Annotated in this window: 41 protein-coding genes, 1 rRNA gene and 1 pseudogene (1 of these 43 running past the window's edge); 19 read left to right on the forward strand and 24 right to left on the reverse strand. The window is 58.7% G+C overall.

Going from position 1 to position 57,671, the window contains the following annotated elements; translation table 11 throughout:
- Together EKD05_RS13805 and EKD05_RS13810 are read right to left on the reverse strand one after the other, a co-directional pair.
- Window positions 1-75: ribosomal RNA gene (locus tag EKD05_RS13805) — 16S ribosomal RNA — on the reverse strand; the annotation flags it as partial.
- A gap of 509 nt (window positions 76-584) precedes the next feature.
- Window positions 585-941: a hypothetical protein gene (locus EKD05_RS13810; protein ID WP_129673682.1), complete on the reverse strand. Its 357-nt coding sequence runs from the start codon at window positions 939-941 to the stop codon at window positions 585-587.
- A 449-nt stretch (window positions 942-1,390) separates the two neighbouring features.
- Here EKD05_RS13810 and EKD05_RS13815 point away from each other — a divergent pair, with 449 nt between their 5' ends.
- Entirely contained in the window at window positions 1,391-2,596 is a 1,206-nt protein-coding gene (locus tag EKD05_RS13815) for a C45 family peptidase (RefSeq protein WP_240695775.1), read from the forward strand.
- Between the two features lie 61 nt (window positions 2,597-2,657).
- Here the strand turns inward: EKD05_RS13815 and mutL are convergent, their stop codons facing one another.
- From mutL to lspA (EKD05_RS13855), 8 genes are all read right to left on the reverse strand, one after another.
- On the reverse strand, window positions 2,658-4,568 hold the full coding sequence (mutL, locus tag EKD05_RS13820) for a DNA mismatch repair endonuclease MutL (protein ID WP_129673684.1): 1,911 nt from the start codon (window positions 4,566-4,568) through the stop codon (window positions 2,658-2,660).
- Window positions 4,569-4,769: 201 nt separating this feature from the next.
- Window positions 4,770-5,771 (reverse strand): PP2C family serine/threonine-protein phosphatase, encoded by a 1,002-nt coding sequence (locus EKD05_RS13825; RefSeq protein ID WP_129673687.1) that lies wholly within the window; start codon window positions 5,769-5,771, stop codon window positions 4,770-4,772.
- 50 nt (window positions 5,772-5,821) lie between these two features.
- The gene (locus tag EKD05_RS13830) at window positions 5,822-6,013 is read right to left on the reverse strand and encodes a hypothetical protein (RefSeq protein WP_097654673.1); all 192 of its coding nucleotides are present in this window, start codon (window positions 6,011-6,013) and stop codon (window positions 5,822-5,824) included.
- Window positions 6,014-6,046: 33 nt separating this feature from the next.
- Window positions 6,047-7,819 carry an ATP-binding protein gene (locus EKD05_RS13835; RefSeq protein WP_129673810.1) on the reverse strand — a complete coding sequence of 591 codons (1,773 nt, stop codon included), beginning with the start codon at window positions 7,817-7,819 and terminating at the stop codon, window positions 6,047-6,049.
- A gap of 188 nt (window positions 7,820-8,007) precedes the next feature.
- A complete protein-coding gene (mdh, locus tag EKD05_RS13840) occupies window positions 8,008-8,940 on the reverse strand; it encodes a malate dehydrogenase (protein WP_129673689.1) in 933 nt (310 codons plus the stop codon).
- A gap of 119 nt (window positions 8,941-9,059) precedes the next feature.
- A complete protein-coding gene (locus EKD05_RS13845) occupies window positions 9,060-10,013 on the reverse strand; it encodes an RluA family pseudouridine synthase (RefSeq protein WP_129673691.1) in 954 nt (317 codons plus the stop codon).
- 7 nt (window positions 10,014-10,020) lie between these two features.
- Window positions 10,021-10,587, reverse strand: coding sequence for a signal peptidase II (gene lspA / locus EKD05_RS13850; RefSeq protein WP_129673693.1), 567 nt, complete (start codon window positions 10,585-10,587; stop codon window positions 10,021-10,023).
- Window positions 10,588-10,594: 7 nt separating this feature from the next.
- Window positions 10,595-11,113, reverse strand: a complete 519-nt coding sequence (gene lspA / locus EKD05_RS13855) for a signal peptidase II (RefSeq protein ID WP_240695777.1) — start codon at window positions 11,111-11,113, stop codon at window positions 10,595-10,597.
- A gap of 345 nt (window positions 11,114-11,458) precedes the next feature.
- Here lspA (EKD05_RS13855) and nadA point away from each other — a divergent pair, with 345 nt between their 5' ends.
- The 5 genes from nadA (at window position 11,459) to EKD05_RS13880 (ending at window position 19,514) form a co-directional block, all read left to right on the forward strand.
- Window positions 11,459-12,430: a quinolinate synthase NadA gene (gene nadA, locus EKD05_RS13860; RefSeq protein WP_205703944.1), complete on the forward strand. Its 972-nt coding sequence runs from the start codon at window positions 11,459-11,461 to the stop codon at window positions 12,428-12,430.
- A gap of 457 nt (window positions 12,431-12,887) precedes the next feature.
- A complete protein-coding gene (gene nadB, locus EKD05_RS13865) occupies window positions 12,888-14,543 on the forward strand; it encodes an L-aspartate oxidase (RefSeq protein WP_129673697.1) in 1,656 nt (551 codons plus the stop codon).
- A 246-nt stretch (window positions 14,544-14,789) separates the two neighbouring features.
- Complete coding sequence (locus tag EKD05_RS13870; protein WP_129673699.1) at window positions 14,790-16,145, forward strand: J domain-containing protein; 1,356 nt, start codon at window positions 14,790-14,792, stop codon at window positions 16,143-16,145.
- 43 nt (window positions 16,146-16,188) lie between these two features.
- A complete protein-coding gene (locus EKD05_RS13875) occupies window positions 16,189-18,531 on the forward strand; it encodes a hypothetical protein (RefSeq protein ID WP_129673701.1) in 2,343 nt (780 codons plus the stop codon).
- Window positions 18,528-19,514, forward strand: a complete 987-nt coding sequence (locus EKD05_RS13880; RefSeq protein WP_129673703.1) for an ABC transporter permease — start codon at window positions 18,528-18,530, stop codon at window positions 19,512-19,514. Before EKD05_RS13875 ends, EKD05_RS13880 begins: the two co-directional genes overlap by 4 nt.
- A gap of 72 nt (window positions 19,515-19,586) precedes the next feature.
- On the opposite strand, the gene EKD05_RS13885 is transcribed toward EKD05_RS13880, so the two are convergent.
- Entirely contained in the window at window positions 19,587-21,638 is a 2,052-nt protein-coding gene (locus tag EKD05_RS13885) for a DUF6541 family protein (protein WP_129673705.1), read from the reverse strand.
- A 561-nt stretch (window positions 21,639-22,199) separates the two neighbouring features.
- Between EKD05_RS13885 and EKD05_RS13890 the strand changes: the two genes are divergently transcribed.
- Together EKD05_RS13890 and EKD05_RS13895 are read left to right on the forward strand one after the other, a co-directional pair.
- Window positions 22,200-23,510 (forward strand): hypothetical protein, encoded by a 1,311-nt coding sequence (locus EKD05_RS13890; protein WP_129673707.1) that lies wholly within the window; start codon window positions 22,200-22,202, stop codon window positions 23,508-23,510.
- Window positions 23,511-23,899: 389 nt separating this feature from the next.
- The gene (locus tag EKD05_RS13895; protein ID WP_129673709.1) at window positions 23,900-25,018 is read left to right on the forward strand and encodes an AI-2E family transporter; all 1,119 of its coding nucleotides are present in this window, start codon (window positions 23,900-23,902) and stop codon (window positions 25,016-25,018) included.
- A 100-nt stretch (window positions 25,019-25,118) separates the two neighbouring features.
- Here EKD05_RS13895 and EKD05_RS13900 read toward each other — a convergent pair whose 3' ends face one another.
- Window positions 25,119-25,604, reverse strand: a complete 486-nt coding sequence (locus EKD05_RS13900; RefSeq protein WP_129673711.1) for a hypothetical protein — start codon at window positions 25,602-25,604, stop codon at window positions 25,119-25,121.
- Window positions 25,605-25,682: 78 nt separating this feature from the next.
- On the opposite strand from EKD05_RS13900, the gene EKD05_RS13905 reads away from it, so the two are divergent.
- From EKD05_RS13905 to EKD05_RS13915, 3 genes are all read left to right on the forward strand, one after another.
- Window positions 25,683-28,160, forward strand: a complete 2,478-nt coding sequence (locus tag EKD05_RS13905; protein ID WP_129673713.1) for a DNA translocase FtsK — start codon at window positions 25,683-25,685, stop codon at window positions 28,158-28,160.
- Window positions 28,161-28,480: 320 nt separating this feature from the next.
- The gene (locus EKD05_RS13910; protein ID WP_129673715.1) at window positions 28,481-28,750 is read left to right on the forward strand and encodes a hypothetical protein; all 270 of its coding nucleotides are present in this window, start codon (window positions 28,481-28,483) and stop codon (window positions 28,748-28,750) included.
- Window positions 28,741-31,134, forward strand: a complete 2,394-nt coding sequence (locus EKD05_RS13915; protein ID WP_129673717.1) for an FAD-binding oxidoreductase — start codon at window positions 28,741-28,743, stop codon at window positions 31,132-31,134. The genes EKD05_RS13910 and EKD05_RS13915 overlap by 10 nt, the downstream gene beginning before the upstream one ends.
- A 153-nt stretch (window positions 31,135-31,287) precedes the next feature.
- Here EKD05_RS13915 and EKD05_RS13920 read toward each other — a convergent pair whose 3' ends face one another.
- The 4 genes from EKD05_RS13920 to fabF all read right to left on the reverse strand — a co-directional run bounded on the left by EKD05_RS13920 (window position 31,288) and on the right by fabF (window position 35,548).
- On the reverse strand, window positions 31,288-32,436 hold the full coding sequence (locus EKD05_RS13920) for a glycosyltransferase family 1 protein (RefSeq protein WP_240695778.1): 1,149 nt from the start codon (window positions 32,434-32,436) through the stop codon (window positions 31,288-31,290).
- Between the two features lie 77 nt (window positions 32,437-32,513).
- Window positions 32,514-33,362 carry a sugar nucleotide-binding protein gene (locus EKD05_RS13925; RefSeq protein WP_129673719.1) on the reverse strand — a complete coding sequence of 283 codons (849 nt, stop codon included), beginning with the start codon at window positions 33,360-33,362 and terminating at the stop codon, window positions 32,514-32,516.
- Window positions 33,359-34,072, reverse strand: a complete 714-nt coding sequence (gene rnc, locus EKD05_RS13930; protein ID WP_240695779.1) for a ribonuclease III — start codon at window positions 34,070-34,072, stop codon at window positions 33,359-33,361. Before rnc ends, EKD05_RS13925 begins: the two co-directional genes overlap by 4 nt.
- Window positions 34,073-34,303: 231 nt before the next feature.
- Window positions 34,304-35,548, reverse strand: a complete 1,245-nt coding sequence (gene fabF / locus EKD05_RS13935) for a beta-ketoacyl-ACP synthase II (protein ID WP_129673723.1) — start codon at window positions 35,546-35,548, stop codon at window positions 34,304-34,306.
- A gap of 295 nt (window positions 35,549-35,843) precedes the next feature.
- Between fabF and EKD05_RS13940 the strand changes: the two genes are divergently transcribed.
- The 3 genes from EKD05_RS13940 (at window position 35,844) to EKD05_RS13950 (ending at window position 40,033) form a co-directional block, all read left to right on the forward strand.
- Window positions 35,844-37,031 carry a M20 family metallopeptidase gene (locus EKD05_RS13940; protein ID WP_129673725.1) on the forward strand — a complete coding sequence of 396 codons (1,188 nt, stop codon included), beginning with the start codon at window positions 35,844-35,846 and terminating at the stop codon, window positions 37,029-37,031.
- 546 nt (window positions 37,032-37,577) lie between these two features.
- Window positions 37,578-38,078: a hypothetical protein gene (locus EKD05_RS13945; RefSeq protein ID WP_129673727.1), complete on the forward strand. Its 501-nt coding sequence runs from the start codon at window positions 37,578-37,580 to the stop codon at window positions 38,076-38,078.
- A gap of 2 nt (window positions 38,079-38,080) precedes the next feature.
- Window positions 38,081-40,033, forward strand: coding sequence for a DUF5671 domain-containing protein (locus EKD05_RS13950; protein ID WP_129673730.1), 1,953 nt, complete (start codon window positions 38,081-38,083; stop codon window positions 40,031-40,033).
- Between the two features lie 64 nt (window positions 40,034-40,097).
- Here EKD05_RS13950 and EKD05_RS13955 read toward each other — a convergent pair whose 3' ends face one another.
- Together EKD05_RS13955 and EKD05_RS13960 are read right to left on the reverse strand one after the other, a co-directional pair.
- A complete protein-coding gene (locus EKD05_RS13955) occupies window positions 40,098-41,273 on the reverse strand; it encodes an acetyl-CoA C-acyltransferase (RefSeq protein ID WP_129673815.1) in 1,176 nt (391 codons plus the stop codon).
- Between the two features lie 108 nt (window positions 41,274-41,381).
- Window positions 41,382-43,799, reverse strand: a complete 2,418-nt coding sequence (locus EKD05_RS13960; RefSeq protein ID WP_129673732.1) for a 3-hydroxyacyl-CoA dehydrogenase/enoyl-CoA hydratase family protein — start codon at window positions 43,797-43,799, stop codon at window positions 41,382-41,384.
- Between the two features lie 253 nt (window positions 43,800-44,052).
- Here EKD05_RS13960 and EKD05_RS13965 point away from each other — a divergent pair, with 253 nt between their 5' ends.
- A complete protein-coding gene (locus tag EKD05_RS13965) occupies window positions 44,053-44,310 on the forward strand; it encodes a hypothetical protein (protein ID WP_129673734.1) in 258 nt (85 codons plus the stop codon).
- A 193-nt stretch (window positions 44,311-44,503) separates the two neighbouring features.
- Here the strand turns inward: EKD05_RS13965 and EKD05_RS13970 are convergent, their stop codons facing one another.
- Genes EKD05_RS13970 through EKD05_RS13980 form a run of 3 tightly spaced genes read right to left on the reverse strand, consistent with a single transcriptional unit; the run spans window position 44,504 to window position 50,363 of the window.
- On the reverse strand, window positions 44,504-46,651 hold the full coding sequence (locus tag EKD05_RS13970) for a glycoside hydrolase family 2 protein (protein ID WP_129673736.1): 2,148 nt from the start codon (window positions 46,649-46,651) through the stop codon (window positions 44,504-44,506).
- Between the two features lie 11 nt (window positions 46,652-46,662).
- Entirely contained in the window at window positions 46,663-47,604 is a 942-nt protein-coding gene (locus EKD05_RS13975; RefSeq protein WP_129673738.1) for a glycosyltransferase family 2 protein, read from the reverse strand.
- Between the two features lie 23 nt (window positions 47,605-47,627).
- Window positions 47,628-50,363, reverse strand: a complete 2,736-nt coding sequence (locus EKD05_RS13980; RefSeq protein WP_129673740.1) for a beta-galactosidase — start codon at window positions 50,361-50,363, stop codon at window positions 47,628-47,630.
- A 231-nt stretch (window positions 50,364-50,594) separates the two neighbouring features.
- On the opposite strand from EKD05_RS13980, the gene EKD05_RS13985 reads away from it, so the two are divergent.
- On the forward strand, window positions 50,595-50,822 hold the full coding sequence (locus EKD05_RS13985) for a hypothetical protein (protein WP_129673742.1): 228 nt from the start codon (window positions 50,595-50,597) through the stop codon (window positions 50,820-50,822).
- Window positions 50,823-51,008: 186 nt separating this feature from the next.
- Here EKD05_RS13985 and miaA read toward each other — a convergent pair whose 3' ends face one another.
- Window positions 51,009-51,905 (reverse strand): tRNA (adenosine(37)-N6)-dimethylallyltransferase MiaA, encoded by an 897-nt coding sequence (gene miaA / locus EKD05_RS13990; RefSeq protein ID WP_129673744.1) that lies wholly within the window; start codon window positions 51,903-51,905, stop codon window positions 51,009-51,011.
- 140 nt (window positions 51,906-52,045) lie between these two features.
- On the opposite strand from miaA, the gene EKD05_RS13995 reads away from it, so the two are divergent.
- Window positions 52,046-52,648 (forward strand): GNAT family N-acetyltransferase, encoded by a 603-nt coding sequence (locus EKD05_RS13995; RefSeq protein ID WP_129673746.1) that lies wholly within the window; start codon window positions 52,046-52,048, stop codon window positions 52,646-52,648.
- A 95-nt stretch (window positions 52,649-52,743) separates the two neighbouring features.
- Here EKD05_RS13995 and EKD05_RS14000 read toward each other — a convergent pair whose 3' ends face one another.
- Complete coding sequence (locus tag EKD05_RS14000) at window positions 52,744-54,411, reverse strand: PAS domain S-box protein (RefSeq protein ID WP_129673748.1); 1,668 nt, start codon at window positions 54,409-54,411, stop codon at window positions 52,744-52,746.
- A 219-nt stretch (window positions 54,412-54,630) separates the two neighbouring features.
- Here EKD05_RS14000 and EKD05_RS14005 point away from each other — a divergent pair, with 219 nt between their 5' ends.
- Window positions 54,631-56,298 carry an ATP-binding protein gene (locus EKD05_RS14005; protein WP_165360734.1) on the forward strand — a complete coding sequence of 556 codons (1,668 nt, stop codon included), beginning with the start codon at window positions 54,631-54,633 and terminating at the stop codon, window positions 56,296-56,298.
- Between the two features lie 76 nt (window positions 56,299-56,374).
- Here the strand turns inward: EKD05_RS14005 and EKD05_RS14010 are convergent, their stop codons facing one another.
- Window positions 56,375-56,866 (reverse strand): DUF427 domain-containing protein, encoded by a 492-nt coding sequence (locus EKD05_RS14010; RefSeq protein WP_129673752.1) that lies wholly within the window; start codon window positions 56,864-56,866, stop codon window positions 56,375-56,377.
- A gap of 223 nt (window positions 56,867-57,089) precedes the next feature.
- Between EKD05_RS14010 and recA the strand changes: the two are divergent.
- Window positions 57,090-57,671: pseudogene (gene recA, locus EKD05_RS27190) on the forward strand (recombinase RecA); its annotated part runs 792 nt beyond the window's last position; the annotation flags it as partial.

Genomic DNA, 57,671 nt, shown 5'->3' on the forward strand with positions numbered 1-57,671 from the left:
CACCCTGCGTCCGACTTGCATGCATTAGGCACGCCGCCAGCGTTCGTCCTGAGCCAGGATCAAACTCTGCGTTGAATGGTGAAGCGCTGACCTTCCGGTCAGGTTCACTCCACTGAATAAACGTGAAACCATTACTTATATGCTGTCACTGTTTAGTTGCTAAGGTGCATTGTGAGAGGTCTTGGCGACAAAAAACCAGGCGGCGGGTTGCCCCTCCGGCCTGGCGACGTCTCCGACTTTGTCGGCGCGGTTCGCTTTGTGGCCTCAAACTACTCTCACTTGTTCTGGTTTACCTCGTCAGAGGTGAAACCGCTGAACACGTTGAGGAGTATAGCACCCGGTTTAGATTTTGTCAAGCGGCGTTTGATCACGGTTTTAAGGCGATTGCAACTTGCCTTGGCGCGTGCCATCAGACCGGCAGATCGCCCTCACACGCCCGCACCGTCGGCGGCAACGCCTCGGCAACGGCATGCGGAGCCGGCCTTCGCCGGCTGGATCAGGGCATGAAGGAGGCCTTTGCTCACGATGAGCCGAGCCGTTCACGGCGATGGTAGAAGATACCATCGCCCGAGGCTTATGCCTAACTACTCAACCAGCAATTCGATCCGCTCGCCCTCTTCGGTGTCGTTCCATACGAGCAACCGTCCCGTCGCACCACGGGCTATGCTCCCCAGCAATTCGCCCCGTGCGGCCTCGCTAAGGTGCGGGACGAGTCGTGCCCCTAGCCGTAGGCCAACATTGATCAGGCCCACAGGGATCGCTACATTGACCTTCTGATGACTCGTGTGGAGATCGGTGACGCGCACCCGTACCAAACGTGTCTGTCCCTGCTGTACTGGGCTTGTCTCGGCTGCCAGGGCATCAAGCAACTGAGCCGCTTCATGCGAAGAGACTTGCCCCGTTTCGACTAATTTCAAGATGCGGTCTCGTGTACTGAACATAGGCCTTCGACTAGGGATTGGGGCCATCGAACCTTCGGATGCATACGTTAGGACCGTAGCCCCGACGTTTAAGCGTATAATACACTATCGTCTATCTCTTGTTGAGGAGTCTGTCAACGAAGTTTCCTGGTATGTTGTCACCCTGAGTATGAAATGGCCTGCAAGCCAATGGTGCCGCGATCAACAGAGTAAGCGCCCGTGAGATCTCACAGGTCTGGCAGACCTGTGAGGTCTGGTCGGGCGGATTCATTTCTGGAAGACCATACGTCGGCACTCCAATGAGCGTAGCTGGTACAGCACCCTGAAACCATGTTTTAGGAGCGGGGCGAAGGGTCTCAGGTGCCCCGATGGTAGAGATGCTTCGCTCTGCTAGGCATGACAAGGCTGCGGGAATGTCGGAAAATGTAGTGGACAAACTATATCAGCCTGGAAGGCAAGGGTAACCCACGATGAAAGCGGCCCTCATGTTTCCCGAAATTACCATTGCTGGTACGCCCTATGAACGTGGGCGTATGTACGGTACGGCAGTTCCTTTGCGTATCCGTCATAGCATCGCGAGCTATGCGCGCCTTTTTGCCTATCGCCGCGCCCTCGATTGGGCGGCAAGCCAGGCCGAGGCGCTGCGTTTTGTGCCTTTGTTGACCGAGGTGGCCCCTGATCTGCTTGAAGAGATGCGCGGACTGGCCGATGGTGCCGGGGTTGCGCTGGCCGAGATTGTGGCACTCAATGTGCGTACCGAGTTGATGGCAGGCATCCCAATTGGCTATTATCACCCCGATGGCGCGGCCGCGATGGCGCGTAACCGCGCCGCCGGGGTGCCGGAACATCCCGACGAGCAGCCGCTGAACCAGGGGATGGTCGCCGATGCACCTGAGCTCGACCGTGATGCCGGCGAGTGTACGACCGCCGCTGCCTATGGCCCGGCAACCACCGATGGCCGGATGTTGCTAGCCCAGACCTGGGATTGGCAGGGTGATCAGCGCGCTGCGTGCGTTATGCTCCGGATTCATGCCCCTGGTGAGCCTGCTATCTTGACGATGACCGAAGCCGGTATGCTGGCTAAGGTTGGGCTCAATAGCGCTGGCCTGGTGGTCGGGTTGAATCTCTTACGCTCGCAGAGTGATGGGCACCATGTGGGCATGCCTGTCCATATCTTGCTCCGCAAGATGTTGCAGGCCACGACGTTTGCTGATGCGCGTACCCTGGCCGATCGCGTTCCTGCGGGCGGCTCATCCTGTGTCACCATTGCGACGACGACGGGCCAACTGGTGAGCCTCGAAGTGAGTCCGACTGGTGTGGCTGAGGTCTGGGCCGAAGATGGGTTGCTGGCGCACGCGAACCATTGCGTTGATCAAACCGCCGCCGCTGGCGAATGCCCGCTTGAGGCAACCTCGACCTCGCGTGAACGTCAGGGGCGAGCCTGGGAGTTGCTGCGGATGGGGTATGGTGCCCTTGATGTGCTGACGCTTCAAGCGATCCTGCGCGACCGACATGATGCACCGCGCTGCATTTGTCGCCTCCCCGATATGCGTGTCCCCCGGCTTGACCGGGGCGAGAGCATCTGTGGGCTAGTGCTTGACCCACACAACGGCGTGATCTATGTTGCGCCTGATGCGCCCTGTCAGGCGGCTTTTACACCGGTCACCCTGGCGTGATCCGTCGCTTCGCCGGTTGAAATACCAGCCTGGCTGGTATTTCAACCGGCGAAAAGGCCCTTCATCGGCCAAACTGGCGTTCAAGCTGGGTCGGGGTCATCAGGATCATCGTCGGACGACCGTGCGGACAGGTACGCGGGCTGGTGCAGGCTTCGAGTTGCTGCAAAAGCTGGCGCATCTCTTCGAGCGAGAGCGTCTGCCCGGCGCGCACCGAGGTATGGCACGAAAGGGTAGTGAGCATTGCTTCGCGCCAGTCGAGCGGCGTCGAACCGCCGCGCCCAGCCAGATGATCGGCCAGTTCGTGCAAGGCACGGGGCAGTTGATCGGCAGGAAGGGTGGCGGGCACAGCGCGTACCATCACTCCTTCGCCCCACTCATCGAGGACAAAGCCCCATTCGGCCAGACGCTCAGGATTGCCAAGCAGGAGCGCACTCGCGGCCGGGTTTAGGGGCACTGAACGAGGCAGCAATAAGCCCTGCGACTCAACACTGCCCCCTGCAAACTGGGTGATCAAGCGCTCATACGTAATGCGTTCGTGGGCGGCATGTTGATCAATCAGATACATCCCCTCGGGGGCCTCGGCGATAATATAGGTCAACCCGACTTGCCCCACCACGCGCAGTGGTGGCAGCTTACCGCTTTGACGCAGCGGCTCGGCTGTGGGAAGATCGTTTGCTGTACGGGGTTGAGGCTGCGGCAAGGCACCCTGCCAATCACCCGCGGCTTCATTAGAAGCATCGCCATGCCAGTCAGCCGTTGGCGGTGGGCTAGCTGATGGTGCGAGAGCTTCGCCAGATGAGAAAGGGGCTTCGTTCCCGCCAGCATCCCAGCGACTGCGCTCGCGATCCCATGCCGATGCGCCAACCCCCCACGCTGACGGCTCAGGTTCACTCGGGGCCGCTTGCCCAAGCTGGCGCAACTCGAACCGGCGCTGGGCCGTCGCTTCATCAACCTCCCATGTTGGCACCCCAGCCCCGGCGACCAACGCCTCGCGCACGGCCCGCCCGAGGGTACCATGCACTTTGGGCGCATAGCGGAACTTGACCTCACTCTTGGTGGGATGCACATTGACATCAACGGCCAGCGGATGCACAAAGAGATTCAGCACCACAAGTGGGTGCCGCCCGCGCATCAACATCGTATGGTAAGCATCTTCAACAACCGCAGGCAACGCCCCGCGTGGCTGCAACGCGCGCCGATTGACAAAGAGATGCAGATAGCTGCGCGAGCCACGGGTCAGGCCGGGCGGCGAGAGCAAGCCCTCCACCCGGATCTCCTGCTCACCTTCGCCAACCTCGGCGGCGACGGGCAGCATCTGACGGGCGACATCAAGGCCATAGAGCTCGATCAACACAGCACGCAGATCGCCATCGCCGCTGGTCTGCAAGGCCAGGCGCCCTTCGAGTTGCAGCGTAAAGCGCACCTCGGGATAGGCGAGGGCATACTGCTGCACCACCGCGCTGATCGCGCTCAACTCGGTGGCCTCACTCCGCAGGTACTCACGACGGACGGGCGTATTGTAGAAGAGATTGCGCACACTGAAACTTGTCCCCGGCGAGCACCCCCGTGGGGTACGCGACTGCACCTCACCCCCGGCCAGGCGCAACTCGGTGCCGACCTCTTCAGCAGCGGTACGGCTGAGACAGATGACCTGGGCGACACTGGCAATCGAAGGCAGAGCCTCACCACGGAACCCGAGGGTACCAATGCGCCAGAGATCCTCGGAGGTGGTGAGTTTGCTGGTTGCATGCCGTTCAAAGGCGAGTTCCAGTTCGTGGGAGGCAATCCCGCCCCCATCGTCCTGCACTTTCAACTCACGCAGGCCCCCGCCACGTGCCTCAATCGCAATACGGCGCGCACCTGCATCAAGCGCATTCTCCACCAGTTCTTTGATCACCGAGGCCGGGCGCTCAACTACCTCACCAGCGGCAATCTGCGCCGCAACCGTCGCATCAAGCAGCTGAATAGGCATCACACCCTCCTTGTGCGAACATGTTTGCGTGCTTAGTATACCATACCCCAAGCAGCATCCATGCTACAACTCGGAGGTCGGGGAGGGCTGTTGCAAAGTCATCTCGATCGTCCGCAGATGACGCAGATGACGCAGATGACAGCTTCCGCATCTGCGTCATCTGCGGATACTATCTAACCCTCCTGAGACTTTGCATCAGCCCTAAGGGGTCGGGCTACTGACGGGTGTTGGCAAGGGGGTAGCAGTCGGCATGGAGGGAGGAGGAAATGGGACGAGGGTCGCGACAGGAGGGACGCGTGAGGGTTGGGCTGCGGGGGGCTGTACCGCCGGAAGGGAGAGCCAGACATAACTCACCGTACTCACGAGGAGCAAGAGCATCACCAGCGCAAGCAGGCCCCCCAGCGGGTTGAGAGAACGTTCGACCGGTGCGCTACGGAGGGGCGTGGTCACGACCCTAGAGGCATCAACGGTATGCGTGCGTGGTTCATCATCATCACCCGTAAGGGTATCAACCTGGGCCACCATGACCGTAATATTATCAACGCCACCCCGCTCATTAGCGAAATCAACGAGGCGTTCGACAGCCGCATCAGGTGGCAGCATCCCCGCGATTTCGGCAATCTCTTCATCGGTAATCAAGCCGTGCATCCCATCAGTCGAAAGGATCACGGTATCACCGGCGCGGAGGGCAAGGGTAAAGAGGTCGACGTCCACCTCGGAACTATGGCCAAGGGCGCGGGTAATAATATTGCGAATATTGGAAGAACGGGCCTGGGCGGGGGTCATCAAGCCTGCTGCCACCTGATCAGAAACAAACGAATGATCATGCGAAATCTGGGTAATCTGGCCCTCGCGCACGAGATAAGCCCGACTATCCCCAACATTCGCTACATAGAGACCACCAGGGGTAAAGAGGGCCGCCACGCCGGTGGTACCCATGCTGCCACGCCCTGCTTCATAGATCGCCCGATTGGCCCCGATAAAAGCCTCGCGTAGCATATCCTCAGGTTCGACCTCGGGCCGAAACGCCGAGACAATCGTCGCTACCCCAAGTTCACTCGCAACCTCACCAGCAGCATGGCCACCCATGCCATCACAGACAACCAGCAGATTGATTGAACCAAGTTGCTTACTCGCGTAAGCATCCTGGTTAACCTCGCGCCGCATACCAACATGAGTACGGGCACTGAAGCGTACACGCATCGGTTACTCCTCGGGCGAGCTCCAAAACATGGGCCAGTTCCTCCGACGCTCTATTTCAGCAGACGGGGCAAGATGACCATAGCAGCGGCAACAACAAGCAGCGTCAGAAAAAAGAGATTGCCGGTTGAACTGGTTAACAAGATCGCAAGTGCCACCACAATTGCTGCCATAAAGAGACAGCCACGCTGGACACGGGCAATGCTCGTTGCCACTTCATCAGGCTCGGGTGGTGATGTTTTCATGAAGAACAGGGAAGACCCATTGTTCCTTTCATTTCAGCCATTCGTGTTGATTGGTACCGTAATCGTAACTTTTGTCCCCTGCCCTGGGGTAGAGGCCAGTTCGGCCGTCCCATTCACGAGGCGGGCACGTTCATCAATATTAAGCAACCCAAACGAACCACGCTTTTCGTAGGAGCGCATAATTTCATTCAGATCAAAGCCAATCCCATCGTCTTGCACAACTGCGATCAGCTTATTGCCATCACGTTGGAGCCGCACCCAGATATGCTTGGCTCGCGCATGCTTGAGCGCATTGTTAATTGATTCTTGAATAATATTAAAGAGTGTCCCCTCGGTTTTTGTTTCGAGGTGGACTTCCTCAAGCCCATCAGCCTCAAGCACCAGTTTGGTGCCGGTACTATTCTGCTGAAAGCGTTGCAAATACTGTTCGAGCGTCACTTTGAGGCCCTGCGTTTCGAGCACCAGGGGACGCAATTCAAACAGCATCGTACGTACCTCGTAGGTCGTACGTTTCGCCAGGGCACTGAGCTTATCGAGTTCTTCAAGTACCCGCTCGGGGTTACGTTCGAGCAACCGCTTGATAAACTCGACATTCATCGTGATCGCCGCAACCGCCTGGGCCGGACCATCGTGCAAATCGCGGGCAAGTTGATGGCGAACTTCCTCTTCTTTCGAAATAAGCTTATTCCGCTCTTCCTGGAGATCGAAGATCAACTGGGCATTATGCAGGGCAATAATGGCGTAATTGACCAGGGCGGTCAAGCCTGCGATCTCATCTTCGGCAAACGTTTCAGCCCGCTCGATGGCAAAGACCACGATGCCATAGGTGCGCAAGTTGGCCCGCAGGGGGATGAGGCAGGCATAACGACAGTTCGTGAGGCTATCAAAGAGCAACAGGTCGGGATCGGGTGTGGCAAGATCAAGGATGTGGGGATTCGGTTTATGCAACGCCTCGGCGAGCCCAGCCGTGACCTTGATCTGCCGAGCCTGATCACTGATACTCAAACGATGGCTTGCGCCAACATACAGTTCGTCGGGCACACCCGAAGAGAGCAGCACCATACCTGCTGTGTAGGGGGTCAGCTTATAACTCTCGCGGAGGGTCACTTCAAGGACTTGCCCATAGTCTACGGTACTCGACAGGGTATAGGCGACCTCATAGAGCGACCGGCTCTGAGCGCGATATGCATGAGCCTCTTCGAGCGCCTTTTCAGCCTCACGGCGGGCGTTTTGCACACTCGCCCGGTTATTTTCACTCCAGCGTTCAGCCAACCCAGCGGTAATCCAAGGCACAAAGATCAAGGTCAAACCGCGCAAGAAGAGGGCGACATACTCAAGGAGGGTTGTCTCGAGGCCAGCGGCAAAGATCCGGCGCCAGCCGATAAAGGCAGCGATATAGCAGAGGGCAGCGACAATCCCCGAAAGCAAACTGATAAGCTTCGTCTGGCGGATGGCCGCATTGATCAATGGGACAAGATAGAGAGGAAAAAAGATGACGATCTGCTCGCCACCAAAAAACATCATCAGAGAGATAAAGCCAATATCGATGAGATACGTGAGTTCAAGCCAGGAAGCGATAGGTGGGATAAAGAGAGCCAGCGTTGCGAGGACGCTCACCGCAACATAGATCCAAAAGACAACGACGAGGGGGGGACTGGTACTAGAGACCGGCCATACAGGTTGATCAGTGAGAAAGTTGGTAATTAAAAAGAGCAGCAGAATGGTCAACCAGCGGGCCAGCGCATAAAAACGCTCGCCCCCAGGCAGGAACCACTGCTTGGTCTGGAGAGGTTGCGAACCAGACATTTCACTCGCTGTTGTGGTGGCCTTCACATCTAAGAACCATCTTTATTGACAGAACAGGACGTATATGTGCGGCGCTGGTGCTTGCCCCATATGATGGGTTATGGACTGATTGTTGGCAGCAAACCTGCCAACAACCAGCGTTTCGGAAGGCCGTGGAGTATCCAAGCCTCCCTCTCGTGATGCAAAGGCTAGCCGAGCGTCTTCAAGATATCGAGGGTGCTCCGCACGGCACTGGCCGACTTGGCGAGCAGCGCCATCTCTTCTTCATTTAACGGCAATTCGATAATTTTCTCGATGCCGCCGGCCCCAAGAATCACAGGTACGCCGAAATAGATATCATTAAGCCCATACTGCCCGGTGAGATAGGCAGCGACGGGAATAACCCGCTTCTTATCCTTCAGCACGGCCTCGACCATCTGGGCCGTTGCGGCGGCGGGTGCATAGTAGGCACTGCCGGTCTTGAGCAGATTGACTATCTCGCCGCCGCCCTTGCGTGCGCGGTCAACGATGGCCGCGAGGCGCTCGGGGCCAACGAACTCGGTGACAGGAATGCCGCCAATGGTCGAGAAGCGGGGCAAAGGCACCATCTCGTCACCATGCCCGCCCATCAACATCGCCTGAATATCCTCGACCGACACCCCGGTCTCCATCGCAATAAACGCACGATAGCGCGCACTATCAAGCACGCCAGCCTGCCCCATCACCCGTTCTTTGGGAAAACCGCTGGCTTCTGCGGCAACATAGGTCATCGCATCAAGCGGATTGTTGACCATAATGATCACGGCATTGGGGGAAAGCGGGGCGGCCTGCGAGATGCAGCTACGGGTAATATCAGCATTGACCTTGATCAGATCTTCACGGCTCATCCCCGGCTTACGTGGCGCACCCGAGGTCACCACAATGATATCAGAGTCGGCCGTATCAGCATACGAGTTTGAGCCAATGACCTTGCAATCAAAGCCCTCGATTGGCGCGGCTTCATAGAGATCAAGCCCCTTGCCTTGAGGTATACCCTCAACGATATCGAGCAGGACAATATCGCCAAGCTCTTTGGCGGCTACCCAGTGGGCGGTGGTCGATCCGACGAACCCGGAACCAATGATGCTAATCTTTTTTCGCATAGCTTACTCCTAAACCTCTGCGCTGAGCGCTCGGATAGCAGATGCCTTGTATCACAACAAGAGCCAGATGATACGTGTGCATTGTAGCACACCGGACGAAAGATCGGGCAACCTGGAGTTCATTGATGCGGACCTGCGGCAACACGGAGTTTCGTCAGCGTCGCTTCGAGATCATCGGTCAGTGGTGAGACAAATTCACGCCAGGTGCCATCGTGGGGGTGGCAGAAACCGAGGCGATGCGCATGCAGAAACTGGCGGTTCAAGCCAAAGCTCGAGCGCGGACGCCTCCCGCCATAGGTCTGGTCGCCGAGCACGGGATGGTTGGTGTGCAACATATGCACCCGAATCTGATGGGTGCGCCCGGTCTCCAACTGTGCCTCAAGCAACGTATAATCGCCCAACTCTTCACGCACACGGTAGTGGGTACGGGCGTCACGCCCGGTTGGTCTGTGGGTGACCGTCATACGCAACCGGTCAGATGGGTGGCGTCCAATGGGGGCATCAATCACGCCTTCACGCTGTTTGAAGTGCCCTGCGACGACAACCAGATAGATCTTGAGCATCTGGCGTGCGCGTTGCTGCTCGGTCAGCGCTTGCATCGCACGATCATGGCGCGCTACCACCAGCAACCCTGACGTATCCTGGTCAAGGCGATGGACAATGCCCGGGCGGATCCCGCCGTTGACCTGCATCTCGGGGTAGCGTGACAACAAGGCGTTTGCCAGGGTTCCCCCGGGATGTCCGGGAGCAGGGTGAACAACCATCCCCGCTGGTTTATCGACCACCACAATATCGGCATCTTCGTAGGCAATGCACAGCGGAATCGCCTCGGGTTGCAAGCTTGTTGGCTGCGGTGGCGGTACCGTTACCAGCACCCGTTCGCCCCCGCGTAAGCTATGGCTCGCACGCACCATCCGCCCGTTGACAACCACACGCCCTTCGTCAATCAACTGTTGCACATATGACCGCGACAGATCGGCGACACTCCGCGCCACAAAGCGATCAACCCGCTCACCAGAGTCATCAGGTGGCACAAAGAGTTCAAACGAATCAGGCTCTGTGACGTTATCCATAGGGTACTTAGACCTCAACATCTTTGCTCAATAACTCATCCAGCAGCGTATCATCACGTGGAGGGGGCAGGGGAGCTGGGGCGGGTTCATCGCCGACAAAGATCAGATAGGTTGCAAGGGTGATTGTGCCAACGGTAATGGCGCTATCGGCCAGATTGAAGACCGGCCACCAGCCGACGCTGATAAAGTCAACCACATACCCGTGGCGGATCCGATCCAGCACGTTCCCCAGGGCACCTCCAACAATCAGGCCGGTTGCCCCTTGAATCAGCCGCCGATGATTGGGCAGATAGGCGGCATAGGCGTAGATCAACCCCCCGATAATCAGCAGTGATGTCACAATGAAGAGCGGTGATAAGTTCTGGAAAAGACCAAAGGCCACGCCAGTATTACGGGTATACATGAGTTTGAACGATGCGCCAACAAGATAGATGCTGCGCTGACCTGGTTCTGGCCCGAGCGCATTGACCGCCCAGGCTTTGCTAAGCTGATCAAGGACAAAGATACTCACCCCCACAAGTAGTGGGAGAAGCCAGCGTTGCGTCTGGGTAGATGGCGAGACTGATGCACTCAAGGTTGTCTCACTGACTGGTCAGCGTCTCATGCTTGCGTGCACGGCGCTCGGCAAGATCCTCACGCAAAAACTGGTAGATGAGCAGCACTGCCCCGATGGTAATCGCACTGTCGGCCACATTGAAGATCGGGAACCACCCCACACTGATGAAATCGACCACATACCCGAGCCTGATGCGATCAATCAGGTTGCCAAAGGCCCCCCCCATAATCAGGCCCATGCTCGCCTGAATAAGAGTCTGGTGATGATCGAGATGGGCCGTATAAAAATAGATTGCCCCAGCAACAATGCAGAGAGCGGCCACCGTCAGCAACTCGGGTTGCCCCTGAAACATGCTAAAAGCAACGCCCGTATTGTGTGAATAGACAAGGCGAACCAACCCTCCAGGCAGGGGGATCGACCGCGCCATTGTCTCGGGGCCAAGGGTTTGCACAACCCACCATTTGGTCAGTTGGTCAAGCAAGATAAAAGTGCTTGCGATGGCGAGCGGTATGATCCATATACGAATAGTGTGCGAACGCTGCACAGATACCTCCTAAGTGTATGGCGTTGCAACGCCACGTCAGTAGTTTGAAGGAGCTTTCATGTCATTATAATAGATTCTGCCTCTTTTTTGGAGTGGCAACGCCTCATATGCCAGGGCAATGGCATCTTCTGCCGTCGCCATCCTTACATACTAGTGTCCTCTTGACAATAGCCTCACTCAGGGCGTATACTAGTGTCAGATCTACAACAGGCCGTGCGACCGTTTTGCGACGGGCTGTTAGTGTCAAGATGACAATGTCCCGTTCGGTCGCATGGCTCTCTTTGTCGGTGCAGATAGTGTTTAATGTACACTAATAAGTACGTGTTAAGCAAGGGAGGTTCCGAGGTGTCAGTGTCGCTTTATCATACGCCGCCCGAGGCTGCGGCGGTGCTCGCCGAAGAGATTGCTGCGTTGAAAGCCGAGCGCAACGCGGTGATCCTTGCGCACAACTATGAGTATGGTGAAATCCAGGATCTTGCTGATTATGTCGGCGACTCGCTCGGCATGGCTCAGTATGCTGCCCACAGCGAGGCCCCGGTGCTGGTGGTCTGCGGGGTTCATTTTATGGCCGAAACGTCGGCGATCCTCTCGCCCGAAAAGACGGTCTTGATCCCTGATCCTGAGGCCGGCTGTTCGTTAGCGGCCTCGATCAACGCTGATCAGTTGCGGGCGTGGAAGGCCGAGCACCCCGGCGCAGTTGTCGTCAGTTATGTAAATACCACGGCTGAAGTCAAGGCGGAAAGCGACTATTGCTGTACCTCGGGCAATGCCGAGCGGGTGATTCGGGCGATCCCTGAAGACAAGACGATCCTCTTTTTGCCTGATATGTTTCTTGGCAGCTATCTGCGCCAGCAAACGGGGCGCAACATCGAGATCTGGGCCGGCGAGTGCCATGTTCACGCGGCGATTCGCCCCGCCATGGTTGAACGTCAGCGCGCGGCCTTGCCCGGTGCCGATTTTCTGATCCATCCCGAGTGTGGCTGTGTGAGCAGTACGATGCACTACCTTGCCACTGGGGCGCTCAACCCCGAGGGTACCCATATTCTCTCGACCGAGGGCATGATCCGCCACGCCGCTGCGAGTCCAGCGCAGCAGTTTGTGGTTGCCACCGAGATCGGCGTGCTCCACCGGATGCGTAAGGCCAACCCCGCCAAGGAATTTGTGCCGATTGATGAGTCGATTAGTTGCAAATACATGAAGATGATTACACTGGAAAAGGTGCGTGATAGTCTGCGCGACCTAACCCATCGAGTGACGGTTGAGCCTGCATTGGCCGCACGTGCACGGACGGCGATCGAGCGCATGGTGGCGCTCTGAGATTGGTCTGGTGGCTTCGGCTAATGGTTTTTCAGTCAGATACCCACCGCGAAAGCAAGTGGGCTTGTGCTCGCTCCTTCGCCCGGAGGCGACGCAGCACAAGAGGCCGGGGGAAAGATGAAAGCGGAAAGATGAAAGATGAAAAATGATCCATGTTTCAGCTTTCGTCTTTCATCTTTCCGCTTTCCCTGGCCCTGCACAACGAAAGGTGTCGTGCGTGGCGCAGACCGTCAACCTTTTCCCCGGCAGCGGGCTTCCCTGCCGGAACTCCCGAAGGTTCCGTTGGCAACGTGCAAACCGTGGCTCGTGGTGCGCACCACGAGTGCCTTCGCACATCCGAGCGTAGGACAGCAGTATTCGCATGCCCATGCAAACGTGCGCTCAAGCGGGCTACAGCCGGGGCGGTCCTCCCACCGCGAGAAGCGGGTGGGTTTCCCGCCCTCAAGGGTAAACACCTATGAATAATCTTCCGCGTTATGCGCTCGCAGCGTTGCCGAGCGTTCTCTTGAACCGGCATACTGATGTGCTGGTGATTGGTGGAGGGGCGGCTGGTTTGACCGCCGCGTTGACGGCAGCGGCCCATGCCGACGTGTTCGTACTGGCGCGGGGGCCGCTCTGCGAGAGCAATTCAGCCCTTGCCCAGGGGGGCATCGCGGCCGCCCTTGATGCCGCCGACTCACCGCACGCGCATGTGGCAGATACGCTGGTCGCCGGGGCCGGACTGACCGACGAAGATGCGGCGACCGTGTTAGCCAACGAGGCACCAGCCTTGATGTGCGAACTGGCGACACGCGGGGTTCCCTTCGAGCGCGCCGACGCGTTGCATTTTGCCCTTGGGCTTGAGGGCGGCCATTCTGCCCGTCGGATCGTGCATGTCGGTGATGCAACCGGCTGGGCCGTCACGGCTGCGCTGATTGCCGAGGCGCGGGCACATCCGCGTATTCATCTGCTCGAAGGTTGGCAGGCGGTCGATCTGCTTGATCGCCAGGGCCAGATCATTGGTGCGCTTGCCCGCGATCCGCAGGGCCAGTGGCATCGTTTGTTGGCGGGCGCCACGGTGCTCGCTAGTGGCGGGGCCGGGGCGCTCTATGGGTTGACCAGCAATCAACCAGCCGCCCTCGGTGAGGGCATTGCGATGGCCTATCGCGCCGGGGCTGAGATTGCCGATATGGAGTTTGTCCAGTTTCACCCGACGGTCTACCGTACACCGACCGGCGAGGGCTTTTTGATTACCGAGGCGGCCCGCGGCGAAGGCGGGATCTTATGTGCGACGACCGGCGAGCGCTTTATGCCGGCTTATGATCCACGGGCCGAACTTGCCCCGCGTGATATTGTGACCCGCGGGATCTATGCGGCGATGCAGCGCACTGGCAGCGACCATGTCTTGCTTGATCTGACGCATCTGCCATCGGCCCGTATCGAACAGCACTTTCCGACGATTTGCGCCCGGCTGCGTGAGTATGGCCTTGATCCGGTGCGTCAGTCTATCCCGGTGGCCCCCGCAGCCCATTATCTAATGGGTGGCGTGCGTACCGATCTCACCGGCGCGACAAGTCTTCCTGGTCTCTTTGCCGCTGGCGAAGTTGCCTGTACAGGTGTGCATGGGGCCAATCGCCTTGCGTCAAACTCGCTCCTCGAATGCATCGTTTTTGGACGACGGGCAGGTCAGGCTGCGCTGCAATGGGCCGACACAGAGGGTTCACGCCGCGAAAGTGTGCATCTAGAACTGGTTCCCGAACGTAACATTGCACCTGCGTCGTCACCTGCGCCAATCGCGTGGCGGGACGGCCTGGCGGCGATTATGCAGAGCTATGCTGGGCCACTGCGTGATGGTGCTGGCCTCGGCGAAGGGTATGTCCAACTCACCCGGTGGCCTGCGCAGGCAGCCGCCGATGATCCTGATGCCATTACTGCTGTCAATGCAGCCATAACTGCGCGTTTGATCATCCAAGCGGCCAGTTTACGCCAGGAGAGCCGAGGTGGACATTTTCGCCGCGACTTTCCTCAGGCCAGTGAAACCTGGCGGGGCCATAGTGTCCAGCAGCGTTCACGTGAACCAGCCACCCTTGCCAGTCTAGCTCGCTTTGAGCCGATCGCACACGCAGCTGATTGAGGCATGCCTCTATCCTCCAAGGTTCTTTTGTCGCTGGAAGCGGCGAGCTAACCTGCCCGTTTCCAGCGACAAAAGCTGGGTTAGAGAACATTGCCCGCAGGCTTCGGAGGTCGTACTGGCCGTTTTCGCCAACACAAGCAAGGGCAGCGCACAAGTTCATGTACCAGCGGCAAAGCCCCCAGGTAGCTCTATGCTATAATACAAAAACGCACGCTAAACTAGGCAGGCTTCAGGATCAAACCCGGAATGGAAGAGTTCGAGCACCTTGATTATTACGCTCTCCTTGGCGTTGAACGCAATGCCAGGATCGATGCGATCAAAAAAGCCTACCGTCAGCAGATGGTACTCTACCATCCTGATCGGTACGTCCATGCTACCTCAGATGAGCAAGCATATGCGAGTCGTCGAGCGCAACGGATTAATGAGGCTTATCAGGTGCTGAGCGATTTTGTCGCACGTACAGCCTATAATCGCCGGCTGATCCCTGAGAACCCTGAGCCCGGGGTGTCGTTGTCGAAACGTGCCTCGACAGCGCCGCCGGTGCCCCCTCCTCGTGATACGCTGGCCGACCTGTACGGCAAAGCGCGTGACCATCTTGATGCCGGACGGTATACGCAGGCAATTGCTGATTTCCGAACCATCCAGCAGATCAACCCGTTCTATCGTGATAGTACGGTGTTGTTGGCCCAGGCCGAGGCCGCACTCAATCGGGCTACGCAGGCCGCTTCCAAGGCTCGTCCAACCCCAAAAACCGATAAGAGTCGGCGTACACTGGTGTTCGGAGGCGTCGGTGCGTTGGCAATGGCCGGCCTTGGAGCGCTTGGTTGGGGGTTGCGTGACCGTCTCAGTGACAATACGGCTGCCGAGGCCCCACAGGCTGATACGTTGCCGTCCCCAACGACGCCACCGGCATCGCCTGCGCCAACGGTGATCCCCGTACCGCCCCCTGCCAGCATGGTGCCGACTGCGCCGGTATCGCCCGAGGCCACTGCAACGACCACACCGGTACCAACCAGCGAGTCCACCGCACGCCCCGTGACAGCCACAACCGTCACCTTGCCGGAAACAGGGTCAATCGCCTATGCCAACGATCTCACATCGGGTGAGGGATGGCCCGAGGTGGGTGGGCGCGGGTGGAATGTCGGGTTTGCGCAGGATGGGTATCGGATTACCGCCGTCCGTAGCGCGGGCAATATCTGGGCCTTCAATACCTCACCGGCCGGGTTGGATTACCTGATCGGTGTTGATCTGAGGGTTACCGGTGGGGCCGCCGGTTTGATGCTGCGCTTTGCCGAAAGCAATTTTCTGGCCTTTTTTGTTGAGCCAGCCACAGGCCGGTATCGGCTTGAGCAACGTGTGAACGGGAGCGATAATCGGCTACGCGATGAGGTGCATCCCGCGATTGTCACTGAGCCACAGGCGACCAACCGTCTTGTAGCCCGCCTCGACGGGCTTGAAGTCGCGCTTGGCATCAATGGGCAGGCTGTGGCAACCCTGGTTGTTGAGGCCCCACCTCCAACGCCGCGCTATGGAATGATTGCCATGGCCCGTGAGCCTGAAGTTGTCGCGGTGTTCCGCAATTTGAGCATTCGTGAGTTGTAAAGGGCTTTACGGGCTATTTCAGTAAAGGATTGGTGTTATCCTGGTGATGACCTCCTTCCAGATGCTTGTGCGGCGCTTGCTCTTGCTCCTGGCCGTGCTCCTTTGTGGGGTGTTCTCTGTCACGCCAGTCGCTGCTCAGGCAAACCTGAGCCTGACGGCTGTTCCTGCTTTTGATGGCAACTATACACCCGGCACATGGTTGCCGGTGCAACTTGACCTGCGCAACGATGGCCCAGCCATTGATGTGCTGGTTGTGGCCGGGGCCGCTGAATCGTCGCTGCGGAATGGGCAGCGGGTTGAATTGCCCGCCGGAGCCGTCAAGCAACTGACACTCTACGTTGCGCTCGATCAAGAGGTGCGCTCACTGGTGGTGCAGGTTGAGCAGCAGAATCTGGTGCTCGCTGAAACTGAGCTTGAGCTGCGTCCCCGTCGCGATGAACGGATGCTCGGCTTGCTTGTCGCGTCCGATCCCCAGTTGAACTTGCCCCGTCGCCAGGATGTCACAACCTTTCCCTTCAATACGTTCCTGCTCGACCCGGCCTTCTTCCCTGACCGCATGGCAGGCTTGAGTAGCCTGAATCTCGTGCTGCTTCACGATGTTCCGTTCGCGAATCTGAGTCCTGCCCAGCAAGAGGCGCTCAGCGGCTGGGTCTATGCTGGTGGTCATCTGCTGCTTGGTGGTGGGCCAACCGCGGCCCGCACGATCGCCGGTATGCCGCCACGTCTCTTGCCCGCTACGCTCGGAGCGACGCGCCAGATTGATGATGCGCCGCTGGTTGCGTTGAGTACCGCACCCGGCCCCGGCGTTTTGCCTGGTCTTCAGTTGTTGCCTGTGCCTGGGGCAATTGCGACTGGCGCGGCTGACGCTCCGGCATGGGTGAGTCGCCAGGTTGGCCGTGGGAGTGTGACCCAGCTCGCGTTCGATCCTGGTGCGCCTGCCCTGATTCGTTGGGAACAAGCCCCGGCCTTCTGGCAGAGTCTGTTGCGCCCTGGGCAACGCATTACGACGCCTTTTGGGACGCAGAGCACCGTTGATATTCTGCAAGAACAGGTCATTACCGCCGGTCTGTCGAATCTGCCTGCGCTGACGTTACCACCCGTTGATCTCATTTTTTTGGTACTTGCCCTCTATACCATCCTGATTGGGCCTGGGATTGCGCTCATTTTGCGCCAGTTCGATCGCCAGGCCTGGGCATGGGTGGTTGTGCCAGGGGTTGCGCTCGCGACTGGGGCACTCGTCGTTGGCCTTGCCCTCGCCATTCGACCCGAACAACGGCTGGTGAGCCGTATGACCCTGGTGGAAATGACCGAACCCAACCTTGCCCGAGTGCGCGGTTTTGTTGGCATGCTCGTGCCACAACAACAGGAGGTGCGGCTCACAACGAGCGATGAGGCGCTTGTGCGCCCTGTGCGTTCCGCCGCAGGTGTGTTTGGGCAGGTCAATGGTGTCGTTGGCGATCTGGCCCAGTTGAGCCCCGAGCTTCCGCTGCCGCTTGAGGCCTGGCAGATCCAGGGGGTGATGGCGGAAGCCCAGATGCCCCTGGAAGGCATCCAGGCGACGATGCTGCTGGTTGATGGTACGCTGCAGATCGAGGTGGTCAACACAAGCGATCTGGTGCTGCGCGACGCCGTGGCGGTCTTTGGTGAGCGGGTTGTCAGGCTAGGCACGCTCAATCCAGGTGAAACAGCGGCGCAACCGTGGCCCCTCGATCCCCCTGAAGCGGTCGCACGCAATACGGCGCTCAGTTTCCTGGTGCTCCGCGAAGAATTGGAGGCCGGACAAGGGCCGGGGCAGGCGGCGAGTCGCTATGTCCTGGCACGCGAGGCGCTGCTCAATGCGGCGGTCATTCAGAATAATGTGCTCAGTCAAGAAGGCCCCTTCGTCTTCGCGTGGCTCGACCAGAATCCGCTCGGTATGCAGGTCAATGTCCCCGCTGCCGTCCAGGAGGTGACATTGCTGGCGCTACGTCCGGACTTCCGCGGCAGCGGGCCAATCTTGCTCAACGAAGGTTGGCTCAGACCAGACTGGATCGCCTCACAGCAGACGCAATGTTTTGGTTCGCGAGGGGCAGGCATACCGGCGACAATGGCACCCACAATGGGCGAGTTGCGGCTTCCTGCTGAACTGGCCGAGCTACGCGCCGAACGGCTCAGCCTAGTAATCGAGAGTGAGCGCACATGGCCGAATGCGGGCGTAATCATCGAGGTCTATGATTGGGAGCGTGAACGCTGGGTGGAACAGTCGTTTGATGGCCCTGGTGAATTGCAACTCGAAAACCCTGCGCCGTTTTTGCGCAATGGCCGCTTGCAACTGCGGCTTGATGGCCGCATTGTCGAGGCTGGCTGCCTCTATCTTGGCGCACGCCTGCAAGGAGTCTTGCCATGAGCCGCGGCCCGTCGATGCCGATTCTCTTCAAAGAATTTGCCGTACAGATGCGGGGCAGCCGTTCAGCGCTCTTGTTGGCGCTCTTGATTGGCCTCGCGTCCATTGCGGCCCGCCTGATCTACGGCGCAATTGTGGGTCAACTTGACCGTGGGGCACCGCTCGTCAGTGCCCAGATCGGGCAAATTCTCTTCATTACGCTCAGTCTGGTCATCCAGGCGCTGATCGTCTTTCTCGCCCCGGCGACAACCGTCAATGCGATCAGCAGCGAGCACGAGCGTGGCACCTTTGCGATGCTCCAGACGACCCCGATGACCCCGATTCAACTGGTCGCTGGCAAACTGGTCGCCGCCTTCGCCCTGTTGTTGATCCTGATCCTGGCGGTCTTGCCGGTCTTTGCGGTCGTGCTGCTCTTTGGTGGGGTAAGCCTTGCTGATCTCGGGCGGGTCTTGAGTACGCTGCTGATCACGGCCCTGCTCGGCAGCGTCTTTGGGCTCTTCTGCTCGGCAGCGACCCGTCAGACCTACAGCGCTACCCTGCTCTGCTATGCGCTCTTGATCAGCCTTGTGGGTGGCACCCTGCTCGCAGCCAACCTCTGGTCGCTCCTCAATAGCATGTTGCCCGCTCCGGCGATCTACGTCTTTGCCAACCCCTTGTCGGCGATGGCCGCTGCGCTGGTGCCGGCGCGCCCACCCGACATTATCTCGTTTACCGGAGGTTTGCGCCCGCTAGTGCTGCTCAACCTGCTTACCCGCGGCGTGATTGATGCCGGTGCGCAGGGTGTCTTGCCCCTCTACCGAGCGACCTGGATGCTCTATGGGGGTTTGAGCCTGCTCTTCTTCTGGCTAACCCTGCATCTGGCAACACCACGCCGTCGCTGGCGCCCAGGCAAGGTCGATCTGGCGCTGCTCCTGATCCTGCTTGGCTACCTCGTCCTGGCGTATGGTGCCCGCGACTGGTGGATGGCCGGGTTGACACGGGGCTAAACGAAGCTCTGTCCGAACGTTGCTTCTGGCGAACGCGGCCAGCAAAGTTGGCCGCGTTCGCCAGAAATGTTGCTACTCAACCGCAAAAATGACGACCCCATCACGGGCATAGATCTGACGAAACCCGGGCGCATTGGCAAAGAGGGTCGGCTGCAGAGGGCCACGTCCTTCAACCAGATAGATGTGGGTAATTGACTCGCTGGCGATGAGGGCAAAGATATCCTGCCTGTTCTCGGGCGTATGGTTGATAATGCGGTCGCCGAGGGCGTGCATGTGGGCGACATAGGCCGGATCGCCATAGCTAAAGAGCACTGGCGGCACGGTTGTCCAACGTCCGGCGAGCGGTGACAGCCACCACCCACCGTCAACACCCCGTCGGGCGGCGGGCAGCCAGGGGGCCGCATTGACGAGAAAGCGCGCCTCGGGTGGCGTATTGGTTGCCACCCAATCAAGCGCCATGCGATCGGCAGGGGTCGCCAGTAGTGTCGCCGTATTGGGTATCTCGCTCATTGTCTGCGTGCCCCAGATACCTGCCGCCACCAGGCCCACCAGCCCGGTTGCATAGAGAGCAGGCCGTAACACCGGACGCACCATGCTCACCAGTTGCTCACTCACCAGTGCTGCCCCACCGCCAATAAGCACGGCAAGCGGCAGAAAGAGCGAGATCACCACGGCATCGTTGGTCAGCAGCCAAAGGTAGGGCAGGCGAACAAAAAACGGATTGAGCACCAGCAAGCCCAGACCAACCAGGCTCAAAGCGAGGTGACGTATGCGTAGTCCATTGAGCAACATCACCAGGCCCGTTGCCGGCAAGAGATAAGGCACCAGCCAGGGATTGGCCATCACCACCAGTAACCCGACCCAGAGCGCCACGATCGCCGCAACACGCTGGCGGTACCAGAGCCCAATCAGCGCACTACTCAGGGCAAGGGCAACCAGCAGTCGGGTATGGTCAACCCAAAGCAACCCTTGATTCAAGGCATTATAATCCTCATTCCCCGCCAATGTTCCTGAGGTGGCAGCGGGCAAGAGGGTGCGTCTCACGAGCAGCATGATCCAGGGGAGCGTCAAGATACCCGCGGCAACCGTCGCGGCAAACGCGTCCCTGAGAGCAATGCGTACGACAGGCCACGGGCGCGTACTGGCCCACAGCAGGGTCTGGGCAACAAGCAACGCCCCGGCAAAAAAGACGACCCGCATATGCACCAGGCTGAGGCCGGCCATCAACAGGGCCACAAGCACCCACCATCCACGTCCATTGCCACGCAACGCCTGATGCCACACCAGCGCCAGACCGGGCAGCATCAGCAAGCCCACCAGTTGGGTATAGCGCCCCCACGACAAATAATAGGCCGGCATCAACGAGAGCAACCCTACGACCAAGGCGGCCACCGGTGCCGCCACTGGACGCCGCCACAGCACAAGCGCGAGGCTTGCGACCGTTAGCGTATGGAGTGCATTGAAGATCTGGCCGGTTAGCAGAATCGCATCAACTGGGGCAACCTCGCTGAGGCGCACAAGCGTCGCAATGACAACGTGATAGCCCCAGTGGTAGGGCAGATCATTGACGGGCAGGTAGGGCTCAAGCGAATGAGGCGCGAGGCCGGTCTCGACCGCAATGCGCACCAGCAAGGTATGATGCACCGAGTCAACCCAGGGTGGCAGGGCCACACCATCAATTTCGGCCATGCGTTGGAGAAAGGTGAAACCAAAGACCGCAAGCGTCAACAGCGCCATCAAGGGCCATTGCGGTGAAGGCAACGCCAGCGAAGGAGGAACCGCATTACGACCACGCCAGACCGTCACAAGGGCAGCCAACCCCAGGAGAAGGCTCCCTGCCCAGAGCATCGGGGCACTCACGGGCAGACCAAGAGGCCACAGCCACTGGTAAAGCAACGCCACCAGGCTCACACTGAGTCCGAGCCAGATGGTCAAACGGGGCAGCCATGGCAACGAAGCCCGCACCAGATAGCGTTCCACGAGATACCCAGGGGCAACGAGTAGCGCGGCCATGGACACAACCAGCCGTCCCTGCGGTGCAGCCAGTCCCGCGACCAGGGCAAGCACCACTCCCACCACAAGCAAGCGTCGCTGCTGACGCAGTTCCTGAACGACCGATTGCAACGCACATCCTCGCTACACTAGAGCCTGTGATACACGTAGGGTATTGTACTACTTCTATGCCTACAGCTGATATGCGATCGTTAGGTCTAACGCCCTAGCAATCGACGCTTGTGCACGCGTTCTTCCTGGGAACTGCGGTCTCACAATCCCTCGCCGGAGGCGTCTTTGCCCAAACGTGGGCGCACCGTTGCGTGATCTAGGGCGATTGCATCTTCTTCCGTCGCCGTCAACGGCTCGGCTTTTGGCTGGCAAAGGCCACCTACGTGGCCTGATTGAGCCGGCGAAGGTCGGCTTCGCCCTCGGTAGCCGAGGCGCTGACGCCAGCGGTGTGGGCGTGTGAGGGCAATCCGCCAGCCTGATGGCACGCACCAAGGCAAGATGCAATCGCCCTGGGCATAAGCTGTGGCTGACTAGACATGAGAGGGAAGGGCATGCTATATTGCAAGCATGCAATGAGCGGATTCCATCGCTCCGCTCAGGGTCACATGAAGCTGGTGACAGCGTTCCTTTTGCGATAGTGCGTACATAGTGTTATGAGGGGCAGGTGTAAGCAGCGTGGCAGTGGCAATACCCTTTCAGATCGCCATTAGTGGGCAAGGAACGACTGGATATACCCTTCATGCGACGAGTCCAGGCGGAGTTATTGAAACCCTGATCGAGTTGCCCGTACTCACCAATGATATGGTGACCAATGGTGAAATGCTCGCGCCAGTGCTGTTTCCTCCGCCGGTGCATCAATTGCTGCTCGAAGCCGCTCACACAGCCAGTGAAGCGGGGAACCACGTCCAGATTCAGTTGCACATGGCCTTGCCTGAGGTGGCGATCCTGCCCTGGGAATGGATCACGCTGGGGCGTTCAACCCCGTGGCAACCAGCGATCCGCGACGATTACCCGCTGATTCGGGTTGGCCGCATTACCCGTTCGCGTCCAGCTTTGCCTTTGAGCGGCCCGATACGCCTGTTGATTGCGTGTGCGCCGGGGGCGGCAGCAGCAGCAGCGGCACCATTGGGTCATGCCCTGGCGCAACCAGTGCGCGAGGGCCGTCTGGTCGTTGATCTGTTGCGCGATGCCGACCCGTTGATGCTGCGTGAGGCCCTGGCTGAAGAGCCGTGCCATGCGCTGCACCTTGTTGCCGCTGATGCAACGGGTCAAGGGGCAACAGCGCGCCTGCGCCTGGGGCGTGCGCTTGATGCGACAGGGTTAGCTGGGATTATTGGTGATTACCAGGAGTTACGCTTACTGACCCTTGCGGCTGATCTGGGGGCTGAAGCGGTCGCCCTGGCGAGCATTGCAGGGGCAGTGCATGACCGGCTTGGCATTGCCACTCTTGCGCTAGGCGACCTGGATAATGCAGGCGTTGCCACCTTTTGTGGGCCATGTTATGAAGCGCTGGTGGCTGATGAACCAGTTGATCTCGCCACAACCGATGGACGAGCAGCGCTCGCGGAGGCCGAGGATGCCTGGGGAGCGCCGCGTTTGTGGGTTGTTCCTGGGAGTGAATATCTCTTTAATACCCGGATGGCGAGCGTTGCTCGTCAATCTGTGACCGCTGATGCGGTTGCTGGCGAGGCTGCGCCGGTGGGCAAGCCACTGCGTACCGAGCGTACGCTCACCGGGGCTGGGCAAATAGCTTCGCGCGCCTTGACGAGCGCCAAAGCCTTTGTCGTCGGTACGACGACCGTAGGTGAGCCGGCCCAACGCGCTCGTAACGAGACCCCGCGCAAGCAAGGCTTTTCGCCAAAACTGGTGGCGCTGATTATTGCCGTCCTAGTGCTTATCTTGATGATCAGCCAGGTGCTGCCCTCCTCTATTCCTCCGCCCCCTGTGCCAACCGTGGTACCCACATCAGCTTTGCCATTGCTGGAACCCTAGGGCGATGGCAGATTTGTGGTTGTCGATTGGGCGCAGCGTATCTGGAAGCGGTCGGCGTCGCGCTGATGTCCGAACAGGTCGCTTGGCACGGTACGAGCCGAGGATGGCCGTCTCCGCAACCTAGTACAACTCTCTGGAAATACGTATGGAGTTGTGCGGCCTGGGAGCGCGGGCGGCTCGCCCGCATCCGGGCATGGCGGGCGAGCCGCCCGCGCTCCCAGCAACTCACTGCGGACTTCTGGAATGCTGTACTAGTGCGTTCACTGACAAGTCGTGGCTTGTCAGTGAACGAGCGACTCGTGTAGTCACAAATCGGCAAAAAGCGTTACCTAAATCCTCAGAAAACGGTATACTAAGGGAGAACCATTTTGACTGAGTGAGGAGTGGCTATGGAATTGCCCCAGCCGCAGGCGACAACGATCTTGCGACCTTTGTTGATCATCGCTTCGCTGGTACTGATCCTGGGAGCTATGCGGGTTGCAGCGCCCTTGCTCAACCCGTTGCTGCTAGCCCTTGTGATTACCTTGCTGTGTAATCCAATCTATCTTTGGCTGCAAAAACGTGGCATTTCTTCGTGGTTTGCCCTGCTGATCATGGTATTCGGCATGATCGCCTTTGCCGCGATGTTGACCACCGCACTCGGGGTATCAATTACCCGTCTGACGTCACAGCTTGGCACATATCAACGTCTGCTCGCGCAACAAGAGCAGTTGCTCCGTGAGTGGTTAGCAAGTTATGGGTTTGTTGCCAATGAGTTGCAGTTTTTTGGCTTGCTCAATAGTGTTTCGCTCGTGGGAGTATTGGGTTCGATCCTGGCAGGTATCGGCAACGTGCTGGGCAATTCGCTGATCGTGACTGTACTGGTACTCTTTTTTCTCATCGAAATGCCTTCACTTCGCAAGCGTCTTAGCTCGGGGCTTGGTGAGCAAAGCCCCCTCGTGCATCGACTTGCCACTTTCGGTGGCAGTGTGGTACGTTATTTTGGGGTGCGTACCTATATCAATCTCACGGTTGCTGTTGGCTCAACGATTGGGATGGTCTTGCTTCAAGTGCCTTTTTCGTTGCTCTGGGGGGTCTTGATCTTTGTGCTAGGGTATATTCCCTATGTTGGCATTCCGACAGCAGCCTTGCCAGCATTCTTGCTGACCCTGGCAGAACAGGGACTGGTACGGGCGATCATCGTGATTTTGATTATTACGACGATCAATCTGGCGATGGAGAATCTCATCGCTCCCTCATTGATCGGACGCGAGTTGAGTCTGTCGCCTGCGGTTGTTTTTGTAGCCTTCTTTTTCTGGACATGGATTTTGGGGCCGCCCGGCACCTTTCTCTCGATGCCCATTACCGTCCTGGTAGTGGTACTACTCGATAGCTATGACGAAACACGCTGGATGGCGCGTTTGATGGGGCTGTCGCTCAGCGATGAATTGGCTGCACAGGTGGAGGAATATGCAACGGGCACAACCTCGCCAACGCCATCCTCACCGTTGTCTGATCATCAATCGTAGGGCTTTTGCCCTACGGTGCCTGCGTTCGGTGAGCCAAAAGCCAGCTAAGCTGGCTTTTGGCTCACCGAACGCATACTTTATTGAGGGCCCCATGCTCACATCAGGGCGTCTCGGCGTCTTTCTTGCTAGTCTTCTTTGCGACAAAAAAGCCCAGGCCAAAACCGACAAGCAAGCCAAGCAACGTGGGCATAACCCAGCCACCGGGCTTTTCAGGGACTGATTGCTGGCCTATCGTAGCGATCTGCTGACCACTATGCTCAAGGTTTTCGCCCACCTGCGAGGCAAGATCGCGTGCGTCACGGGCAACTTTGCCCCGAGTCTTTTCGAGATCCTTGATTGCCCGATCAACCCGACGGCTCGCCTTTTTCGCCGCTTTTTCCAGTTTTTTTCGCCGTTGCGCAACCTGGTCACTCAAATCGAGTTCGTCAACCCGACGGGCGAGCTGGCTCAGGTTCGCGGCTACTTCTTGGCCTACTTCATTATCAAACCGACCACGGATCGTGCCGGCAAGCTGCCCAACCGCTTCGGCGGCCTGGGTTTCAAGCGTATCTAACTGACGCTCAAACTTGTTTTTCCGTCGCCACATTTGCTTCTCCTCATCACTACAACGCGCATGTGTGCTATACTACCACCTTGAGGGATCGCCACGCGGCGAGGAGTAAAGATGGCCGCACAAGGCAATAAGAAACCATCCACTGGGCGCAAACCTGCTACCCGTACCAGCAAAGCACCGCGGAAAAGTGCGCGTGCGACGCCTCCCCCTATCTTGATGCGCCCTGAACATCAGCGTGACCTCTTTGCCCTTGGCTTGTTGACATTGGCCCTGGTAACCGTGATCTTTTTTGCGACCGGGATTGCCGGTGGGGCTGGGACGCTCTATGTTGAGATGATGCGCCAAGCCTTTGGCGGGGGCGCTGTTGTTGTACCAATTATACTCGGTTTGCTGGGTATTGCGATCTTGATTCAAGAGCAGTTTCGTGACTCGCGGCTTACCGCAACCCACCTGATCGGGACACTGCTCATTATTGCCTCGATTCTTAACCTGCTCGAGTTTCCGGTGCATGATCTACCGTTCGAGGCTCGGCTCAAGAATGAGGGGGGCGGTTGGGCCGGCTTCTGGCTGGTGCAGGGCTTTGATAGCATTATTGGGCGCCCGGCCGCTGTGCTCGTGACGGTTGTGATTGGCCTGATCGGTGTGCTGCTGACGTTTGATCTGACGCTGCGTGAGTTGCTCGTTGGGGCGGCGGCACGTACGGCGGCGTTCTGGCAGTTGCTCTGGAGTGCGCCGCGCCGTTCGCACGCCTCCCGTCGATCTGTGCCTACGGCACGGGCCGATACCGATCTTCCGTTTACGCCGCCGCCTCAGGGGAACGACGATTCGATTGTGCCCACGCCAATTGCGGCCCGCCCGACGCGCGCTAGCCTCTTTCAACGGCCTGGGGTGCCAGCCAAACCCGAGCTCACGCCTACAGTGGTGCCTCCTCTGGCTACTCCCGCTGCACCCGCCCCTGTGGTGCCTCCGGTACTCGCCAAACCACCGGTCGAACTGCCGCCCGCCCGGCCGCACGAGGTCATACAAGAGGCCCTCGATGGTTTCGAAACGGCTTCCGTCCATCGCGCGTGGCCGTTGCCTGCGCTTGATCTGCTTGATCCGGTCACGATAGTTAGTCAAATTGGCGATGATGTCATTCGCGATCGCTCACGTTTGATTGAAGATACCCTAGCGAGCTTCAAGGTTGAGGCGCAGGTCGTTCACGTCAATCCTGGCCCGGCAGTGACCCAGTTTGAGGTGCAGCCGGCGGTAGGCGTCAAAGTCAGCAAGATCACGTCGCTCGAAAAAGATCTCGCGCTGGCGCTCGCCGCGTCGTCGATCCGCATTGAGGCCCCGATTCCCGGCAAATCGGCGGTGGGCATCGAGATCCCCAATTCCTCGATTGCGCTGGTTAGCTTGCGTGAGGTGATGGATGGCGAAGAGTTTGAGCAGAGCCGCGCTCGGCTGAAGCTGCCGCTTGGCAAAGATGTGAGTGGTACGCCAATGATTGCCGATATGACCCGTATGCCCCACTTGCTCGTCGCTGGCGCGACCGGCTCGGGCAAGTCGGTGGCGATCAATACCTTCCTCTGCGGGTTGCTGCTACGCCATACGCCCGATGAACTCAAGCTGATCCTGGTTGACCCCAAGATGGTCGAGATGATTGTCTATAATCATATTCCTCATCTGCTCTCGCCTGTCGTCACCGAGCTCGAACGGGTGGTGCCAACGTTGAAGTGGGCAACCCGTGAGATGGAGCGGCGGTATAAGATCTTTGCGCGCCACGGGGTGCGCAATCTTGATAGCTATAAGCAACTTGCGCGCAAACGTGCTGACCTCGAACCGATGCCCTATATTTTGATCATTATTGATGAGCTTGCCGATCTGATGATGATGGCCCCCGATGAGATCGAGACGTATATCTGTCGCCTCGCCCAGATGGCCCGTGCGACCGGTATCCATCTCATTATTGCGACGCAGCGACCCTCGGTTGATGTCATTACAGGGTTGATCAAGGCTAATTTCCCTTCGCGCATTGCCTTTGCCGTCACGTCACAGGTTGATAGCCGGGTCATTCTTGATGTACCTGGGGCCGATCAGTTGCTCGGACGCGGCGATATGCTCTATATGGCGGCTGATGCGGCCAAACTTGTACGCATCCAGGGTACCTATGTCTCGGATCGCGAGGTAGAAAAGATTGTTGACTTCTGGCGCAAGGCGTTGCCTCCTGACGAGGTTTCGGCTGATCCGACCCAGAAGCCCGGTGGTTCGCTCGGGGTCAATGGCCCGCCTTTTAGTGGAACCTTGCCCGGGCCACGTCCGGCTGCGACCGGGGCACAATCTGCCGGAGCATCTGATGAGACGTTCAAGCCCCCCGCCGAATTTCTTTCGGTTGATGAACAGGACGCGCTCTTGACCCAGGCGATCGATCTGGTGCAACAACATCAGCGCGCCTCGGCTTCACTGTTGCAACGCCGCCTTCGCATTGGTTATAGCAAGGCTTCCCAGTTGATCGATCTGCTTGAACAACAGGGCATTGTTGGGCCAGCCGAGGGGGGCCGCTCACGCGAAGTGTTGCGCTCGTCGTCGCCTGAGCGCGACCAGCGTTAGGGCCAAGGCCTTGCAAAGCAGGCGGTGGTTTTGACGCAAAGGCGCAGCGTTTTTTGCGTCGGTGCGCTCACAGGGCTAGGGCAACGTCCACCTGACCGGAGCACCGTCGGGCTAAAGCCCTCGGCTATTGGTCGCGAAGGCCGCTTGCGCGGCCTCATCCAGCCGGCGCAGGCCGGCTTCGCAGATGGTAGCCGCGCCGTTGACGGCGACGGCGGCCCTGGAGATCTGACTTTGCATCAGCCCTGGGTGCGCTAACCCAAAAAGCCACAAAGTCCTCCCTCCCGTCGTATAATGAAGAGAGTACGATCAGGGAGGTTTTTATGTCGATAGAGTCTTTTCGTGATAATGCACGTACCATTCTTGCCAATATGCTGGCCGAGACGCCCAGGGCCGATCGGCAAGAGTTGATCGAGGTCTATACCGATGCGTTGACCCGTCTCTATGCGGTCGAAGCCCATAGTTTGTTGAGCGAAGTGATTGAGGATAGCCGAAACCGCCTTGATGCCCGCCTGTCGCCTGACCCGGTGCGCCAGACGATTGCGGGTGTCCAGACGACGATTCAAGACATCTGGGATAATCTGTGGAAATAGTTGCTGTCGAGCCCGGGGCGTTGCTTGTCACTGCCCCCGCAACTACGCCAATCGCGAGACTGCACGAGGAGCTTGCGCCGTATCGGCTTGCCTTGCCGATCTTTCCGCTTGTGTCTGGTCTGACGCTGGCCGATCTGGTCGCCTGCAATGCGGGGGGCCGCCGTCGTTTCGGCTATGGAACTATTGGACGCTATCTGCGTGCGGCACAACTGATGTTGCCCGATGGCACAAACCTGGGCATTGGCGGACCGACGATCAAGCGGGCCACCGGCTATGGTCTGCATCGGGCACTCGCTGCGAGTCGGCTCGATCTGGGGCTTGCCCACGAGTTTACCTTTAGCCTGCGGCCACTGCCCGCTGAGCGCACCACGACGCTGATATGTTGCGCCTCGCTTGCCAAAGCGTGCCACCTGGCGCAACAACTGGTGAGCGCGGGGCTTGCGCTTAGTGCCCTGCCAGTCGCTGAACAACCGGATGGTACCGGAAGGTTGCTGGTTGAGCTTGAAGGGCTGCCAGCACTCCTGGCTCGCCAGGTTGGTCTGCTGGCCGAGATCGCGGCTGACACGGGCACCACCGTGATGCCGGTAGACGAGGGCGATCCGTGGCACCAATGGTATGACCTGGCGGCTGCGCATCTGAACCCGGCAGCGCTTCGTCGTGACCTGACGCTCCCCCGCTCTGCCTTGCCCGCTTTTGTTTCCCGCGCCCGCACGCTCGCTACGCGATATCGCCTGCCCTTGACGATCTGGGGCGATGCCGGCGTCGGGACAGTCCACCTCGGTCTTGCTCTGCCAACCGATGAAGCTGAACAGTTGTTACGCATTCTGCAGGCCCTTGCGCTTGAGTCGGGCGGTATGAGGACTACCGAAATGGGCATGCCAGCACAAGATGCCGAGCATAATTTGATGCTGGCAGGCTTGCGCGAGACGGCTCTTGCTCCATTTTCGCAACTGCCAACTCCGCCCGACCTGGCGTTGCACAAACGACTGGTGCGTCAAACGGGCCGCGAGCAGATTCTGACGACCCTGCGCTCGGTGGTTGGGGAAACCTACCTGCTGACGCGGAGGGAAGATCTTGCCTGTTACGACCAGGATGCCTCGATTGCACAACCGCTTGGAGAGGCGTTGGCGGTTGCCTTGCCGGCAACTACCAGCGAGGTTGCTGGCTTGATGCGTGCTGCGGCAACCTACGACTTGCCAGTTGTGGTGCGCGGGGCGGGCAGTGGGCTCGCTGGTGGTTCAACGCCAACCTCGCATGCGCTGATCCTCGGGCTCAATCGACTTGACCAGATCACGCTTGACAAGGAGCAGATGGTTGCCCACGTTGGCGCAGGCGCGATTACCGCCGAGATCCAACGGGCCGCCGAGACAATGGGTCTCTTTTATCCCCCTGACCCCTCTAGTCAGACGGCTTCGACGATTGGGGGCAATTTGGCATGCAATGCCGGAGGGCCTCGTTGCGTCAAATATGGCGTGACGTCTGACTATGTACTGGCGGTCACGGCGGTGCTTGCCGATGGTACGATCGTGCGCTGGGGTGATGGTCTCGCCGGGCAAGGAACCGAGCAGAGCCTTGCCCAACTGCTGGTTGGTTCAGAGGGCACGCTTGCCGTGATCACCGAGGTGACATTGCGGCTCGTGCCGCTGCCGCCCGCCCGTCGCACTACCATGGCCCTCTTTGCGCAGCTTGAGGATGCATGCGCAACCGTCGAACAGATCATGGCCTCGGGCTTGGTGCCGTCGGCGCTTGAGTTGATGGACGATACGACCCTTGCCGCCGTCGAAGCCTATCTGCACCTTGGCTTGCCGCCTGAGACCGGAGCAATGCTGTTGATGCTCAGCGATGGCGAGCCTGAAACGGTGGCGCACGACGCCGAGGCGCTCGCCGCGCTGGCTCGCGCCGGGGGCGCCCGGCTCGTCCAGGTGGCGCAGAGTGCCAGCGACGAAGCGAAGCTCTGGCAAGCGCGCCGGGCCGTCTCGATTGCGCTGGCTCGCATTCGCCCCAACCGGCTTGGCGAAGATATCGCAGTGCCACTGACGCGCATTGCCGAGAGTGTGCGCTTGATCAAAGCACTCGCCGAAGAACATCAGTTGCCCATCGTCGTTTTTGGTCACGCCGGTGACGGTAATTTGCACCCGAATATTCTCTTTGATGCTCGTGACCCTGCTGAGAGTGCGCGTATCTGGCCGTGCGCCGAAGCAATTTTCCGCATTGCGCTCGCCGTGGACGGGACGCTCTCGGGGGAACATGGCATTGGAACGCTGAAATTAGCGTTTATGCACGAGGCGCTCGGGGCAACGCAGCTTGTGGTGCAGCACCACATCAAAGCCTGGTTTGACCCGGGGGGCCGCCTCAACCCAGGCAAGGTCTTGCCCGCGCTGTGACGAAGGAGTCTGTCAACTCAGGTTGCTGATGATTTGACGCAAAGGCGCAAAGGGTGTTTACGTAAGTTTTCTCGCTTTCCTGGGTACGCGGGCGTCCCGCCCGCTGGTGCTCCCGAAGCGGGCGGATGCCCGCGCACCCAAGCCCGCACCACATCAGGAGCGGGCCGCGAGGCCTTCATACACACGGAGCGTGCCAAGGGCCGTGCGGCGCCACGAAAAGTCGCGGGCACGCCGGGCACCGCGGGCCGCGAGATCGCGGCGCAAGAGCGGATTGTTGAGTAACCGCCAGAGGCCTTCGGCCATTTCAAGCGCATTGAACGGATCCACCGTCAGCGCGGCCTCACCCACGACCTCGGGGAGACTCGAGGCGTACGCGCAGAGCACCGGCACACCACAGGCCATTGCCTCGAGCGGGGGTAGACCAAACCCTTCGTAATAGGAAGGGAAAGCAAAGACGGTCGCACCACTGTAGAGCGCAGGCAGGTCTTCGTCAGCCACATTGGGCACAAACCGAACCCGGTCGGCGAGGCCACGCTGTTTGACAAACTGGTGCAGACTCGTCTGACCGCGTTCGGCATGCCCGGCCAGCACCAGCGTCCAGGCACCGGGGGTCTGGCGCGCTTCAAACTCAAGCATCCGTTCCCAGGCCCGCACAAGGCGTTCAAGATTCTTGTGCGCCTTCTGGGAACCAACATAGAGCACATAATCGTCGGGGAGCGCATAACGCTGGCGCACCTGGGCGACAACTTCTGCTGACTGCGGTTGAAACCGGCGCTCGGCGGCGAGTGGCGTCACCACGAGGCGACTGGCGGCGCGGGGATAGACATAGGCAAGATCGGCGCGCGAGCTCTCTGAAATCGTCAGAATGCGCATCGCGGTGCGCAGCGCCAGATCCATCGTCACGCGGTAGAAGAGCCGCCCCCGTGCCGAGAGCGTGCGCGGATAGCGCCAACCGATCAAGTCATACACGGTGACGACCGACGGGCACGGCAGACCAAGATACGGCTTGACGACATAGGGCGAATGCAACACATCCAACGCGAGGCGACGAGCGAGGGCTGGCAGCGCAACCTGCTGCTTGAGACTAAACGGCCCTGCCGCCAGCTGCGCCGTCTCGACCCCGGGCATCGCCGCAATCGCTGCCAAATCATAGCGACTCTGGCGCAACTGACGAGGATCAACAATGAGCACCAGCGTATGGCCGTGGCTGATCTCGGCAAGCGCACGGGCAAGCCCGACGGTATACCGGCCAATCCCCGGAAAATGCTCGGTTGCATAGCGCGCATCAAGCCCAATTCGCATCCGTCACATCCTTGCCAAGCCCCACACCGAGTACCCGGCGCATCAACTGACTGTTTCGTCAACTTAGCTCGCTCAACCTAGCTCCTATCTCTCAGCACTTCATCGATGCCCCGCAGGCGGGTCTGAAGCAACGCCTGGGCACGTGTGATCGCGAGGCGGCAGTTGCGGGGGCGCCGGATTGGACTCGCGGCACTGAGCCCGGCGGGGATATCGGCGGGATCGATCTGCCACGCCTGTGCGATCAGGCAACCCATGTCATAGCGGCTGACACAGGTTGCCCCGGCGATATGCAACACACCCTGGTAGGGGAGCGCAAGCAATTCGAGCAAGGCAGCGGCGAGATCTTCGACAAAGATTGGGCAACGGTACTCATCGGTGAACAAGGCGGCAGCGGCACGCCCCTCGGCGACATCGAGGACAAAGCGCGAAATCTTATCAATTGGGTCGAAGCCATAGATCAGCGACGTGCGCACAATGGTCGCCGCGGGATGCGCCGCCGCAACGAGAGCCTCGGCGTACGCCTTGGCGCGTCCGTAGTCAGTGACGGGATCAGGCGGATCTTCTTCGGTATACGGGGTGTCACGTTCGCCATCGAAAATAACATCACTCGACAGATGGATCAGGCGTGCGTTAACCGCAGCAGCCGCAGCCGCGACATGGCCGGCCCCTTCGCCGGTAATTGCCATCACCTCGGGGCCGTTCTGCAAAAAAGCCGTGTGGATGACCCAGGCGGGTTGCACCGCTTCAACGAGCGACCGCACGGCGTGCGGATCACGCACATCCAGCACGGCCCAGGTCACCCCAGGCACCGGCACCGGTGGCTGCGTATAATTGGTCGCCACCACAGCATAACCTCGTGCGCGGGCCTGACGGATCAACACCTGCCCAAGATAGCCCGTACCGCCCGTAATCAGACCTCGCGTCATGCTGGATCATCCTCAACAACAGCGAGGCGATGCAACGCCTCCTGGGCCGCACTCTGCGCTGCTGCTTGCTTATTCAAGCCGCGACCAATGCCAAGCACCTGCTCACCAAGACGAACTTCCATCGTAAAGACACGTTGATGGGCCGGCCCATCCTCATCAATCACCTGATAAGCCGGGGTCTGCCCATAACGTGCCTGGGCAACCTCTTGCAAGCGGGTACGATAGTTCACCTCGCCGCCGCCCTCTTCAATCGTCTTCATCTGGCGTTCGAGGAAGGGCGTCACAAAGAGCGCCACGCCTTCAACGCCCTGGTCAAGATAGATTGCCCCGAGCACCGCCTCAAAGATATCGGCCAGCAGCGCATCACGGTTCCGTGCCGCAGGCGTATCTTCGCCACGGCTAATGCGAATATAGGTGCCAAGATTGAGTTCACGGGCAAACCCGGCCAGGGTTGTTGTCTTGACCAACGCCGAACGAAGGCTGGTCAATTCACCCTCGCTGCGATCGGGGTAGCGGACAAAGAGCCACGCCGCCGTCAGGAAATTGAGTACCGCATCACCAAGGAACTCAAGCCGTTCATTGGAAGAGAGCCCCGGCACCCGTTCGGGATGTTCATGCATAAACGAACGATGCACAAACGCACTCTGCAACAACAGTGGATCGTGGAAGGTAACGCCAATAATCTCTTCTAAGCGGCTCGGCATAAGCATAACTATCTGGTGTATCCTGGAGGGCTATCGTCCTCCAACATCGAAGCGCAATTCTTGAGGATTGCGCCCTAAACCTAGTGCTCTGTAGTGTATCAACTACATTCATTCCTGGGAGCGAGGGCGTCCCGCCCTCGAACGCCCCCGAGGGCGAGACGCCCTCGCTCCCGGGGCGCAAAGTAGCAGGAAGCTTTGTTGACCGACTAGCCACTAGCAGGTGAACAAGCCCCTCCTTCAGTCAACAAAACGCTTGAGCACGAGACACACATTGTGCCCACCAAAGCCAAACGAATTGCTTAGCACAACATCAATCTGGCTAGGTCGGGGGATGTTCGGGACATAATCAAGGTCGCAGGCAGGATCGGGACTAGTCAGGTTGATCGTGGCAGGCAAGAGATTATGCTGCATCGCCATCACACCAACGACCGTCTCGATCGCTCCGGCGGCGCCAAGCAGATGTCCAAACTGTGATTTGCTGGCGCTAACAGGCGGGGCCGTTTCGCGCCCACCAAAGACCTGCTTGATCGCCCGTGACTCGACCGGATCGCCGGCGGGCGTGCTGGTCGCGTGGGCATTGATGTAATCAACCTGATCAGGGATAATCTCGGCACGCTTGAGGGCCAGGCGGATCGCACGAGCAACACCTTCGCCATCCTCAGACAGGTTTGAGATATGGTAGGCATCAGAAGTCGAGGCATAGCCGACCACTTCAGCCAGAATGGTCGCCCCTCGGTTGATCGCCTCATCGGCATCTTCCAGGATGAGCGTGGCGGCACCTTCACCCATCACAAAGCCATCACGGGTCGCATCAAACGGGCGTGAGGCGGTATCCATCTGGTCATTATTGGTCGAAAGCGCCCGCATCGCATTGAACCCGGCAATCCCGATTGGCGTAATGCTCGCCTCGCTGCCGCCTACGATCACCGCCTTGGCCCAACCCCGCCGAATCGTCTCGGCAGCCTCACCAATTGCATGGGCTGAACTCGCGCATGCCGACGTGAGACAATAGCTCGGCCCTCGTGCGCCGGTGGCAATCGAGACCTGGCCTGCCGCAAGATTGGTGATCATCGAAGGGATCAAGAATGGGCTGATCCGCCCCGGACCGCGTGCCCGCAACACATCAAGCTGTTCGCTGAGCGTGCCAATCCCCCCAATGCCACTGGCGATAAAGACCCCAATCTCATCACGGTTCGCTTCAGTAATCTTCAAGCCTGAATGATGCAGTGCCTCATTCGATGCGGCGACGGCCAGTTGCACAAAACGATCAGTACGCCGAGCCTCTTTGCGATCCATAAAATTCGCTGGATCAAAGCGCTTGACCTCGGCAGCAAAGCGTGTGTCAAAGCCGGTCGGGTCGAACAGGGTCAGTGGGCCAACGCCACTGCGCGCCTCAACAATGCCCTGCCACAACTCGGGAACACTCAGACCTAGCGGGCTGATCGCCCCCATCCCCGTCACAACAACACGCCGCTCCTTCATACATCCTCTCCTCGTCGTTAGACTGACAACCTTAACGTGCGGAATTATACCATGCCTGCTTTGCCCGAGATGGCTCATGCGAGGTGATGGTATACTATTAGCAATAAGCTTCTGTTCTCGCCTCCACGGGGGCGAGACGTGGGAGCCTACGCTTCCCAAACATTTTTGCTAGTCAAAAAAGTCAGCTACGCTGACTTTTCCGACTAGCAAACGACCGGGTTTTAGGGCGACAGCCCTGATCGTGATGGAGATGGGCCTACGGACCAAGTCCATCACGATCAAGGAGAAAAAACATATGCTTGACCGTGCCAATGCGCTCGCCACTGAGCTCGTGCGTCTCCGGCGGGATCTTCACACGCACCCCGAATTGAGCTTTGCCGAGACTCGGACGTCGGCGCTGGTGGCCGATACGCTGGCCGAGATTGGGGACATCACGGTACGCACGGGCATTGCGCGCACCGGCGTTGTTGGCGAACTTGGCCCCGGTGGTGGGCTGACCATTGCGATCCGCGCTGATATGGATGCCCTCCCGATTATTGAGGCCAACGCAACCCCGTATGCCTCGCAGCATCACGGCGTGATGCACGCCTGCGGCCACGATGCGCATACCGCCATGTTGCTTGGCGCGGCCCATCTGCTCCGTGAACAATTTGCCAACGAACGCCTGCGTGGGCGGGTACGCTTCATCTTTCAGCCTTCAGAAGAGAATTGGGACGACGAAGGCAAGAGCGGTGGGCTACGCATGGTTGAAGAAGGTGTCATGGAGGATGTCGACGCCGTGATTGCGCTTCATGTTGATTCGACGTTGCCAATGGGCAAAGTGACCATCCATGGCGGCTGGGCCTCGGCAGCAGTTGATGACTTCACGGGTTCCTTGCTTGCCACAGGCGGGCACGGGGCCGCACCCCACGAGGGCACCGATCCCATCTATATGCTCATCCCGGTGCTCACCGCCCTCTATGGCATCAAGGCACGGCGCATTGACCCCATCGAACCAACGATTCTGAGCGTTGGTGTCGTTGAGGCTCAAGGGGCGTCGAATGTCATTCCGAGTGAGGTGCGCCTCCAGGGAACCTTGCGCAGCTACAATCCGCGGGTACGTGAACAGTTGATCAGCGAGGTCGAGAAGGCTTTCGCCGTAACCCGTGCCTTCGGCGGCGATTATCGGTTGAAGATCGGGCGTGGCTATCCTGCGGGCTGGAATGACCAGCGCGTCGCCGGTTGGCTCGAACAGGTGGCCGGCTCGATGCTCGGCGACGATGCCTTTGACCATGCCCCGGCAGGGCTTGGGGCCGAGGATTTTGCCTATATGTGCCAGAAGGCTCCTGGGGCCATGCTGATGCTCGGGGCGGCTATTGATGATGGCGTGGTACGCGCCCATCATACGCCGATCTTTGACATTGATGAGCGCAGCCTGCCCGTTGGCTCGGCCATCCTCGCCGAAACTGCGTTGCGCTTCCTCCGCGGCACCATACGCCTCTAAGACCAATACCTGGCAACGAAGGCGGTTTTTTGACGCAAAGATGCAAAGGCGCGAAGGTTTTAGCGTAGGTGCGCTCACCCTTCGCGTCTTCGCGTGAGCTTTTTTGATCGATGCGCTCACCCTTGCCTTGTTTGCAAGGCATTGCTGCTCAGACCACTCCCCTGCAGATGGAGCAAGGTGGCTAGGGGGTTTACCTAGCTACGTTACCTATGCTTTTTCCACCTTCCGACGGATCGTTTTCACCTCATTACCGCGTTATACTTGTTGTGAGGGCAGTGCCAGGCGACCTCGCCTGGCCTCAGCGCGACGCCAATCAGATCTCCAGATGAGATGCGTTGCATCCAATTTGCCATCGCACGAGTGGCCTGACACGATGCTTCGGCTGGATGCCCGCGTGCGTGGGCATGACCATGGAACTAACTTGGCACGCTGGTCGTTTCCGCGTATATGGAACGGAACTAACTTGGCACGCTGGTCGTTTCCGCGTATATGGAACCCAGCCTCCTCCATCACCTTCAGTGGATCAAAACACTAGGAAGAAAAACGATGAAAAGAAAAGACACCTTTCTGATCGGCATTGTTGCTGGGATTGTTGTGCTTGTTGTGGTTGCGTTTGTCGTCGCGATGATGCGCCCCGAGCCGACATTTCAGCCTGAAACAATGCCCGAAGGGGTGGCTCATAACTATTTGCTTGCCCTGCAACAGCGCGATCTGGCACGTGCGTATGGCTATCTTGACCCAGGCTTGCCCGGGTTTCCCGCAACCCTCGATCTTTTCACCCGCGACCTTACCAGCTATACCGGTGCGCTCGATACGAATCAGGGTTCATCATCCTGGGAGGTTTTGTCGAGTACGGTGACGAATAATCGGGCATCGGTGGATGTGCGCGAGACCTATTTTTCACAGGGGGGGCTCTTTGGCAGTGGTCAGTATAGCAGCACCTTTTTTATGTCACTCGTGCGCGATGGCCCCGACGGAGCTTGGAAGTTGACCAGTGCCGATCGCTACTGGGCCTGGTGCTGGAATGAGACGGAAGGATGCAACTAACGATGGCTACCATTCGACGTTGGTATATCCTGCTCGTCTGCGCTGTCAGTCTCCATGCGACGACCTGGGCCACCATCGCGCTGCTTCGCGGCGTCTTGCAGACCGATGGCCGCGATCCGGTGGCCGCCGTTGCCTTTCAGCTTGCCGTGATCATTATTGGGTTGCCAATCTTTCTCGGTCACTGGATCTGGGGGCAACGCCTCGCGAGCGGCGATCTTGAAGAACGCGGGAGCCCTGAACGTCGTTTTTATCTCTATGCGACCATGGCCGCGCTGCTCTGGCCGGCGATTTTTAATGGCGTGAGCCTGGTGCAAGCACTACTCACCCTCATTTCGGGTGGATCGGAATCCGACGTCACTGGCTGGTTTACCCCAACAGAGCAACTGCTACGTAGCATCGTTGCGATCGTTGTGCTTGGCTTGCTCTGGTGGTATCACCACAGGATCGTCAGCGCCGATCGTGCGGCGCTCCCCGAAACCGATCTAACCGCCGGTTTCCGTCGCTTCTATCTCTTTGCCTTCAGTACCACCGGCTTGATCCTAGTCGCATCTGCGGCGACAAGTCTGCTCCGCTGGTTACTCTTTCAGTTCGGATCTGGGCCAGAGTTGACAGGCTCACTCCCCCTCTTGAGCATCTATGATGACATTGCCCGCCTTGCCATCGGCGTGCCGGTCTGGCTCATCTTCTGGGATTGGGCGCAGAGGCTCTTTGCCGGGCCAGATGAAGACGAGCACGCATCAGCCTTGCGCAAGCTCTATCTCTATGCGATCGTCTTTGTGACGGTGCTGGCGGCGGTGACCAATGCGACCTTTATTCTCGCTGGCTTGTTACAACAACTGCTCGGTCTCTCACCCGAAGGCGATCTGCGTGAGCCGTTGACGATCATCATCGCCTCGGGGGTCTTCTGGGTGTATCACGCGCGGGTGTTGCAGCAGGATGCTGCACAATCCAGCGAGGTTCCGCGCCAGGCGGCAGTGCGGCGTACGTATCTCTATCTTGTGGCGGCGATCGGGCTTGCGGCGGCGCTCGTTGGTGGAGGTGGCATCCTCAGTGTGATCATCCGGGCCTTTGCCGAACGCGGCTTCACCGATCTGCTCAGTACCCAACTGGCATGGTTCACAGCGGCACTGATAGCTGGCATTGCGGTCTGGATCTGGCCCTGGCGACAAGTCACGGCGGCAGCCGAACGCGCCGGACCAGAGGGCAGTGCCGAACGCACGTCGTTGGTACGCAAGATCTATCTCTATGGATATCTCTTTGTGGCAACGATGGTCGTGCTCAGCGGGGCGATCTATGTGATTGCCCGCCTGCTGCGCTTGATCCTGGGCGACCCGATCGAAGGCAACCTGCTCAGCGATCTTGGGCAAGCGCTTGCCTTTACCCTGCTCGCTGGCCTCACCTGGCTCTATCACGGATCCGAGGTACGTGCCGACGGACGTGCCCAGCGGCGCGAGCTTGCGTCCCGCCTCGCTGCCTTGCGCGTAGCTATCTTGGCACCCGGCGACGGTACCTTTGGGCAAGCCGTCGCGAGCCGGTTGCAACAGGAACTGCCTGGCCTTCAACTTGATCTGATCAGACCTGATGGCGAGGTTCGCGTTGCCTCCGCCCAACTCGCCGAGGCAGGCTTGATTGTCGGGCCGTGGACGATGGCAACAAGTGGCCCAGAGGGTCTGTCACCCGAACTCGTCCAACTGGTTCATGCCAGCTCAGCCCGTAAACTGCTTGTCCCTACCCGCAGCAGCGCGTGGCAATGGATCGGGGTCGAATCGTTCAGCACCGAAACCCTGATTACGCAGACGGTGCGCACCGTCCGGCAGATCGGCGAAGGCGAAGAGGCCCGTTCGTCACGCTCGCTCAACCTGGGCAGCATCCTTGGCCTCGTCGTGCTCGGGTTGGTGGCGCTATTCGTTCTTTTGTCGCTGGTGCTCGGGTTTGTGGGGAATTTGTTGTTTTAGGATCAGCAAAAAACCGCCAGCTACGCTGGCGGTTTTTTGCAAGCAATGATCGGCCGCTTCCAGGCTACAACCGCTCAAAGATCCCAGCGGCACCCATGCCGCCACCAATGCACATCGTGACCATGCCATAGCGCCCGCCACGCCGCTCGAGTTCATCGAGCATCTGCACGGTAAGCTTGGCCCCGGTGCAACCCAGCGGGTGCCCAAGCGCGATGGCCCCGCCATTCACATTGAGTTTCTCCATGTCAAGGCCAAGCTCACGCGCAACGGCCAGGGCCTGCGCTGCAAACGCTTCATTGAGCTCGATCAGGTCGATCTGGCTCAACTCAAGCCCGGCCAGCTTGAGCGCCTTGGGAATCGCAACGACTGGTCCGATGCCCATCACTTCCGGGGCCACGCCGCCAACGGCAAAGCTGAGGAAGCGTGCGCGAGGCTTGAGCCCCAGAGCATCCGCTTTGCGCCGACTCATCACCAGCACGGCGGCCGCACCGTCGCTTGTCTGCGAGCTGTTGCCTGCCGTTACGCTACCAGTCGCGCTAAAGGCGGCCTTGAGTTTCGCCAACGCTTCGAGTGACGTATCGGCCCGCGGCCCCTCGTCACGATCAAACATCATCGTGCGTGTCTGCGCCCGTCCCGCAACCAGTTCCGTCAGTTGCACCTCCACCGGCACAATCCCGGGGGCAAAATAACCCTGTTGCTGCGCATGCAGCGCCTTCTGATGCGAACGGAGCGCAAACGCATCCTGGTCTTCACGGCTGACCTTGTGGTCGCGGGCGACATTCTCGGCCGTCAGCCCCATACCCAGATAGAGGGCAGGATCGTGCTGGGCAAGGTGCGGATTGGGCGAGAACTTGTTGCCCGACATTGGCACCATGCTCATGCTTTCGGCCCCACCGGCAATAATCACGTCCGCCTGCCCCATCATGATCTGCTGCGCGGCCATCGCCACGGTCTGCAGACCCGAGGCACAAAAACGGTTGACCGTAACCCCACAGACGCTATCGGGCAACCCGGCCCGCTGGGCGGCAACACGCGCCAGATTGAGCCCTTGCTCACCCTCGGGCATCGCGCAGCCCATAATCACATCTTCGACCTCACGCGGGTCAAGCCCTGGTGCGCGAGCGATCGTCGCCTGCACAACCAGCGCGGCCAGTTCATCGGGGCGGGTCGTGCGCAACGTACCACGGCCTGATTTGCCAACGGCGGTACGGGCACCAGAAATAATGACGGCTTCGTCCATATGTGATTGTTCTCCTAATATATCCTCTTGGCTGATATCGGTACCGTGCGTATGCTGGAGCAAATGGCTAACTGCGCTAGCCATTTGCTCCAGCATACGCGAACTTCCTTAATTACGCAGGGGCTTGCCGGTCTCCATCATATGTTTGGCCCGTGCAAGCGTGCGCTCGTCCTGACCAAGGAACAACAGCGCTTCACGCTCAAGGCTCAAGAGGTACTGCTCATCAACGAATTGTGGGTTGCTCAATTCGCCCCCACAGAGGATGTGCGCAATCTTTTCGGCAATGACCACATCATACTCAGTTGCAAAGTTGCCCTGGCGCAACTGGTAGATGGCGACCCGCGCCGCTGCCAGGCCGTCACGTCCAAGGGCATAGCAGTGATTGCCCGGCGTGGGCGGCGTATAGCCCTCGCCAACGAGGCGCAGCACCTCGCGTTTCGCTTCGCCGATCAGGTAGTCTTGATTGAAGACAATGCGATCAGTTGGGCGCAGATAGCCGAGGTCACGCGCTTCGAGGGCGCTGGTTGCAACCTTGGCAAAGGCCAGGGTCTCGAAGACCTGCTGGAAGGCTTTGAGCGTATCGCCGCCATTGCGGGCTGTTTCCGCAATAATGCGCCGATTGAGTTGGGTACAGCCGCCCCAACCCGGCACCAGGCCAACGGCAAACTCGGGTAGGCCCATATAAGTCTCGGCGGCAGCAACCGTCACGGCCCCGTGCATCGCGAGTTCGGCCCCGCCACCAAGGGTGTGGGCAAATGGCGCGGTCACAACCGGCTTGGGTGCGTAGCGCAGATTGTAGAAGGTCTGCTGCACCAACTCGATCAACTCGCCGAGGTCGTCCCAGGCCCCCATCTGCACCGCCGCACCAAGTTCGTTCAGGTCGAAACCTGCCGAGAAGCGCGCCCCCTGGTTGCCGATGACCATGCCGACCCACTTGTCGTTCTTCAGTTCTTCCATCGCGCCGAGCAGAATTTCGACGACCGGTCCGCCGATGGCATTGGCCTTCGAATGGATCTCGAAGCAGAGCACGCCGTCACCAAGGTCAATCAGGCTCGCCGCAGCATTGCCAAGCACCTCGTGCCCTGCCGCCTTAAGGGCCGCCAGATCGATGGCGCGTGGGTCACGCACGATCGGCTCGTGACGCCCGGTGGCAACATTGTAGGCTGTGCCGTCACCATAGAACTGTGCCTCGCCTTTCGCGATCAACTGATCGACCCAGGCTGGCACGTCCAGACCCTGGCTCTTCATCAGATCGGCACCCTCAGCGACGCCGAGCGCATCCCAGATCTGGAACGGCCCAAGTTGATGCGCAAAGCCCCAACGAATGGCATTGTCCACATCGGCGACGCTATCGGCAATCTCGGGCAACCGACGCGCCGCATAAGCGATCATTGGCAAGATGGCCAGCGTGACAATCGCGGCCCCCCGGTCATCGGGTTGCTCGGCGGCACGACGCAGCATAAACCGCAAGCGCTCGGGCAGGGCCTTCTGCTTCTTGGCCTCGTTGATAAACGCATCAACCGACGCGGTGCCTTGCGGCGCAACATATTCGAAGCTCTGCAAATCAAGGGACCAGAACTCGCGCTTCTTGCCCTCACGCATCTCTTTGTAAAAACCCTGGCCGACCTTCTTGCCCAGGCGACCGGCGGCAACCATGCGCTGGAGCAGATCATTATTGGTATAGACCTCGCGGCTCTCGTCTTCGGGAATCGCTTTGTAGAGATTTGACGCCACGTAGTGCATCACATCCACGCCTACCTGGTCAAGCAGGCGGCAACTGGCCGTATTGGGGCGCCCGATCAGCGAACCCGTCAAGGCATCAAGCTCTTCGACCGTATAGCCACGGGCGAGCGCCTCATTGAGCACAACCTGGCCGGCATAGCTAAAGATGCGGTTGCCAATGAAATTGGGCCGATCTTTGCAGATCACGACACCCTTGCCGAGCGTATTTTCGGCAAAACTGCGGAAAGCCGCCACCGCTGCCGGATCACTGGCCTCACCAGGGATCAACTCAAGCAACTTGAGGTAGCGCGGTGGGTTGAAGAAGTGAGCACCAAAAAAATGACGCTTGAACTCATCACTGCGTCCCTCGGCGATCAGCCCGATGGGAATACCCGAGGTATTGCTCGTGACAAACGCACCCGGCTTGCGCACCGCCTCGATTCGCTCCATCAAGGCCTGTTTGGGGCCAAGTTGCTCAATAATAACCTCGACAATCCAATCGACATCAGCCAATTTTTCGAAGTCATCCTCGGTATTGCCAAGGGAAATGAGTTGCGCACTGTTTTGATTGTAGAGATTGGAAGGGCGAGCCTTGCGCATCCGGTCAAAACCGGCCTGCACAAACCGATTGCGAACAGCGGGGTGAGTGAGTGACAGGCCCTTGGCTTCCTCTTCAGGAGTGAGCTTGCTGGGCGGCATGTCAAGCAATAGAACCGGCAGACCTGCACCGGCAACCAGGCCGGCAATCGCCGCACCCATCGTACCAGCACCAATCACGGCAACACGCTTGATCTGATAGGGCATCTGGTCCTCCTTGACCGTTGGTGTTGAGGCATTCTTATTACGCGATGCGTTATAGATATCAATATCATACCACATCTTTCACGCTTCTGGGGAGTTTTTGAGGGGCCGCATCAGCCCTAGTCAACTGTTCGGATAGGGCTGCACATCAACGATGAATCGTGTACACTATGGGTAGCGCATTCTAGCGACCATCAACGAAGGATCTTGCTATAAAACGGAGTTTTCGACAGAGCGTTATCAGGCGGAGGAACCTATGGCCGTCATGATGCCCGAGCCAACTCCGACCGAGGAGGTGCTCGACTTCTTGCTCTCGGCGCCTACACCGGAGGCGGTCATTGTGTTACGGCCCTCGCCGGTGGCCCAGGAGCGCTTGCGCTACTTGCTCGACGGCAGCCGCAACACAACCTTGAACGACGCCGAGCGTGCCGAACTGGAGAGCTACCTGCAGCTAGAGCACTTTGTACGCCACCTCAAGATCCGCGCCCGTGAAAAACTGGCAGCCGACGTATGACCTACATCTTAACGTAAGCCTCCGGCTGGGGGGGGTGGCGGGCCGCTGGCCCCAAGCATCTCGCTTGTGCTGGCGAAAACGGCCAGCGAAGCTGGCCGTTTTCGCCAGCACAAGCATGGGTTTTTAGGGCGGCAGCCCTAAAGTTCATGCGCATGGGGTGGGGTGCAAACCCCAGCAATACCCGCCGGAGGCACTACCCTACGGCAATTTCGTAGATCTGGTGAATCGCGTGATCCACGCCGGTCAACTCGATGGTCAGGGCGTAACGGCCCGCTTGCGTTGGCGTGAGCCGCAGGCGATCAACAACGATCGGGAGGCAATCAGCCGGCAGGTTGACGCGGTGACGCACTTCGGCGAGCACGTTGCCGCCAGGATCGCTCAGCCGCGCTGCCACTTGCGCCCCGACAATGCCCCGCCGTGCGTCGTTGACGACGCTCAACGCGAGCGTGATGGCCTCGCCGATGCTGTACAGCCGTGGCTCAAAGACGCAGTAGGCGTATTGTGGGCTAAAAGCCATGCGCATGGCCTCGTACGAGCGTTTAGGCACCCGCCAGTAGTCAACGACGCTCCAGAGTACCGCCGGGTAGGGGTCGAGCAAGAGAAAGGCGATGATGCCGCCTGTTGGACGGTATTTGTTGTTGCGTAGCCGATCAATGTAGTAGCGGTTGATGAAGATCTGGTAGTCCTGCGAGAGTTTGATGACATTGGCAAGCGATCCGGCCTGCCGCCACGGGATCCAGTTGTCCATGATTTCCGCCTGCAAGCCATGCCGCGTGGCGAGTTGCGCGATTGCTTCGTCGGTCAAGGGATCAGGCATAAAACGCAAACTACTCTCAAGATTCGGGAAACTTTGCGAGCCAAATTCAGTCATAAAACGCATGTTATTTGGAAAGCGCTTTTGCATTACCTCAGCGTCGCGCAGGTCGCCATAGTTGCGGTACCAGCCAAAGTAGGCGTGACCATCAGTTCCTTCGCGCAGATAGGTGATGTCCAGTTCGCCTGATGAGCGCACCACGGGCCGCGTCGGGTCTTCTTGCTCAACAAGCGCTTTGAGTTGGGTGTCCATCACATTGCGATTCCAGTTTGGCCCAAAGACGCTCAGTTGCATTTTGATCCGTGTCCAGATGCTCTCATCAGCCGTATCTTCGATCAAAAAAGATTCGTTGTGCATGCACCAGATCGCGACCGAAGGGTGGCTGCCAAGTTGATGCACCATCACGCGCACCTGACGCCGCGCTTCTTCGAGAATGCTTGAAGCATAGAGCCATTGCAACGGGAAGTCTTGCCAAAGCAGGATGCCCGCCTCGTTGGCCGCTTCGTAAAAGGCCGGGTGATCAACATGGGCATGTACACGCAGCATGTTCATATGACAGTCCCGTGCCAGTTCAAGATCGGCGGCACACCGGGCTTTGTCCATCGTGGCAATCCGCATGTCGCCCGGCGGGTAGTTGTTGCCTTTGACCAGAAAGCGTTCCCCATTGAGATAGGGCAGCCAGTTGCGCAATTCGAAGGTACGCACGCCAAAGGTGATGGGGAGAAGATCGCTTACGTGCCCGTCAACCAGCACCTCAACGGTCACATCATAGAGATCCGGTCGCCCCAGATCGTGTGTCCACCAGAGCCGCGGTTCGCGCAGTTTGATCAGCCCGCCAAGTTGCTGCGGTCCATGTCCAAGGCTGCGTTGCTGCTCGATCTGTTGCGCTTCACCCGCAAAGGTGCGCGGGGTAAAGGTCAGGCGTACGGTTGCGTCGCACGCGGTCGCGGCGTCAACCTCCAGATCAAAGCGGATCTGCGCAAAACGATCATTGCACGTGAGCGTCAACAACCGCCCCCGCGCCAGATGCACCGCTCGGCTGTGATGCAGTTCGACGGGTAACCAGATCCCGCCCGGATTCGCCTGCGGATCAAGACAGTCCCAGTGCGAAAAAACGCCGGTGATCATCGTTTTCCCGCTCTTGTTGCGTTCATCAGGGCACTCAACTTCCACCAGCAACGTATTCTCGCGCTGCAACAGGCCCGTGATCTCGCGCTCGTGCGGCTCGAAATAACCCGTATGCGCCCCCAGGTCAACCCCGTTCAGATAGACGCGCGAATGATAAAAGACGCCCTTCAGCCGCAGCCATCGGCGGCGCAACGCTTGATCCGCTGCCTCTGCATCCGACCACAAAAACCGGCAGCGATAGACAACTCTGCCTGCATAGTGCTCAAAGCCGCTCAGTTGTTGCCAGTGAGCGGGAACATGGGCCGGAAACCAGCCTTCATCATCACGTGGATAGATGCCCTGCCGGAAGGTGTCAATCGGATGGATCTGCCAGTGGTCGGCAAGCGTTTGATCATACATAGCAACACTATCTATAAGGTTCGCAAAAGATCGCGATACAGTGCTATCCTTGTCCGACGAAGCTCAGGACGGTGCCCAAGGCGTAATTTGAGCCACTCGCTGCTCAGTTCATAGGCAAAACTCAAGCGTAAGAAGGCGCGCAGGAAGGCTGCCCAGCGCCAGCCATGCCAGAGCCGCATTAACAAGATGCGGCTCTGGCTAAAGTTCAGGTGACGTGCCGCCACCGCTTGCTCGCTGCTTTTGCCTTCGTAGTGGATCATCACCGCGTCGGGCACAAACCTGATCCCGCCCCATGCCTGTTGCAGCCGGGCCTGCCACTCTAACTCTTCACTATACATAAAAAAGCGCTCGTCAAGCAAGCCTGCCTGCGCAATTGCCTCGCTCCGCACCAGCAACGCAGCCCCGACAAGCCAGTCGACCGGCTGGGCCACGGTCTCAGATGTCTCGGCACAGCGGTACCGTCGTGCCCACGGATTCGCAGGCCAGAGCCGATCAAGGGCCGTGCTTTCCCAGAAGAAGGTCGCACGGGTCGGAAACCGACGCCGCGACGACTGGATCGTCTGGTCACCATAGCGCAATAGTGGGCCGACCGCCGCTAGTTCGGGATGCGCCGCTAGTTCCTGTACCAGCCGGGGAATGGCCTCGCCAACAACCTTGATGTCGGGGTTGAGCAGAAGGATGTAGGGACTGCGGTCACCTTCCGAGGCGGTGATCTGCCGGAAGGCCAGGTTGTTGCCGCCGGCAAAACCAAGATTGCGCCCCGGTTCAAGCAGACCCACCTGCGGATAGAGCGTGCGCACCATCGCTGGCGTGCCATCGTGACTCGCATTGTCCACGACGATGATCTGATACTCCAGATCACTGCCGGCCAGCGACGCCTCAATGCTCGCGAGACACGCTTGCAGCAGTTCGCGCACATTCCATGACACAATGACAATGCGCAACCCAGGCATAGGTGGTTGTCTGACCCTTATACTCACCCGCTCTGCCCCCCGGCGATCAGCGTAACCAGCCCGGCTGTCCCCGTCTCGACAAAGATCCATAGTTCATTCTGGGTTGTTAGCCATGAAACGGGCACTTTATACGCTTCTTGTGGCCCAGGTTGCCAGAAACGGGCCAGGTTGCGCCCATTGAGCCAGATGTGCCCTTTGGCAAATCCGTCAAGCCGTAGGCTTAGGCGTCCGATGCTCGCTGGTAACTCGTTCCGGGCAAAAGCGACCCGATAAAAAGCCGGCCCGGTTGAACTGGCGCTGATCGGACGATCCGGGGTCACCCCGGCGCGAAAACTCCAACGAGCCTTCAACGGGCGTTTGAGCGGATAACTCACCAGTGTCGCCTGCCAGGGGGATCCGGCGTACCCCTGCAAAAACAGGGCCAGCACATTCGTCCCCGGGCGCACCCAGTCGGTCACGTCGTGTTTGAGAAAGCCTCCGCTACGATGACGGCTAAAACGCTCGACGGCTTCACCATTCACAAAGAGTGCCCCCGAACTCCGATCACCAGTGATGTGCAGAAGATAACGCCGCCCAGGTTGCACCTCAAACGTCCGCAGCAACCAAACCGCAGGCCCGCTAAAGGCAAAATGGCGCAGATCGACCGCATCCTGGTCGGGTCGAAACGCGCCGGGTTGCGCATGCGCTACGGCTTCACCTGCAAACTGTACCTCCTGCCAGAGCGCCGACCAACCCTGAGAGAGATCCTGCTCTTCGCCATCAAGATAGAGCGTGTCCAGCAACCCCTTGAGTTCACCAAGCTTCAACCCATAGTTAAAGCGCCCCAGGTTGTCAACCAGCAGGCGCACGTCGTGCTGCCCAGCTTCAAGCTTTAGCGGCAGCGTATACCGTGGCCCGTGGTGACTGACGCCGAACCAGCCGACGTCCACGCCATCAACCAGCAAACGGGCCCGATCATGCAACCATGGCGCAACCAGCCGTGTTTCGAGCGGTGCCTCCAATTCCAGGGTCGCTCGATACCAACCGTACCCATAATCGCATCCCAGGCGATCGAGCGATTCGGGGCGGGTAAGGTTCCGCCAACCCTCATTCGTGATCATTTCGACCACGCCAAACCGTTCGGTCGGGAGATTCAACCGGGTCTCGTGCAGAGGAACAGGTGGCGATGGGATCTGAACCGTGCCGTCGGGCAGCAATTCGCACCGCGCCGCCGCAGCGTCGGTCAGGAACATCAAGCGCAGCGAGCGTGCGCCACAGTGAAGATCGAGAATGCCAGGGTTCTCGTTGATCCAGTAGGTTACCTCGATACTATATTTGTGCAACGAGGCCTGGAGACCAGGTGAGGTCGTTGTCACCATTGGCGGGGCCTCACCATGCTGATCAAGCAGTTCCACGAGGCCTTGCTCGCCAGGTTGCCCATAGATGATCAGCAGATCACGTTCGCGGTAGCGCCAGAAACCGAGCATGCGCCCAGTATGACACACCAGACGTAACTGGTCGTGTAAAGGCAGATGCGCAAAGATCGGGCGGATTGTCGCTGGCTCAACCTCGACGGTCAGATGACGCGCAGGATGCGCCAGAAAGACCTGATAGCTCTGCCCTTCTAGCCCGGCATTCACCAGGAACGTAGCCTGAAAATCGCGCCACGCCTCTGGAGCGTCCGGGCTGGCGCGTACCGTCCGGTACGGCTCAGTTCCCGGCTCACTTCGCCCATAGACGGCCGGCGGGCTTAGCACGGTCAACCCACCCGGCACCGCATCGGCCAGGATCGGTGCCAGGCGTGCGCCCAGGCTCCCCAGAAAGAGGTGATGCCGACGCGCCACGAGCGCCTTGGCGCGCCATTCGCCATATTCGCTCACCGGGGCATCATAGTCATAACTGGTGGTCATAAAGACCAGATCACCGCCGACCGTGCGCCCCCCCCACGAACCAAAATTGGTGCCACCGGCCCACATCCAATGCGAAAAGCCAGCCGCACCGACAGCTGTCAACTGATGCAAGGTCATATCAAGTTTCGCTGCCGTCTTGCGCGTCTGGCGACTGGTACTCCAGCTATCAAACCAGCCACTCCAGAGTTCACTCACCATCAGTGGATTATCCGGCCAGAGGCGCCGAGTCTGGAGGAGCTTTTCGGCAAGGCCACTCCAGCCATTGCGTAACTCGGGTCGTCCGGGCATCGCCCCGACACATGTATATTGCGGCACCTCTATGCCGCGCGCCGTCGCTGCCGCTGCAAGCGTCTGCTGATGAAAATCGTGGGCATAGACCCCCGAGGCCCAGTGCTCATTCTCGATCTGACAGAGAATAATCGGGCCACCCCTGGTATGCTGACGCGGAACGAGCACCTCCATCAACCGGTCAAACCAGCGTTCAACGGCTTTGAGCGCCTGCGGATCATCAACGCGCAAGCGTATCCCAGGGGTAGCCGTCAACCAGGCTGGCAGGCCGCCGTTTTCCCATTCGGCACAAATATAGGGCCCCGGACGAACGATCACTTTGAGCCCGAGCACATGACAAAGATCGAGGAAAGCCGCAAGATTGGCCTCATCAGCAAAATCAAAGTGACCAGGACGAGGTTCGTGGCGATTCCATGGGATGACCGTATCAATCGTATTCAAACCCGCCCGGCGGGCCTGGGTCAACAACGAGCGCCATTCTGCGTGAGGCCAGCGGAAATAGTGTATACAACCAGCCAGGAGATAGAAAGGTTGCCCATCAAGCCACAGACCATCACGCCCAAGCGTTACCGCAGGTGCCACGGCACACTCCCTTAGCTCTACTGCACCACCATTTTCTATTGTACTTCATCTTAGGGCGATTGCATCTTCAGCACCCTTGACGATTACCAAGCAACAGACTACACTATCAAATATACCAATCCTAGACGATGAGTGTCGCAGGAGTGTCGGCTTTAGTCGGCTAAAGCCGACACTCCTGTATACAAGTCAAATAGGACTGCGGTATACCAACCAGGAGAATAAGGAGCCCGTATGACTCCAGTCTGTTCAAATACGCAGCCATCTCACAAGCATCTCCCTATTGCCTCCTCGGGTGATAGTGTGAATGTCTCGCCTATGGCGCTGCGAGCGTTGCTCTTGTTGAGTGAGGCGGTCAGTCCTGGTGATGCGTCACTTGCGCGTCTCTCTGATGAGGAACTGGCGCTCCTCCGTATGATGCTCATGCGTCTTGGCGGCAGCGAACGCAGAAATATTGCCTGATGCCCTGCAACCTCGTGTGGCTCAGTAGGGTGTAACGTAAGTTTCCCGGTCGCGCCGCCGACCACGAAGAACCCTCACGAATACACGAAAACAGGCTGTGTGACGCACGTATTCGTTTCTTCGTGGCCCCCATTCGTGGACGGCTGAGGACGCCAGAAAACTTACGTTACAACCCCATCAGACAAGTTACCCCACCCACTCATGATGTCCAGGTGCCCATTGCTCAAGTTGAGGGAGTCGCCGAAACCATGCGCCCTGACGTCGAATAAAGCTGTGGGTATCGTATTTCAGCCGCTCGATGCATCCCTGTAGGGTGGCCTCGCCTTCGAGATACGGTTTGAACTGGATATACCCGAGGCTCGACATTGCTGGGAGGTGCCAGCCGTACCCGGCGGCAACAAGCGCCTCCACCTCCTCAACGAGGCCAGCCGCCATCATCGCATCCACACGCGCATCGGCCCGTGCATAGAGTTCTTCACGTGGACGCGTAAGCCAGATGGTACGGATCTGGTACGGTGGTGGTTGCCGCGTCTGCTGGGTCGAAATTGGTTCGCCCGTCACGAGATAGACCTCGAGGGCACGAATAATGCGGCGCACGTTGGTCGGGCCAATCTGCAGGGCGGCCATTGGATCAACTGCCGCCAAACGCTCATAAAGCCTTGCCCCGCCGTCGTGTTCGGCTTCGGCAAGCAATGCGGCCCGCAACGCGGGCTGCGGGGCCACCCTGGGGATCTGCCATCCCTCAAGCACCGCCGCGAGGTACTGACCGGTTCCCCCTACAAGCAAGGGCACGCGCCCACGGGCCATCACCTCAGCAATGCTCGCCAGCGCCAGATCCTGATACCGTGCCAGCGAGAAGGTTTCATCAGGTTCACATAGATCAATCAGGTGATGCGGCGCAGCAGCGCACTCGGCTGCCGACGGTTTCGCCGTCCCGATCTCCATCCGTCGGTAGACCTGCCGTGAGTCAGCCGAGATAATTTCGCCATTCAAGCGATGCGCCAGGGCAACGGCAAGCGCCGTCTTGCCTACAGCCGTCGGCCCCACCAGGGCGATCAAGGGTGCCGTCACGCGAAACTCCATCTTTGGTTATCCATTGGTAATGTTTGTATGATACAATACCATCATGACGCACTGCGGCATAAAAGATCGCTCAACCAGTGCGCACAAAACGCCGAGGCAAACATCCAAATGCATGGTGCCACGGCCAGGAGTAAAAAGTCATGGGGGCATCATTAGCCTTAGAGCAACCAGATTCACGGGCCATTGTTACCCTTGCAGCTCGTGATGGCCGCCGGGTGAAGGTGCGCCACATGCGCCGCGAAGATGCGGTTCTGCTCAAGCGGATGTTTTACCGTCTCTCCTCTGAGACCCGCTACCGGCGTTTTTTTGTGCCCCTTGATAAAGTCGAGGAAGAGCGCGTTGATCTTGAAGCGCACCGCCTAGCCTCGATCGATCCAACCCACGAACGTGCCCTGATCGCATTGGTTGAAGAGCAGGGGCGCGATGAGTGCATCGGGGTCGCCCGCTACGGTCTTCTGGATCACCGCCGTGATACCTGTGAAGCGTCGGTCGTCATTCGTGACGATTATCAAGGCGCTGGTCTTGGGGGGCAACTCTTTGATCTGCTTGTTCAGGTTGCGCTCGTCAGTGGCCTACGTCACATGATCCTTTTGACCCATGCCGATAATCTTGGCATGATCGCCCTGGTGAAACGCGTTGGCCTGCCCTTCAAAGGCCACCATAGCGCCGGGCTCTACGAGATCGACCTCATGCTCTCTGATGCACTGAAACCCTTTTTTCCCTTCACCTCAACCGAAGCGTAATTGGCTCCGCGTCACTTCAGTTGTGTCGTTACCTTGCTTCGCTGCACGCAGCAATAGACGAGGCCGGGAGCATCTCAAGAAATGTACGTTACCCACTAGTGTGGCCGCCAGGGTAGGCTCAGGGTAAACCGACTGCCCTGACCAAGACTGCTGGTGACGGTAAGGGCACCTTGGTGCAACTTTGCGAGCCGCGAAGCCAGCACAAGCCCCAAGCCAACCCCACCATAACGCCGCGTTAGGCCGCTGTCAATTTGCACAAAGGGCTGAAAGAGACGCGAGAGATCAGTTTCGGCGATCCCGATGCCCGTGTCAATAATGTGAAAGAGCGCGCGACCCTCGTCTGCATTGCCACGCAGTTCGAGTCGGACTATGCCCCCGGTATGACTAAATTTCACGGCATTGCTCAACAGATTGACGAGCACCTGTTTGATCCGCCGATGATCACCATACAACTCAGTCACTGCAGGATCAAGATCAAGTTGAACCGTAACTTGTCTTGCTTTTGCGGCCTCGGCAACTACGCGCACACACGCAATGCAGAGCTCGTAGACTTCAAGCAACCCAGGCTGCAGCTCAAGCGTGCCTGCTTCAATCCGGGTCAAATCGAGCAGATCGGTGATCAAGGTCTGCAAATGCCGCCCGTTCCCCTCCAGATCCTGGATCGTACGCTGTTGCCAGGCATTGAGCGGGCCATACAACTGTGACCGGAATAATTCCACCTGCCCGAGCATGCTATTCAACGGGGTACGCAACTCGTGGCTGAGATGCGCCAGAAATTCGTCTTTGGTGCGGTTTGCTCGGTCAAGCTCTTGATTCATGAGCAAGAGCTCGTCACGACTCTGCTGTAATTGCTCAGCTACCTGCTTGCGCTGGGTAATGTTGCGTGCGATGCCTTCAATGGCAACAAGGGTGCCGTGGTCATCGTGAACAAGCGCGTTCCGAACTTCAAACCAGAGGGGCGAACCATCACAGTGCTGACCACGCAACTCGAAGGGGCCAATGAGTTGTGTCGGGTTACTGATTCTCCGCGCTAGCCTGACCTGATCTTCGGGGAAGAGAATCTCACTCTTCAGCAGCGGCGAGGCATAAAACTCCTCAAGGCTGTAGCCCGTGATCGCTTTGATGGCCGGACTGATATAAGTGATGCGCGGTTCAGGCTGCAGATCCACGCGGTAGACAATATCAGGTGCATTCTCGGCGAGCCTCCGGTAGCGCTCCTCGCTCTCGCGCAGCGCCTGTTCAACCCGAGTGCGTACCGTGATCTCGGCCTGCAAGCGTTCATTCGCCATGCTTAATTCAGAGGTACGTTCAGCAACCCGTTGTTCGAGCGTGGCATTGAGCTCACGCAGGGCTTCTTCTGCCGCTTTGCGGGCGGTAATGTCCTCGATAATGCCCAGTACCTCAATAATCTTGCCATCAACATCATAAATCGGCGAAACTGTCACCTTGACCCAGATGATCGTGCCGTTTTTGTGATAGAGCCGACGCTCGAGCGTATAGGTTCGCAGCTCACCGCTCAAGAGTTTGAGGGCCAATACGCTATCGGCTTCGTTATCATCAGGATGCGCAATATCATGCAGCGTTAGCCGGGTTAATTCGTCTTTGGTGTAACCGACAAGATCACAATACCGCTGATTGACGCGCATAATAAGGCCATCATAGCGGATATGACTCATCCCAACGGCCGCCTGCTCAAAGGAAGCCCGAAAACGCTCTTCACTGGCACGCAGTTTATCGAGGAGTTGTTCTTCTGAGGACAGCATCGATAGAAACTCGATCTATCGGTTAAATAAAGTTAAAGAATGGTCTATAGATCAAAGTATAACACGTTCTCCCTTGCTCTGATGCTGACAACCTTATTCGCCTGCGCACAAATGACGTGACGTGTGTTAGCATGAGATGAAAAGCTCGTTCTTGATAGCAAAGGTATACACTCTCTCTGGAGGATACGCCCTGGCACAAGGATGACTGAGAAAAACCGTATGCAATCAGGTCAAGCCGACATTCTAGATTCATTCTCAGCGCAGGCTCTCCTGGATTCCCTCTTTGCTTTCGTTGGCGTCGTCACGTTTGATGGCATTTTGATCGAAGCGAATCAGTCTGCGCTCAAGGTCGCCGGTTTGCAACCCGCTGAGGTCATTGGCAAACCATTTCATGAGACCTACTGGTGGTCATACGATCCTGACGTCCAGGCTCAGCTACGCCTGGCCCTTGCGCGTGGCCAGGCAGGTGAGACCTCACGGTATGATGTGATGGTGCGGGTCGCCGACGAGCGCCTGATGATGATTGACTTTATGCTGGCGCCGCTCTGTGATGCATATGGCAATGTCCGCTACCTGATACCTTCAGCCATTGATGTCAGCGAGCGCTATAACATCCAGCATGAACGTGAGTTTCTGCTCGCCCGTGAGCGCATTGCACGCCAGATGGCCGAGCAAGCCGTGCGACGGGTAGAGCGTCTGCAGGTGATTACCTCAGCCCTTTCTGAAGCTGTAACCTCCCTGGATGTAGCGAGCGTCGTCGTGGAAGAAGTACGCCAGATCCTCGAAGCCCAGCAGGTTACCATGTATATTCGCCGTGCCGATGGTAGCGCGCTCGATGTCTTGCAAAGCACCAGCACGAGTTCCTCTGATGAACCTGTGCCGCTCACCCTGCCGCTCGACAGCGCGCATCCGCTTGGCGAAATCTTGCAGACGGCCCTGCCAGTCTTTCTTGTCTCACAGGCCGATCGGCAGGCTCGCTACCAATCAGCGACCCTTCTGCCACTCGCAGTAGATGCGCACGGCCTGGCGCTGCTGCCACTTGAAATCGAGGGCGAGGTGATGGGCGTCTGTATGGTTAGTTTTGCTGAGCCACGTCAATTCCCCCAGGATGAACGGGCTTTTCTGTGGGCGATTGCCGTGCAATGTGCCCAGGCATTGCAACGTGCCCGTCTCTATAGCACCATGCAAGAGGCCATCGCCATGCGCGACCATTTCATTGCCGTCGCCTCACACGACTTACGTACCCCTCTCACCGTGATGCTCGGCCAGGCCCAGTTGCTCGAACGCCGCATGCAACAGGCGCAGCTTGGTGAAGCCTTTACCCGCCCGATTCAGGCGATTGTTCAGCAGAACCTGCGGCTCAACCGGATGCTGACGGCCTTGCTTGATCTCTCACGCATTCAGACCGGCCAACTGGTCATCGAACGCGACTGGTTTGACCTGCGGAGGCTGGTCGAGCGCATTGTGGCCGAGGTGAGCCCGACGCTGAGCCGGCATACCCTTAAACTGGTGGCCGCGCCTGATCCACTGCCGATCTTTGCTGACGAACTGCGCATTGAAGAAGTGATCCAGAATATTATTAGCAATGCCGTCAAATATAGTCCGGCAGGAGGCCCCGTCACCATTGTCTTGCAACAAACACCCGAGCATATCTGCCTGAACATCACGGATCAAGGCATTGGCATCCCTCTTGAGGCGCAACAGCATCTGTTTGAGCAGTTCTATCGTGCCGCCAATGCCCAGCACAGTTCGTTCAGTGGCCTGGGCATTGGCCTCTACATTGTTCGCGAGATTGTGCAGCAGCACGGTGGTCTGATCACCTGTACTAGCCATGAAGGCCAAGGGACAACCTTTACGATCTGCCTCCCACTGAGCGACCATAACTAGGCTGTCGCCCGAACAATCAAGGCTTGTGCGGTGGCAAACAGCCTGCTTCGCAGGCTGTTTGCCACCGCACAAGCCTCTACCATCCCCACGTTCCAGGGCCGCCCTTGAACGGCCCGACAATATCCGACGTAATCCAACCCCCATAGAAACCACCTGGCTGAGGCATCACCCGTTCGCCATCAACAAAGCATCCATCCATTGGTTCAGGATAAAAAGCCAGCGCATTGGCAAGCGACTCAAAACCCCGGGTTGGCTGTGGGTAGGCCCAAGCAACATCTTCAACACGCTGATCACCAACATGAAGTGTATAGTAGATCGCATGGCCTTTGAATTCGCAGAAACTGCTACGCATCGTACGAGTCAAATAACGCATCTGCACATCCTCAGGAGGGATATAGTAGACCGGCGGATGGCTGGTTTCGAGCACCCGAAAGGCCCGCCGCGTATCGGCAAGCAGAATACCCCCAAAATAGATCTGAAGATGGCGTGAGGTCGCCTCGAGTCGCGGTGGCCGAGGATAATCCCAGACCGACTCCTGACCTTCACCCGGTGGAATGCGACGTATCATTTTTAATTCCTCCTTTCTTTCACTATAGCATAGCTTTGCTGCGTATCCTTTGACGTGCGGCAGCGGTATAGATCATGCACGCAACTTGCCAATCACGCACGGACGTGCTATAATAGAACGGATTTGCGGGCGAGTCAATCTGCGTTGACAGCGCCCCTCCCTCATAGTAGAGTAGAGAGAAGGAGAAGCACGAGTGTCAGCACATAACGGAGGAGCGCCCGCGATGGCAATCGCGCCCGAAAAAGAGAAGGCCCTGGCTGCCGCAATGAGCCAGATCGACCGCAAATTCGGCAAAGGCTCGATCATGAAGATGGGCGAGCTCAACTCGCGTCTGGCGATTGAGGCGATCCCCACTGGTTCAATTGCCCTCGACATTGCGCTGGGCATCGGTGGCTTGCCACGCGGTCGCGTTGTCGAAATCTTTGGCCCGGAGAGCAGTGGCAAAACAACGCTGGCCCAGCATATCATTGCTGAAGCCCAGAAACTCGGTGGTGTCTGTGCGTTCATTGACGCTGAGCATGCCTTTGACCCGATCTATGCCCAGCGCTGTGGTGTCCAGATCGATGATCTGCTCGTCTCACAGCCTGACACAGGTGAACAAGGGCTTGAGATCTGTGAAACCCTGGTTCGCTCCAATGCCATCGATGTCATCGTCATCGACTCAGTGGCCGCCCTGGTGCCTCGCGCCGAAATCGAAGGCGACATGGGTGACAGCCTCCCCGGCCTCCAGGCCCGCCTGATGAGCCAAGCCCTGCGCAAGCTCTCTGGGGCCATTAACAAAAGTCGCACTATTGTCATCTTCCTC

Source organism: Candidatus Chloroploca sp. Khr17 (assembly GCF_004138165.1).
In the GTDB taxonomy this organism is placed as follows: Bacteria; Chloroflexota; Chloroflexia; order Chloroflexales; family Chloroflexaceae; genus Chloroploca.

Excerpts from the sequence above, each read along its gene's own strand:
- EKD05_RS13920 (WP_240695778.1), bottom strand. The coding sequence starts at position 32,436 with ATGCGAATTGGGCTTGATGCGCGCTATGCAACCGAGCATTTTCCGGGG.
- EKD05_RS13900 (WP_129673711.1), bottom strand. The coding sequence starts at position 25,604 with ATGTGGCGACGGAAAAACAAGTTTGAGCGTCAGTTAGATACGCTTGAA.
- EKD05_RS13960 (WP_129673732.1), bottom strand. The coding sequence starts at position 43,799 with ATGCCCTATCAGATCAAGCGTGTTGCCGTGATTGGTGCTGGTACGATG.
- miaA (WP_129673744.1), bottom strand. The coding sequence starts at position 51,905 with ATGGAGTTTCGCGTGACGGCACCCTTGATCGCCCTGGTGGGGCCGACG.
- EKD05_RS14005 (WP_165360734.1), top strand. The coding sequence starts at position 54,631 with ATGCAATCAGGTCAAGCCGACATTCTAGATTCATTCTCAGCGCAGGCT.
- EKD05_RS14010 (WP_129673752.1), bottom strand. The coding sequence starts at position 56,866 with ATGATACGTCGCATTCCACCGGGTGAAGGTCAGGAGTCGGTCTGGGAT.
- EKD05_RS13975 (WP_129673738.1), bottom strand. The coding sequence starts at position 47,604 with ATGCCTGGGTTGCGCATTGTCATTGTGTCATGGAATGTGCGCGAACTG.
- EKD05_RS13825 (WP_129673687.1), bottom strand. The coding sequence starts at position 5,771 with ATGCGTGTACGCTTCAGTGCCCGTACTCATGTTGGTATGCGGCGCGAG.
- EKD05_RS13835 (WP_129673810.1), bottom strand. The coding sequence starts at position 7,819 with ATGTCTGGTTCGCAACCTCTCCAGACCAAGCAGTGGTTCCTGCCTGGG.
- EKD05_RS13985 (WP_129673742.1), top strand. The coding sequence starts at position 50,595 with ATGACTCCAGTCTGTTCAAATACGCAGCCATCTCACAAGCATCTCCCT.
- rnc (WP_240695779.1), bottom strand. The coding sequence starts at position 34,072 with ATGCTTATGCCGAGCCGCTTAGAAGAGATTATTGGCGTTACCTTCCAC.
- EKD05_RS13950 (WP_129673730.1), top strand. The coding sequence starts at position 38,081 with ATGGCTACCATTCGACGTTGGTATATCCTGCTCGTCTGCGCTGTCAGT.
- EKD05_RS13925 (WP_129673719.1), bottom strand. The coding sequence starts at position 33,362 with ATGACGCGAGGTCTGATTACGGGCGGTACGGGCTATCTTGGGCAGGTG.
- EKD05_RS13870 (WP_129673699.1), top strand. The coding sequence starts at position 14,790 with ATGGAAGAGTTCGAGCACCTTGATTATTACGCTCTCCTTGGCGTTGAA.
- EKD05_RS13830 (WP_097654673.1), bottom strand. The coding sequence starts at position 6,013 with ATGAAAACATCACCACCCGAGCCTGATGAAGTGGCAACGAGCATTGCC.
- nadB (WP_129673697.1), top strand. The coding sequence starts at position 12,888 with ATGAATAATCTTCCGCGTTATGCGCTCGCAGCGTTGCCGAGCGTTCTC.
- EKD05_RS13895 (WP_129673709.1), top strand. The coding sequence starts at position 23,900 with ATGGAATTGCCCCAGCCGCAGGCGACAACGATCTTGCGACCTTTGTTG.
- fabF (WP_129673723.1), bottom strand. The coding sequence starts at position 35,548 with ATGAAGGAGCGGCGTGTTGTTGTGACGGGGATGGGGGCGATCAGCCCG.
- EKD05_RS13955 (WP_129673815.1), bottom strand. The coding sequence starts at position 41,273 with ATGGACGAAGCCGTCATTATTTCTGGTGCCCGTACCGCCGTTGGCAAA.
- EKD05_RS13905 (WP_129673713.1), top strand. The coding sequence starts at position 25,683 with ATGGCCGCACAAGGCAATAAGAAACCATCCACTGGGCGCAAACCTGCT.
- EKD05_RS14000 (WP_129673748.1), bottom strand. The coding sequence starts at position 54,411 with ATGCTGTCCTCAGAAGAACAACTCCTCGATAAACTGCGTGCCAGTGAA.
- mutL (WP_129673684.1), bottom strand. The coding sequence starts at position 4,568 with ATGCCTATTCAGCTGCTTGATGCGACGGTTGCGGCGCAGATTGCCGCT.
- EKD05_RS13995 (WP_129673746.1), top strand. The coding sequence starts at position 52,046 with ATGGGGGCATCATTAGCCTTAGAGCAACCAGATTCACGGGCCATTGTT.
- EKD05_RS13810 (WP_129673682.1), bottom strand. The coding sequence starts at position 941 with ATGTTCAGTACACGAGACCGCATCTTGAAATTAGTCGAAACGGGGCAA.
- EKD05_RS13940 (WP_129673725.1), top strand. The coding sequence starts at position 35,844 with ATGCTTGACCGTGCCAATGCGCTCGCCACTGAGCTCGTGCGTCTCCGG.
- EKD05_RS13880 (WP_129673703.1), top strand. The coding sequence starts at position 18,528 with ATGAGCCGCGGCCCGTCGATGCCGATTCTCTTCAAAGAATTTGCCGTA.
- EKD05_RS13945 (WP_129673727.1), top strand. The coding sequence starts at position 37,578 with ATGAAAAGAAAAGACACCTTTCTGATCGGCATTGTTGCTGGGATTGTT.
- mdh (WP_129673689.1), bottom strand. The coding sequence starts at position 8,940 with ATGCGAAAAAAGATTAGCATCATTGGTTCCGGGTTCGTCGGATCGACC.
- EKD05_RS13845 (WP_129673691.1), bottom strand. The coding sequence starts at position 10,013 with ATGGATAACGTCACAGAGCCTGATTCGTTTGAACTCTTTGTGCCACCT.
- EKD05_RS13815 (WP_240695775.1), top strand. The coding sequence starts at position 1,391 with ATGAAAGCGGCCCTCATGTTTCCCGAAATTACCATTGCTGGTACGCCC.
- EKD05_RS13910 (WP_129673715.1), top strand. The coding sequence starts at position 28,481 with ATGTCGATAGAGTCTTTTCGTGATAATGCACGTACCATTCTTGCCAAT.
- EKD05_RS13965 (WP_129673734.1), top strand. The coding sequence starts at position 44,053 with ATGGCCGTCATGATGCCCGAGCCAACTCCGACCGAGGAGGTGCTCGAC.
- EKD05_RS13970 (WP_129673736.1), bottom strand. The coding sequence starts at position 46,651 with ATGTATGATCAAACGCTTGCCGACCACTGGCAGATCCATCCGATTGAC.